This window comes from Ruegeria sp. BHSA163 (genome assembly GCF_059613365.1).
Window position 1 is genome coordinate 1 of sequence record NZ_JBXWSJ010000015.1, and the last position, 56,643, is coordinate 56,643.

At 51.2% G+C, this 56,643-nt stretch carries 56 protein-coding genes and 1 tRNA gene (1 of these 57 only partly in view); 30 read left to right on the forward strand and 27 right to left on the reverse strand.

Annotated features, from left to right (window positions below):
• The 5 genes from AC2FNV_RS08950 to AC2FNV_RS08970 form a co-directional block, all read left to right on the forward strand.
• Positions 1–490 (forward strand): carbohydrate ABC transporter permease (locus AC2FNV_RS08950; protein ID WP_496773055.1); only part of this gene is annotated, 490 nt, incomplete at its 5' end.
• Positions 491–501: 11 nt separating this feature from the next.
• Positions 502–1,341 (forward strand): carbohydrate ABC transporter permease, encoded by an 840-nt coding sequence (locus tag AC2FNV_RS08955; RefSeq protein WP_170608321.1) that lies wholly within the window; start codon positions 502–504, stop codon positions 1,339–1,341.
• Positions 1,338–2,369 carry a Gfo/Idh/MocA family protein gene (locus AC2FNV_RS08960; protein WP_170608323.1) on the forward strand — a complete coding sequence of 344 codons (1,032 nt, stop codon included), beginning with the start codon at positions 1,338–1,340 and terminating at the stop codon, positions 2,367–2,369. The genes AC2FNV_RS08955 and AC2FNV_RS08960 overlap by 4 nt, the downstream gene beginning before the upstream one ends.
• The gene (locus AC2FNV_RS08965) at positions 2,366–3,361 is read left to right on the forward strand and encodes an ABC transporter ATP-binding protein (RefSeq protein ID WP_170608325.1); all 996 of its coding nucleotides are present in this window, start codon (positions 2,366–2,368) and stop codon (positions 3,359–3,361) included. The genes AC2FNV_RS08960 and AC2FNV_RS08965 overlap by 4 nt, the downstream gene beginning before the upstream one ends.
• Before the next feature lie 1,215 nt (positions 3,362–4,576).
• A complete protein-coding gene (locus AC2FNV_RS08970; RefSeq protein ID WP_254442438.1) occupies positions 4,577–5,782 on the forward strand; it encodes a cation:proton antiporter in 1,206 nt (401 codons plus the stop codon).
• A gap of 15 nt (positions 5,783–5,797) precedes the next feature.
• Here AC2FNV_RS08970 and AC2FNV_RS08975 read toward each other — a convergent pair whose 3' ends face one another.
• Together AC2FNV_RS08975 and AC2FNV_RS08980 are read right to left on the reverse strand one after the other, a co-directional pair.
• Positions 5,798–6,205 carry a c-type cytochrome gene (locus tag AC2FNV_RS08975; RefSeq protein WP_170608327.1) on the reverse strand — a complete coding sequence of 136 codons (408 nt, stop codon included), beginning with the start codon at positions 6,203–6,205 and terminating at the stop codon, positions 5,798–5,800.
• A gap of 135 nt (positions 6,206–6,340) precedes the next feature.
• The gene (locus AC2FNV_RS08980; protein ID WP_170608329.1) at positions 6,341–7,966 is read right to left on the reverse strand and encodes a Na/Pi cotransporter family protein; all 1,626 of its coding nucleotides are present in this window, start codon (positions 7,964–7,966) and stop codon (positions 6,341–6,343) included.
• A 470-nt stretch (positions 7,967–8,436) separates the two neighbouring features.
• On the opposite strand from AC2FNV_RS08980, the gene AC2FNV_RS08985 reads away from it, so the two are divergent.
• Complete coding sequence (locus AC2FNV_RS08985; protein ID WP_170608331.1) at positions 8,437–9,657, forward strand: APC family permease; 1,221 nt, start codon at positions 8,437–8,439, stop codon at positions 9,655–9,657.
• Positions 9,658–9,941: 284 nt separating this feature from the next.
• A complete protein-coding gene (locus tag AC2FNV_RS08990) occupies positions 9,942–11,318 on the forward strand; it encodes an MFS transporter (RefSeq protein ID WP_496773060.1) in 1,377 nt (458 codons plus the stop codon).
• Here the strand turns inward: AC2FNV_RS08990 and AC2FNV_RS08995 are convergent, their stop codons facing one another.
• Both AC2FNV_RS08995 and AC2FNV_RS09000 read right to left on the reverse strand, forming a co-directional pair.
• Complete coding sequence (locus tag AC2FNV_RS08995) at positions 11,319–12,911, reverse strand: trypsin-like peptidase domain-containing protein (protein WP_496773062.1); 1,593 nt, start codon at positions 12,909–12,911, stop codon at positions 11,319–11,321.
• Between the two features lie 224 nt (positions 12,912–13,135).
• A complete protein-coding gene (locus AC2FNV_RS09000) occupies positions 13,136–13,639 on the reverse strand; it encodes an Hsp20/alpha crystallin family protein (RefSeq protein ID WP_170608336.1) in 504 nt (167 codons plus the stop codon).
• A gap of 260 nt (positions 13,640–13,899) precedes the next feature.
• Between AC2FNV_RS09000 and AC2FNV_RS09005 the strand changes: the two genes are divergently transcribed.
• Positions 13,900–15,747: an adenylate/guanylate cyclase domain-containing protein gene (locus tag AC2FNV_RS09005; protein WP_170608338.1), complete on the forward strand. Its 1,848-nt coding sequence runs from the start codon at positions 13,900–13,902 to the stop codon at positions 15,745–15,747.
• 249 nt (positions 15,748–15,996) lie between these two features.
• Here AC2FNV_RS09005 and AC2FNV_RS09010 read toward each other — a convergent pair whose 3' ends face one another.
• Positions 15,997–16,704, reverse strand: coding sequence for a metallophosphoesterase (locus tag AC2FNV_RS09010; RefSeq protein ID WP_170608340.1), 708 nt, complete (start codon positions 16,702–16,704; stop codon positions 15,997–15,999).
• Positions 16,705–16,837: 133 nt separating this feature from the next.
• Here AC2FNV_RS09010 and AC2FNV_RS09015 point away from each other — a divergent pair, with 133 nt between their 5' ends.
• From AC2FNV_RS09015 to AC2FNV_RS09035, 5 genes are all read left to right on the forward strand, one after another.
• Positions 16,838–18,133 (forward strand): extracellular solute-binding protein, encoded by a 1,296-nt coding sequence (locus AC2FNV_RS09015; protein ID WP_170475666.1) that lies wholly within the window; start codon positions 16,838–16,840, stop codon positions 18,131–18,133.
• A gap of 63 nt (positions 18,134–18,196) precedes the next feature.
• On the forward strand, positions 18,197–19,078 hold the full coding sequence (locus AC2FNV_RS09020; protein WP_170475668.1) for a carbohydrate ABC transporter permease: 882 nt from the start codon (positions 18,197–18,199) through the stop codon (positions 19,076–19,078).
• Between the two features lie 8 nt (positions 19,079–19,086).
• Complete coding sequence (gene ugpE, locus AC2FNV_RS09025; RefSeq protein ID WP_170608342.1) at positions 19,087–19,998, forward strand: sn-glycerol-3-phosphate ABC transporter permease UgpE; 912 nt, start codon at positions 19,087–19,089, stop codon at positions 19,996–19,998.
• A complete protein-coding gene (ugpC, locus tag AC2FNV_RS09030) occupies positions 19,995–21,044 on the forward strand; it encodes a sn-glycerol-3-phosphate ABC transporter ATP-binding protein UgpC (RefSeq protein WP_170475671.1) in 1,050 nt (349 codons plus the stop codon). Before ugpE ends, ugpC begins: the two co-directional genes overlap by 4 nt.
• A 23-nt stretch (positions 21,045–21,067) precedes the next feature.
• Complete coding sequence (locus AC2FNV_RS09035) at positions 21,068–21,865, forward strand: glycerophosphodiester phosphodiesterase family protein (RefSeq protein WP_170608344.1); 798 nt, start codon at positions 21,068–21,070, stop codon at positions 21,863–21,865.
• Here AC2FNV_RS09035 and AC2FNV_RS09040 read toward each other — a convergent pair.
• Positions 21,862–22,683: a carbohydrate ABC transporter permease gene (locus tag AC2FNV_RS09040; RefSeq protein WP_170608346.1), complete on the reverse strand. Its 822-nt coding sequence runs from the start codon at positions 22,681–22,683 to the stop codon at positions 21,862–21,864. The two genes, AC2FNV_RS09035 and AC2FNV_RS09040, sit on opposite strands and share 4 nt — an antisense overlap.
• A 216-nt stretch (positions 22,684–22,899) precedes the next feature.
• Here AC2FNV_RS09040 and AC2FNV_RS09045 point away from each other — a divergent pair, with 216 nt between their 5' ends.
• Complete coding sequence (locus AC2FNV_RS09045) at positions 22,900–23,157, forward strand: hypothetical protein (RefSeq protein WP_170608348.1); 258 nt, start codon at positions 22,900–22,902, stop codon at positions 23,155–23,157.
• A 15-nt stretch (positions 23,158–23,172) separates the two neighbouring features.
• On the opposite strand, the gene AC2FNV_RS09050 is transcribed toward AC2FNV_RS09045, so the two are convergent.
• Together AC2FNV_RS09050 and AC2FNV_RS09055 are read right to left on the reverse strand one after the other, a co-directional pair.
• On the reverse strand, positions 23,173–23,589 hold the full coding sequence (locus tag AC2FNV_RS09050) for a VOC family protein (protein ID WP_170608350.1): 417 nt from the start codon (positions 23,587–23,589) through the stop codon (positions 23,173–23,175).
• Positions 23,590–23,847: 258 nt separating this feature from the next.
• On the reverse strand, positions 23,848–24,534 hold the full coding sequence (locus AC2FNV_RS09055) for a fumarylacetoacetate hydrolase family protein (protein ID WP_170608352.1): 687 nt from the start codon (positions 24,532–24,534) through the stop codon (positions 23,848–23,850).
• 554 nt (positions 24,535–25,088) lie between these two features.
• Between AC2FNV_RS09055 and AC2FNV_RS09060 the strand changes: the two genes are divergently transcribed.
• Together AC2FNV_RS09060 and AC2FNV_RS09065 are read left to right on the forward strand one after the other, a co-directional pair.
• Positions 25,089–25,322, forward strand: a complete 234-nt coding sequence (locus AC2FNV_RS09060) for a hypothetical protein (RefSeq protein ID WP_170608354.1) — start codon at positions 25,089–25,091, stop codon at positions 25,320–25,322.
• A gap of 255 nt (positions 25,323–25,577) precedes the next feature.
• A complete protein-coding gene (locus AC2FNV_RS09065) occupies positions 25,578–25,790 on the forward strand; it encodes a hypothetical protein (RefSeq protein WP_496773067.1) in 213 nt (70 codons plus the stop codon).
• 207 nt (positions 25,791–25,997) lie between these two features.
• Here the strand turns inward: AC2FNV_RS09065 and AC2FNV_RS09070 are convergent, their stop codons facing one another.
• Genes AC2FNV_RS09070 through AC2FNV_RS09080 form a run of 3 tightly spaced genes read right to left on the reverse strand, consistent with a single transcriptional unit; the run spans position 25,998 to position 28,871 of the window.
• Complete coding sequence (locus AC2FNV_RS09070) at positions 25,998–27,215, reverse strand: FAD-binding domain-containing protein (RefSeq protein WP_254442439.1); 1,218 nt, start codon at positions 27,213–27,215, stop codon at positions 25,998–26,000.
• Complete coding sequence (locus AC2FNV_RS09075; RefSeq protein WP_254442440.1) at positions 27,212–27,343, reverse strand: DUF2256 domain-containing protein; 132 nt, start codon at positions 27,341–27,343, stop codon at positions 27,212–27,214. Before AC2FNV_RS09075 ends, AC2FNV_RS09070 begins: the two co-directional genes overlap by 4 nt.
• A gap of 7 nt (positions 27,344–27,350) precedes the next feature.
• Complete coding sequence (locus AC2FNV_RS09080; protein WP_170608356.1) at positions 27,351–28,871, reverse strand: FAD-binding domain-containing protein; 1,521 nt, start codon at positions 28,869–28,871, stop codon at positions 27,351–27,353.
• Positions 28,872–29,115: 244 nt separating this feature from the next.
• On the opposite strand from AC2FNV_RS09080, the gene AC2FNV_RS09085 reads away from it, so the two are divergent.
• Positions 29,116–29,892 carry a methyltransferase domain-containing protein gene (locus AC2FNV_RS09085; protein ID WP_170610284.1) on the forward strand — a complete coding sequence of 259 codons (777 nt, stop codon included), beginning with the start codon at positions 29,116–29,118 and terminating at the stop codon, positions 29,890–29,892.
• Positions 29,893–29,937: 45 nt separating this feature from the next.
• Here AC2FNV_RS09085 and AC2FNV_RS09090 read toward each other — a convergent pair whose 3' ends face one another.
• The 3 genes from AC2FNV_RS09090 to AC2FNV_RS09100 form a co-directional block, all read right to left on the reverse strand.
• Positions 29,938–30,468 carry a DUF2441 domain-containing protein gene (locus AC2FNV_RS09090; protein WP_170608360.1) on the reverse strand — a complete coding sequence of 177 codons (531 nt, stop codon included), beginning with the start codon at positions 30,466–30,468 and terminating at the stop codon, positions 29,938–29,940.
• 919 nt (positions 30,469–31,387) lie between these two features.
• Positions 31,388–32,644 carry a tyrosine-type recombinase/integrase gene (locus AC2FNV_RS09095; protein ID WP_170608362.1) on the reverse strand — a complete coding sequence of 419 codons (1,257 nt, stop codon included), beginning with the start codon at positions 32,642–32,644 and terminating at the stop codon, positions 31,388–31,390.
• 181 nt (positions 32,645–32,825) lie between these two features.
• Positions 32,826–32,912, reverse strand: a tRNA-Leu gene (locus AC2FNV_RS09100).
• 140 nt (positions 32,913–33,052) lie between these two features.
• Between AC2FNV_RS09100 and AC2FNV_RS09105 the strand changes: the two genes are divergently transcribed.
• Complete coding sequence (locus AC2FNV_RS09105) at positions 33,053–33,712, forward strand: DsbA family oxidoreductase (RefSeq protein WP_170603757.1); 660 nt, start codon at positions 33,053–33,055, stop codon at positions 33,710–33,712.
• 39 nt (positions 33,713–33,751) lie between these two features.
• Positions 33,752–34,432, forward strand: coding sequence for a lipoyl(octanoyl) transferase LipB (gene lipB, locus AC2FNV_RS09110; protein WP_170603759.1), 681 nt, complete (start codon positions 33,752–33,754; stop codon positions 34,430–34,432).
• 374 nt (positions 34,433–34,806) lie between these two features.
• Here lipB and AC2FNV_RS09115 read toward each other — a convergent pair whose 3' ends face one another.
• Positions 34,807–35,226, reverse strand: a complete 420-nt coding sequence (locus AC2FNV_RS09115) for an HIT family protein (protein ID WP_170603761.1) — start codon at positions 35,224–35,226, stop codon at positions 34,807–34,809.
• Between the two features lie 289 nt (positions 35,227–35,515).
• Here AC2FNV_RS09115 and ctaD point away from each other — a divergent pair, with 289 nt between their 5' ends.
• The 3 genes from ctaD (at position 35,516) to AC2FNV_RS09130 (ending at position 38,450) form a co-directional block, all read left to right on the forward strand.
• Positions 35,516–37,174 (forward strand): cytochrome c oxidase subunit I, encoded by a 1,659-nt coding sequence (gene ctaD / locus AC2FNV_RS09120; protein WP_170475696.1) that lies wholly within the window; start codon positions 35,516–35,518, stop codon positions 37,172–37,174.
• Between the two features lie 143 nt (positions 37,175–37,317).
• Positions 37,318–37,917: a 2-hydroxychromene-2-carboxylate isomerase gene (locus AC2FNV_RS09125; RefSeq protein ID WP_170475698.1), complete on the forward strand. Its 600-nt coding sequence runs from the start codon at positions 37,318–37,320 to the stop codon at positions 37,915–37,917.
• Positions 37,918–37,961: 44 nt separating this feature from the next.
• The gene (locus AC2FNV_RS09130) at positions 37,962–38,450 is read left to right on the forward strand and encodes a DUF2244 domain-containing protein (protein ID WP_170603763.1); all 489 of its coding nucleotides are present in this window, start codon (positions 37,962–37,964) and stop codon (positions 38,448–38,450) included.
• On the opposite strand, the gene AC2FNV_RS09135 is transcribed toward AC2FNV_RS09130, so the two are convergent.
• Positions 38,447–38,938, reverse strand: a complete 492-nt coding sequence (locus tag AC2FNV_RS09135; protein WP_170476571.1) for a GatB/YqeY domain-containing protein — start codon at positions 38,936–38,938, stop codon at positions 38,447–38,449. The genes AC2FNV_RS09130 and AC2FNV_RS09135 overlap by 4 nt on opposite strands.
• 183 nt (positions 38,939–39,121) lie before the next feature.
• On the opposite strand from AC2FNV_RS09135, the gene carA reads away from it, so the two are divergent.
• Together carA and AC2FNV_RS09145 are read left to right on the forward strand one after the other, a co-directional pair.
• Entirely contained in the window at positions 39,122–40,282 is a 1,161-nt protein-coding gene (gene carA / locus AC2FNV_RS09140) for a glutamine-hydrolyzing carbamoyl-phosphate synthase small subunit (protein ID WP_170603764.1), read from the forward strand.
• An 88-nt stretch (positions 40,283–40,370) separates the two neighbouring features.
• Positions 40,371–42,245, forward strand: a complete 1,875-nt coding sequence (locus AC2FNV_RS09145; protein WP_367648295.1) for a glycosyltransferase — start codon at positions 40,371–40,373, stop codon at positions 42,243–42,245.
• Here the strand turns inward: AC2FNV_RS09145 and AC2FNV_RS09150 are convergent, their stop codons facing one another.
• On the reverse strand, positions 42,246–42,893 hold the full coding sequence (locus AC2FNV_RS09150) for a GntR family transcriptional regulator (protein WP_170475704.1): 648 nt from the start codon (positions 42,891–42,893) through the stop codon (positions 42,246–42,248).
• A gap of 101 nt (positions 42,894–42,994) precedes the next feature.
• Between AC2FNV_RS09150 and AC2FNV_RS09155 the strand changes: the two genes are divergently transcribed.
• From AC2FNV_RS09155 to AC2FNV_RS09165, 3 genes are all read left to right on the forward strand, one after another.
• Positions 42,995–43,639 carry a pyrimidine 5'-nucleotidase gene (locus AC2FNV_RS09155; RefSeq protein WP_170603766.1) on the forward strand — a complete coding sequence of 215 codons (645 nt, stop codon included), beginning with the start codon at positions 42,995–42,997 and terminating at the stop codon, positions 43,637–43,639.
• Positions 43,640–43,726: 87 nt separating this feature from the next.
• Positions 43,727–43,975 carry a hypothetical protein gene (locus AC2FNV_RS09160; RefSeq protein WP_170603768.1) on the forward strand — a complete coding sequence of 83 codons (249 nt, stop codon included), beginning with the start codon at positions 43,727–43,729 and terminating at the stop codon, positions 43,973–43,975.
• Positions 43,976–44,049: 74 nt separating this feature from the next.
• Positions 44,050–45,246, forward strand: a complete 1,197-nt coding sequence (locus AC2FNV_RS09165; protein ID WP_170603770.1) for a UbiH/UbiF family hydroxylase — start codon at positions 44,050–44,052, stop codon at positions 45,244–45,246.
• Between the two features lie 13 nt (positions 45,247–45,259).
• Here the strand turns inward: AC2FNV_RS09165 and AC2FNV_RS09170 are convergent, their stop codons facing one another.
• Positions 45,260–46,387 carry an aminotransferase class V-fold PLP-dependent enzyme gene (locus AC2FNV_RS09170; RefSeq protein ID WP_170603772.1) on the reverse strand — a complete coding sequence of 376 codons (1,128 nt, stop codon included), beginning with the start codon at positions 46,385–46,387 and terminating at the stop codon, positions 45,260–45,262.
• 228 nt (positions 46,388–46,615) lie between these two features.
• Between AC2FNV_RS09170 and hutC the strand changes: the two genes are divergently transcribed.
• Positions 46,616–47,317 carry a histidine utilization transcriptional repressor HutC gene (gene hutC, locus AC2FNV_RS09175; RefSeq protein ID WP_170603774.1) on the forward strand — a complete coding sequence of 234 codons (702 nt, stop codon included), beginning with the start codon at positions 46,616–46,618 and terminating at the stop codon, positions 47,315–47,317.
• A 6-nt stretch (positions 47,318–47,323) separates the two neighbouring features.
• Here the strand turns inward: hutC and AC2FNV_RS09180 are convergent, their stop codons facing one another.
• Together AC2FNV_RS09180 and AC2FNV_RS09185 are read right to left on the reverse strand one after the other, a co-directional pair.
• On the reverse strand, positions 47,324–47,782 hold the full coding sequence (locus AC2FNV_RS09180; RefSeq protein ID WP_170603776.1) for an Lrp/AsnC family transcriptional regulator: 459 nt from the start codon (positions 47,780–47,782) through the stop codon (positions 47,324–47,326).
• Positions 47,779–48,234 (reverse strand): Lrp/AsnC family transcriptional regulator, encoded by a 456-nt coding sequence (locus AC2FNV_RS09185; protein ID WP_170603777.1) that lies wholly within the window; start codon positions 48,232–48,234, stop codon positions 47,779–47,781. The genes AC2FNV_RS09180 and AC2FNV_RS09185 overlap by 4 nt, the downstream gene beginning before the upstream one ends.
• 131 nt (positions 48,235–48,365) lie before the next feature.
• Between AC2FNV_RS09185 and ilvC the strand changes: the two genes are divergently transcribed.
• Complete coding sequence (ilvC, locus tag AC2FNV_RS09190) at positions 48,366–49,388, forward strand: ketol-acid reductoisomerase (RefSeq protein WP_170603779.1); 1,023 nt, start codon at positions 48,366–48,368, stop codon at positions 49,386–49,388.
• A gap of 44 nt (positions 49,389–49,432) precedes the next feature.
• On the opposite strand, the gene AC2FNV_RS09195 is transcribed toward ilvC, so the two are convergent.
• Together AC2FNV_RS09195 and AC2FNV_RS09200 are read right to left on the reverse strand one after the other, a co-directional pair.
• Positions 49,433–49,888 carry an SRPBCC domain-containing protein gene (locus tag AC2FNV_RS09195; protein WP_170603781.1) on the reverse strand — a complete coding sequence of 152 codons (456 nt, stop codon included), beginning with the start codon at positions 49,886–49,888 and terminating at the stop codon, positions 49,433–49,435.
• A complete protein-coding gene (locus tag AC2FNV_RS09200; protein WP_170603783.1) occupies positions 49,869–50,198 on the reverse strand; it encodes an ArsR/SmtB family transcription factor in 330 nt (109 codons plus the stop codon). The genes AC2FNV_RS09195 and AC2FNV_RS09200 overlap by 20 nt, the downstream gene beginning before the upstream one ends.
• 79 nt (positions 50,199–50,277) lie before the next feature.
• On the opposite strand from AC2FNV_RS09200, the gene AC2FNV_RS09205 reads away from it, so the two are divergent.
• Entirely contained in the window at positions 50,278–51,180 is a 903-nt protein-coding gene (locus AC2FNV_RS09205) for a DMT family transporter (protein WP_170603784.1), read from the forward strand.
• Here AC2FNV_RS09205 and glmM read toward each other — a convergent pair.
• From glmM to AC2FNV_RS09230, 5 genes are all read right to left on the reverse strand, one after another.
• On the reverse strand, positions 51,177–52,520 hold the full coding sequence (gene glmM, locus AC2FNV_RS09210; RefSeq protein WP_170475726.1) for a phosphoglucosamine mutase: 1,344 nt from the start codon (positions 52,518–52,520) through the stop codon (positions 51,177–51,179). The genes AC2FNV_RS09205 and glmM overlap by 4 nt on opposite strands.
• Positions 52,521–52,554: 34 nt before the next feature.
• On the reverse strand, positions 52,555–53,553 hold the full coding sequence (gene folP / locus AC2FNV_RS09215; protein WP_170603785.1) for a dihydropteroate synthase: 999 nt from the start codon (positions 53,551–53,553) through the stop codon (positions 52,555–52,557).
• On the reverse strand, positions 53,550–54,470 hold the full coding sequence (locus tag AC2FNV_RS09220) for a dihydroneopterin aldolase (RefSeq protein ID WP_170603786.1): 921 nt from the start codon (positions 54,468–54,470) through the stop codon (positions 53,550–53,552). Before AC2FNV_RS09220 ends, folP begins: the two co-directional genes overlap by 4 nt.
• A gap of 99 nt (positions 54,471–54,569) precedes the next feature.
• On the reverse strand, positions 54,570–55,949 hold the full coding sequence (locus AC2FNV_RS09225; protein WP_170603787.1) for a multicopper oxidase family protein: 1,380 nt from the start codon (positions 55,947–55,949) through the stop codon (positions 54,570–54,572).
• Positions 55,950–56,023: 74 nt separating this feature from the next.
• Positions 56,024–56,643, reverse strand: partial view of a cell wall hydrolase gene (locus AC2FNV_RS09230; RefSeq protein WP_170603788.1) — the 3' portion only. Its footprint extends 22 nt past the window's final position; 620 of the gene's 642 nt are visible here — the last part of the coding sequence; the start codon falls outside the window, past its right edge — the gene reads right to left on this strand; its stop codon occupies positions 56,024–56,026.

Below are 56,643 nucleotides of genomic sequence, written 5' to 3' on the forward strand. Positions count from 1 at the left end.
AATCGGGCTGAAATCACTTTTCGCCCCATGGCTTGGCAAAGAAGAATATGCCCTGACAACGCTTGCACTGGTATCGGTATGGCAATTCGTCGGCATTCCGATGATGCTGATATACGCCGCATTGCTTTCGATCCCTGAAGAAATCTTAGAGGCCGGCGAGATCGACGGTATTACCGGAGCATCCGCATTCTGGAAAATAAAACTACCGCTGATTCTCCCGTCAATAGGTATAATCTCGATTTTAACTTTCGTGGGTAACTTCAATGCGTTCGACTTGATTTACGTCTCACAGGGCGCGCTTGCGGGGCCAGACTTCTCAACCGATATTCTGGGAACTTTCATGTATCGGACATTTTTCGGATTTCAGCTCCAGCTAGGGGATCCTCACATGGGATCGGCCATTGCCGGGGCTATGTTCGCGATCATCCTTGTTGGTGTCTGCATCTACCTGTTCGGCATACAGACCCGGATGCGCCGGTATCAGTTGTAAGGGTCTGAAAAATGAATAAAGCACGCTCAAACCCGCTGAACAACGTTGCCATGCACAGCGCCTTAATTCTGTATACTCTAATCGCGCTGTTCCCTGTTTTTGTGATCATTATCAATAGCTTCAAATCGCGTCGGGCTATCTTTCGAGAGCCGTTGGCCCTGCCGGACGCCGAAAGCTTTTCGATGATTGGTTATCAAACTGTGATGAAGCAGGGTGACTTTTTCCTCTACTTTCAAAACTCGCTGATTGTAACAGTGGTATCGCTTGCGTTCATCCTGCTATTCGGTGCTATGGCCGCATTCGCGCTCAGTGAATATCGGTTCAAAGGCAACACGCTTATGGGTCTTTATCTGGCCCTTGGTATCATGATCCCGATCCGCATCGGCACGGTCGCAATTCTTGAACTGATGGTGGCAACAGGCCTGGTTAACACTCTGTGGGCGTTGATCCTTGTGTATACCGCACAAGGCCTGCCTCTGGCTGTATTCATCCTTTCGGAATTCATGCGGCAAGTCTCGGACGATCTGAAGAATGCAGGCCGCGTAGATGGCCTGTCGGAATACACGATCTTTTTCCGACTGGTTCTGCCGTTGGTTCGTCCTGCAATGGCCACCGTTGCCGTGTTCAACATGATCCCAATTTGGAATGACCTTTGGTTCCCGCTGATCCTTGCGCCGGCGGAAGAGACCAAGACCCTCACCCTCGGCAGCCAAGTCTTTATCGGCCAGTTCGTTACTGATTGGAACGCGGTTCTCTCGGCGCTTAGCATGGCGATCCTACCTGTTTTAGTCCTTTACGTTATCTTCTCACGCCAACTGATCCGCGGAATAACATCAGGAGCAGTCAAATGACCCGAGCCTTAATCGCAGGTCTCGGCAACATGGGACGCAGTCATGCTCTGGCCCTGCACAAACACCCCGACGCCGAAATTTTAGGGCTGGTCAATCGGTCCGACATTGAATTGCCGACAGATCTACTCAAATATCCACGGTTTAAATCTTTCGAAGAAGGGCTTGATACAAAACCAGATTTAGTCGTTGTGGCCACCTATTCTGATAGTCATGCTGAGTATGCTTGTGCCGCAATGGAAGCCGGGGCGCACGTTTTCGTAGAAAAACCTCTGGCCACCACTGTTGCCGATGCTCGGCGGGTAGTCGACAAGGCCGTCGAAACGGATCGTAAACTTGTCGTTGGCTATATCTTGCGCCATCACCCGTCATGGATGCGATTGATCGCCGAAGCCCGAAATCTTGGCGGACCTTACGTATTCCGCCTGAACCTGAATCAACAAAGTAGTGGCGACGAGTGGGAAACCCACAAAGCGTTGATGCGGACCACCTCTCCCATCGTTGATTGCGGTGTGCATTACGTCGACGTGATGTGCCAGATTACCGACTCCGATCCGGTGCGCGTACATGGCATGGGATTACGTCTAAGCGATGAAATCGATCCGGAAATGTACAACTACGGCCAGTTTCAAGTCGTTTTTGAGGATGGTTCCGTCGGCTGGTACGAGGCCGGATGGGGGCCGATGATGTCTGAGACGGCATTTTTCGTTAAGGATATCGTTTCACCAAATGGTTCCGTTTCGATCACCGATGGCAACAAAGGGGCGTCATCAGATATCGATGGGCACACAAAAGTCGGTGGGATCTTGATTCATCGTCCAGACGGTGATCGGCAGATCGATATGCCCGACGAACCTGGTCACCAAGAGCTTTGCGACGCTGAACAGGCCTATATGCTTCACGCTATTGCCCAAGACATCGACCTAACCCGCCACATGAACGACGCGGTTCAATCGCTGGCCATTTGTCTGGCCGCCGATGAAAGCATCCGCACTGGCCGACCCATTTCGCTGAAAGAGATAGACCAATGACCGCCCTGACGCTGAAGAATGTGAACAAATCCTTTGGCACCGTTGAAGTTCTTAAGGACATCAATATCGAAGTGGACGAAGGAGAATTCGTGGTATTTGTCGGACCTTCAGGTTGCGGCAAGTCCACCTTGCTGCGCGTGATTGCGGGGCTTGAGGATGTAACCTCGGGTGAAGTTCGCATCGACGGCGAAATTATGAACCTTACGCCACCATCAAAGCGTGGCATAGCAATGGTTTTTCAAAGCTATGCACTCTACCCCCATCTGAATGTGCGCAAGAATATGTCGCTGGCGCTGAAACAGGAGGGTCAAAGCAAAAAGGTCATCGAAGAACGTGTAGCAAAAGCCAGCAAGTTGTTGAATCTTGAGCCCTATTTGGACCGTTATCCATCCGAGCTGTCGGGTGGACAACGTCAGCGCGTTGCCATCGGACGCGCCATCGTCCGCGAGCCTAAGCTGTTTCTGTTTGATGAGCCGTTGTCCAATCTGGACGCTGCGTTGCGAATGAATACCCGGTTGGAAATCGCAAACCTTCATCAACAACTTGATGCATCGATGATCTATGTGACTCATGATCAGACCGAGGCCATGACCTTGGCTGATAAAATCGTCGTGTTGCGAGACGGGCGCGTCGAACAAGTCGGTAACCCGATGGAGCTTTACAACAACCCCGCCAACCAGTTTGTCGCTGGTTTTCTAGGTTCTCCGTCCATGAATTTCTTCCCCGCCGACCTTATCGGCGACAACGCGGAGGTTACTACGGGAATAAGACCTGAGGATTTGTATTTGGCTGACGAAGGTCCAATTTCCGCGCGCGTCACACATGTCGAGCATTTGGGAGGCGACACAAACGTGGTTGCTATGATGCAGGATCACCAGATCACCGCGCGGTTATTCGGTCAGCATAAAGTAGCTGCGGGGCAACCAGTCCGGTTCGGATATAATCCAGACCGAACATATAGCTTTGACCAAAAAGGTGCCCGTGTCGCTTGAGTCCAACTTTGTGGGCGATATGATCGGACTTTGAGATTTGGGATACAAACGAGGCATTCTGAAGCCCTTCTTTCGCATAAATTTCTTCAACTCAAAAAAACACCCATTTGTGACTTTTATTATTTTTTTCAATATTTTAATTGGCCTTTCCTTAATCATAAACTAACAAAAATTAAACGTAAATTCTATACTAATACTGAAAAAGAGATGAATATTTGATCAGGACAAATCGCGAAACTTCCGGTGTAAAATTGCCGTCGAGGTCGACGCAAGACGATGCCGATAGCACCCGCAAAACTCCATTGGTTCCGACTGGGAAATCGGCTTTTGCGAAAACCGTTGCAAGTCAAAACAATCAATCAACAATGAAAGAAAGGAATGTTTAAACGTACTTTCAGCTTGCTTATCGGCCTTACATTTTGAGCGTTTCCAGTTGAGGCAGAAGACATCCAGCCACATGATGGTCAGCGGTCCATAGAAAGTAATCTGCTCTCTCAGACCGGATGTTCAGATTCGTTACTTTAGATTGCACAAGCAAAAGGAGTTTTGATCCGCATAACACACACCAAGCCCTTTGACTCCAGTGATCGCGAAGGGGTTGCATTCGATTTTGAACGTACTGAAAAAAATACTTGGACAGCGTCCCGAGATCGGGCTGAGCCAAATCACAAAGGGGAAGCCCGAATGGAAACGCAGGTGCACCTACACGTCGATTCGTAAAAGAAAATAACAGAACATGCGCAGATGGTTGTTACTGCAACGGGCTCACGCGGCGAAGACTTGGGAATGACGGCCTCAGGATGTGAGGTATCGTGGGAAATTATTTCGGAATGGGTATCGCACTGAACTTGGCTGGGTTATTGCGTAATCTGACCATTTTGTTGATGATACTGCACCGTTCGCGATCAGTGCTATAAAACAGATCACAAAACTTCTTTCAGAATTTTTAAACAAACCAGGAATGTCCTGTCAGCATACTTAAGGCGGGAGTCTCAGAGCGTCATATTTGTTGAAGGCGTCAACAAAAGTCTGAAGAGGCGTGTATTGGACTTTATCAAAGGGCGAACTTTCACCTCCGCACCCTGAAAAACTGTTGCCTACTAGGTCTTACTGAAATCTTCCGAGGTATTACCTCTACACCCTTTTTGTGCCCTTCAGTCTTGAACAGGACCCAGGATATTTCACCGGTTCCTACCAAGCACCGTTGCATGTAGAATGATTCTCACTAGCACTTTGTATATCGCTTGTCGCACTTGGTCCTGGATGAATATTTCCGGTTTTCTGATAACACTAGGTGTTCTTTTTCTTGCCGGATTGGCGGCGGATCAGATCGGCAGGGTCACGCATCTTCCTCGGGTTACAACCTTGCTGTTTATTGGCTTGATCGCGGGGAATGCAGGCTTGGGATTGATCCCGACCGACGTTGCAATGTGGTTTGATGAAGTATCCATTGTAGCGCTAACGATGGTGGCGTTTCTTCTTGGCGGATCGCTGACAAAGAGGAACCTGATACAGCACGGGCGAGCTATTCTGGCGATTTCGATTTCTATCGTGGTAGCGACCCTCTTAGTCGTAACGATCGGTTTGACAGCAATTGGGTTGGCGCCGGGGCTGGCATTGGTTTTGGCCGCGATAGCAACCGCTACCGCGCCCGCTGCTATGACGGACGTGATCAAACAGTCCGGAATTTCGAATGGTTTCACTGAAACACTCAAGGGTATAGTTGCAATTGACGATGCTTGGGGACTGATCGTTTTCAGCGTTGTTCTGGTTCTGGCTGGTCACGCTAATGGCTGGACCGAGGTAACACTTGATGCACTGTGGGATCTAGGAGGCGCATTTATTCTGGGAATCGCATTGGGCGTTCCATCGGCCTATCTTACTGGTCGACTAAAGCCCGGTGAACCGATGCAGGCCGAGGCTGTGGGAATCGTTTTTCTTTCTGCTGGCCTCGCGCTTTGGCTGGAAGTTTCGTTTCTGATAACCGGAATGGTTGCGGGGTCAGTTGTCAGTAATCTGGCGCGTCACCATGACCGCCCTTTTCATGAGATTGAACATATTCAGTGGCCGTTTATGATTCTGTTCTTTCTTTTGGCAGGCGCGACGTTGGACATTGAAGCCCTCGGCCTAATGGGCTGGGCCGGCGCCATGTTCCTGGCCTCAAGAACAATTGCGCGCCTTGTCGGGGGCTATTGCGGAGCGCGCTTGGGCGGTTTGCCACATAGAGAAGCCTTTTGGTATGGCCCTGCCCTGTTGCCACAAGCTGGTGTGGCTGTTGGAATGGCCTTGGTTGCCGGGGAACAATTTCCAAATTGGGCCGCGTCCATCATGGCCTTTACTCTGGCAAGTACGGTCGTATTTGAAGTTTTGGGTCCTCCGCTGACTTTGATGTCAATCAGACGTGCCGCTGAAAGATATTAGAACGCCCGTCAACTTCTAATCAGCCTGTATTGTTTCCAAGTACATAAGCAAACTTGCGAGCGGCAGTCCCGCCATCATTTTCTGACCACTCGGCAAAGTTATCGCTGTTTGTTGATCAGTTTCGAAAACGGCGCCAAAGATCGGCATTTCACCGCCATGAGCAAGTACCATCGATCTTCCATCTACTTGGCGAGCTACAAGTTCTGTTGGGAAAACACCATCGTTCTGAGCCGCCAGCTTGGTCAGATCGGGTGTGCGAATAGCCAGCATTTCCGCCATCGGCCCGTCCCCAGTTGCTTCAAGTCCATGACATTGCCAGCAATAGGTTCGATACAGATCATTTCCTTCCTGAACGCTCACTTCCTGAGCCAAGGCACTTCCAGCAGCCAAAAGTGTTATCAATATCCCGCGAAAAACTGGCATCTCTTCCTCCTCCGCCCCAACTTTGCTCAATATTACATTACGCAGCAAAACCGGGACAGTTCTTTGACTTCGCTCATATTGTCTGCCCAAAAATAAGGAAATCAACGTGATGAGGTTGGCAAATCATCTGTGCAATCAGTCCATATCGACATCAAATTGCGCCTCGTCTGAGCTTTCCGATGCTAGGCTGTCGCTTTTCGACTTGCCCTCGAGCAAATTCAAATGCTTTCGGATACGCCAAAGGTGATACGAAACTCGATGTAGCCACCTAAGGGCATCAAGCCGCGACCAGACCACTTCGTCAGGCAAATTGTTTGTCGCCGCATCGGATATTAGCAAGTCTCGACGCAGTTTTCGTTGTTGCCGCAAGAAGCGCCGCACCCGGTTCAGTGTGTTTTCGCATTTTTCAGGATCGTCAATCTCCAAGTATCTATCTGTCGCTGCAACAACTACCAATGCGAGACGCTTCAGCCGTGGATCCCGGGGCAACTCGCGAATCCTCTCTTCTTGGCCGCATCGATACAGCAACCGGTCAAGGTGATCGAGAATATGATACATACCCTTGATACTGGATATCTGCTCCTGGGACTTGCTGGATAATTCTATTTTGTCCAAATACGCACGCGTTTCCAACAAAGCCGTCTCGATGTCGGTCCGCCCATAATCGATATCGGTTGATCGCATGACGCCCATGACCGATCGAAGATGCGCAGTGGCGGCCGTCACAATACGATCCACAGCGACCTTTGCCGCGTCCGCTGCTGCCTCGGGCATATCCAAAATTAGAGGATCCAGAGAATTCGTGAGAACTGCACCCCGGTAAGGTATCAAAGCCTCTATTAACCTGGCGAATGGTCGGGCAAAAGGCAGGATCAGCAAAACACCAAGAGAATTAAAGAAGGTGTGAAACGCGACGAGTGCCGTCAAAGAACTCTCGGGGTTTGACCAATTTGAAACGACCGCAGCAAACGGTCCCAACAGACAAAACGCCATTATACCTGTCATCAAGTTGTAAATCACATGGGCAAACCCAGTTCGTCGCGCCATCGTTCCACCGCCTAGCGTGGCCAGAACTGCGGTGAATGTGGTTCCAACATCCATTCCGATGACCAGAGCCGCGGCTTGGGGAAAATTCACTGCACCGGCGCTAAGCGCAGCCAAGGCCGTTGCCACGCCTGCGCTGGAAGACTGGGTAACAACTGTGATCAGGATTCCTATCAGAACAAGTTTCAGTCGCCCAAGCAGGCTATCTGAGGGAAAGTCGGCAGGAGTCACCACGCCACGAAATGCATCTAAGCCGGACTTTAATTGCTCGATCCCAACGAAAATCAGACTGAAACCAGCCAATACCAGCCCAAAGCTGGAGATCGACTTTTTCGAGGAAAGTGCAAGCAGTGCCCCGACAAAGACAACGGGCAACATGACTTGCCCAAGGTCCAATTTGAACCCTAACAGGGCGACCAACCAGCCAGTCATGGTCGTTCCGATATTTGCCCCAAATATGATCCCTAGCGCTTGCGGAAAAGTAAGCAGACCAGAGGCAACAAATCCGACTGCTGCAACTGTCGTTGCGCTGGACGATTGAATCGCAGCCGTGGTGACCGCGCCGGTCACTGCGCCAGTAAACGGCGTCGATGTAAATCTGCCTAATATGTCCCGCAGACGGGCTCCGGCCAAAGCCTTAAGCCCGTCTGTCATTAGCAGCATTCCGACAAGGAAGAGGCCGATGCCGCCTAATGCTGGTAAAATATCCAAAAGCATAACAAACAAATAACCACAATCAGTTTGGCGCCGCCAAATACCTCGCTTTCGTTGTTGTCCGATAACGAGAGCTTGCGACGCCTTGGATTAAACCTCGCAAAACCGGCGGGGCGCTTTGGTTGACATAGATCAAAGCGCATTTCACATTCGTATTGTGAGATGCGTGTGTTTCAAATTGATCTTCGTTTACCACCCTGTCCCCAAGCAAAATAAACGGTGAACGGATATTTGAAAACGTGGAAGTTCCACATAGGGGGTTCGACCGAAAAGGTAGCGAACCCCTTTTTGGCTGGCAAAAGATCTAATCTGACGTAGCGTGTAGGACAGGTATCACTCGACATAAATCTGGTCGGAGAAATAACCGATGCAAAAATCAACGCAGGATACAATTGAATCAGCGTCGTTTGTGCAGTCTCATCGGCAATGCTTTGGCTGCATGAACAAAAAAGAATGCGCTATGAGCAAGTTCCATGGGCACAGTTGATTCATCGTCACCGAAGCTAAGAAGGTCTCTGACGACTCCATTGCTGACCCTATATGGTCTTGGTGTCACTGTCGGGGCGGGCATTTATGTGCTTGTGGGTGCGACGGCAGATGTCGCCGGCCCATTTGCCGCCTTCTCTTTTCTTATCGCAGCACTTGTTGTTTCGTTGACCGCATTATCCTACGCCGAACTTGCAACGCGATATCCCGTGAGTGCGGGTGAAGCGGCCTATGTCGAGGCTGGGTTCCAACGAAATTGGATGGCCGTACTCGTTGGTCTTTCAGTCGCTGCATCCGGTGTCATATCTGCATCTGCCGTAGCGATTGGCGCTGCTTCATACCTTCACGCATTAACAGGTCTTGGGACCGCTTTTCTTACTATTTCGGTTGTATTGGTAATGGGGCTTATAGCTCTTTGGGGCATTACTGAATCGGTTTTCGTCGCTGCAGTAATAACGATTGTAGAAATTACGGGCCTCCTTTTTGTAATTGGCTGGGGCATGTCCATTCAGGAACCGCAAGGATATGCAATCTCCGAAATGATACCCGGGCTTGGACTAGACACCTGGCGTGGGATCTTTGCGGCTTCGCTTTTGGCGTTTTTCGCATTCGTCGGGTTTGAAGATATTGCCAACGTCGCAGAAGAGGTGAAAGAACCGAAGCGTACGATCCCAAAAGCCATCTTATTGACGCTCGTTCTTGCGACTGCACTGTATTTGGGAACATCGGTGACTGTCCTGCTTGTGGTTCCGATAGAAGTCCTGTCGACGTCTTCCGCCCCTCTTGCATTGGTATTTTCGAATGCGCCAGAGGCCATCAGGCAGGGCTTCGCAGCAGTTGCAATCGTGGCTACTGTCAACGGTGTCTTGATCCAAATGATCATGGCTTCGAGAGTAATATATGGCCTTGCCGACCGGGGTCATCTGCCGAAAATTCTGGCTACGGTGCCTCAAATCACTCAGACACCAGTTGTTGCAACAGTGTTAGTAGTCGGAACGATCTTGTTTCTGACACAAACTCTTCCAATTGGTACGCTGGCAGAACGTACCTCTCAGATCGTGCTGGGTGTCTTCGTATTGGTAAATCTTTCACTAATCCTTCTGAAGACGAGGCCCGATGCCGCTGGGTTACACTTCCGAGTTCCTTTGTTCGTACCCATTCTTGGCGTAGTAACCAGCGCACTGCTGTTCGCGGCAGGTTTTCTATAAATATCAAAAGGTAAAGGGCCATAATTGACGTGCACCGCTGACATATGAATAGGGAACAGACTTCCATAGGCGCACAGTTGTCGGCTTGGTGGCACAGAACTTTTGTTGATCTGGCACAACAACTGCAATGGTCGTACCTGCCGCCGCTAATGGTATATTTTGCAGCCGGAGTTTCCGGTTTGACATCGGTGGTCGGGGCTTTTTTTTTAAAAGATTACCTCGATTTATCAGCAGCTTTTGTGGCAGGGTTAGCGTTTTGGGCTGGGCTCCCGTGGATACTAAAAATGCCGTTGGGGCACATCGTTGACCTGTTTTGGCGTTGGAAGTCCCTTCTGATCCTGTTTGGTGCATCTCTGATTACGCTATCCTTGCTTACAATGTACGGGCTAGTATCGGCACCCGGTCGAATGGCCGACGTTATGCCGCTGGAAGACTGGTACGTGATTGCGCTTCTCTTGGCCCCATCAGGCTATGCCATTCAGGATGTCGTCGCCGATGCAATGACGGTCGAGGCAGTGCCTAAAGTGGACAACAACGGCCACCCCTTTACGCCTGAAGAAACACGCGCGCAGCATACAACGATGCAAACCTTGGGCCGAGTTTCAATCATTTCCGGGTTTGCAGCAGTTGCGGCGGTCAACATATGGATCTTTTCCGGAACCGAAGATCTGCAACAGACCGAACGTCTCGCTTTATACGGTCAAGTCTATCTGATTGCGCTGGTCATACCAATGCTGTCCGTTAGCGGAGTTGTGTTTCACACTTTTATCCAGCGTAAGCGCGTTCGTCAGGGGCACCCGCCGCATGCCCCGGAAGAAGCAACCGAGGTCAAGTGGCCGATTTTGCTGGGCGGCCTTGCGTTTGTTGTGCTCAGCATCGTGCTGGGAACCGCGAATTTCGAGTTTGCGCAAGAGACCATTTTTGCAGTGTCGCTAACGGTTATCCTTTACCTTATGTCTCGCCTACTTAAGGAGCTGGATCCAAAACAAGCACAAGCCTTGATCGGAACCGCAATTATCATTTTTGTTTTCCGGGCGGTTCCTTTGCCGGGTCCTGGTCTGACCTGGTTCGAAATCGATGAGCTTGGTTTTGACGAGCAATTCCTGGCTGTACTCGCTTTGTTGACGTCTCTGCTTGCATTACTCGGACTGATAATTCTTAGACCCTATATGGCCAACCGCTCAATCGCACAGGTTGTGTTTATGTTGACGATCGCCGCAGGCGTCCTCGCTCTGCCAAATCTTGCTTTGTACTACGGGGTGCACGAATGGACTGCCGCGCGCACCGGAGGAATAGTCGATGCAAGATTTATCGCCATTCTAGACACCGCAGTAGAGTCACCGTTAGGACAAATAGCGATGGTTCCAATGTTGGCTTGGATTGCGCGAAACGCTCCTCCACAACTCAAAGCAACCTTTTTCGCGGTGATGGCATCTTTCACCAACATGGCCCTGTCTGCGAGCAGCCTCAGTACCAAGTACCTGAATCAAAATTTCATTGTCACACGCGCGGTTACCAACCCTGATACGGGCGTCGTGACGTCGACTGCTGACTACAGCCAACTGGGGCACTTGCTGATCGCGGTGGCAACAATCTCTGTTGTGGTTCCGCTTACCGTTATTTTCCTCGTGCAGAAGTCACGCTTTCAAACCAGTGAATAATTACTGGTTTAAAGAATCCCTCAGTAGTGTTTTTAGGTGTGAAACTGGAACACCAATGTTTGACCCGCCAAACTCTGGCAAAATCGCAGCGTTTATTGCGACTACCTCTCCTTTTCTGTTTAACGCAGGCCCACCACTTCCACCGGTTGTGGTTTCTGCATCGTATACGACAGAGCCCGGGTTAGTTTGAGCAACGATTCCCCGACTGGCGAGAGGTTGAATCTGGCTTTGCGCAGAAAGCCGAGCGGCTATCGTCCAGAAGTCGACAGAACCATCCTTCTCAAGCGTTTCTAGAAAATCCGGACCGGCCTGCGCGATCAACGCCCTGAGGCCGGTCGGATATCCCAACAGGAAAACTTCTTCGCCAGCTCGGGGCTGGTCATTTGCAAGTGGCAGACCTAGCCCTTCAACCCGGTCCGGGTCGACTGACAAAAGCGCCAGATCGGCCGTTTCGCTGAACTGGTTTAATTTAGCCTCGATTGACTCAGCCTGACCGGGCAGATAGGCCACCAGCCTCAACATTTCTGCTTCCAGACCAGCGCCTTTGAGAGCCTTCGCCCTATCGCCAGAAGTCCACGGCAACGCGACATGGCGGTTGGTCGCCAGTAATGGAACACCCTCAATCAAAAACCCTGTACCTGTGAATTGAAATTCCGCAGGCTCACCAGTTGCATCCGGTTCTATCCAAGGCTGTCCAAACGGGGTTTGCAGCTTTTCTCCGTTTGGGCCCAATACATGCCGCAAAAGTTTACCGCTTTCTAAATGACGCAGGCCATATGCACCCTGAACAAAGGCGACAGATCGCGTCGAGGCGTCAATAATCCGTGTCGGCGCCCCTGCCCTCTGTTCAAGTGTTCCAAGACGTTGCTCGGTTGCGATAGCTTGGTTTTCAAACGCACTCCTCAAAGCGCTCAAATCTTCAGGGGTTATCGCGTCCTCCCGCGTTTGCGCAAGCATAATAGCAACCGCTTCGATTTTGCGGGATTCCTGTTGAATACTTTCCGCAAGTTTTCTGTCGTTTTGATAAAGCAGAAATACCAAACCTGCGATAAGAAGCAGTGAGGCGAGGACAGTAATCCGGAACAAAACAGTAGTCTGTGACGCAAGCCGACGACCACTTTCTCGCAATGCGCCAGACACCCTTTTTGCGAAAGGTCGGCGGCTCGTTCGAGCGTAGGCATAAGCGTCACTTAGAATGTCTTCCACTGTATGGCGCGCGGGAAACTTATGATTGCACACCCTGTACCGAGAAATCGGCCCATGTTCGCCAAACTCGATCATGTCGCCATGTCCAAGGGCAGTCGACGAGACTTTTTGCCCATTGACCCATAAATTGCGTCCGGACAGCGCAGTCAGCGTATACACGCCGTTTAACCATTGAAGTGTCGCGAAATCTTCATCATGGGGCGGCACGTCACTCTTCTGCCGAAGACCCAAGGCACGGCTCTCATCGACAGACACTGTCAGAGCGTTATCAACCAGCCAGATTACATTGCCGCGCGAAGGACCAGTCAAGCTCTCAAGAAATGCACGTACGTCACCTTCAAAGGCATCCGACGGTGATGTCGTATCACTCGCGCCCGGTTCCTGCATTATCGACCCCCGTTCAAAGGTGACCTGAACACTTTAGCACGCGAAATCTAAAAACCTATCGCTGCCAAAAAACAGCGATTTTTGAATGCCGCAAGATTTTCCGTGACGCCTCCAAACCATCACCTGAAACAGTTTACACAGCGCTGCCCGCTTTACCCCCTTCGACCCGATAGACCGAAGGGGCGATGAAAGAAAAACTGAGTATTTTGTGGAACTAACGCGGATCACTTAGAGGAAACCGTGATCTTTCGGCTTGGATCCCGTGGTTCGGTTTTTGGCATTTTGATATGTAAAACACCCTTGTCGAATTCCGCGGTGATCTTTTCGATATCGACCGTTTCCGGCAACGTCATCGCCCGAACAAAGCTGCCATAGCTTCGTTCGCTTACATACAGATTGCTATTGTCGTCATATTCGATCTTTTTTTGACCGCACAGCGTAAGTCGGCGATCCTTGATTTCTATGTCGACATCGTCTTCGCCTAATCCGGGCAGTTCGGCCGTCAAAACAATTTCCGCATCCGTCTCGTTTATGTCGACCGCTGGAGAAATAGCGCCAGTCATATCGAGTGACGGGAAGCCCGTCCGCTGCGCCGCCGTATCCATTGGCTGGAACGTAGTAGGTCCACCAAAAAACCGTGACATCATCGTCTCCATTTCGCGGCGGAAATGATCAGTGAAGGGGTGCATTCCAGTGGTAAGTTGCGGGGTCTTCTTTTCTTCGAGCATTCCAAAAACCTCCTAATATTGCGAGATCAGCTTGCCAGCTAAGTGTGCCGAAAAATGCACTGGCAGGCTTTGATCTTGCTCAAACTATCTGGAACTTGAGTGGCTACATTGTTTTCGGGTGTTTTCGTTCATCGGTACACGGCATGTGCCGGGGTTTCCGATAGGCTCCCAAGCAGACATGCGAAACTTTAACTAATTCAACAAATTGTATATAGTTTATTGAAGAAAGCTTTAATGCAGGCTCGTTCACAGGACGTGTCATGGGGGGCTTGAAAACAAAATCTGATGCATCGAATGGTGGCGAGTGGCATGCCTCCATGTCCGTTGCGCTGGCGCTTGGATTGGGCTTCTTTGTTCTTACTTCTGTTGCCGGAGTTCTAGGTGTCGGCTTGATCGTTGGCTATAGAAACACCTCAGAGCTGTTAACACAAAAGGCGGAACTGATTATTGGTGCTCAACGTCAGCAGGTTGAGCGATATCTGACCGCGGCTTCCGACCAAGTTGACTTTATTGCAAGTCGGATTGCCTCCGACGAAGTCGAACCTGATGGTTCTGAGGAATTCGTCAGCCTGTTGCTAGGTGCTGTTTCGGCTACTCCCCAGATTTTGCGTCTTCAGTTTATAGACCGAGATCAAATCTTGACCGGAGTCGAACGCGTACAGGACGAGACTGTGCCGATCTTTTTGAAGCTCGGCGATGATGTGGACCTGCTGAACTTAGTAAATAGTGCAATCGAGACAGGAAAATACCGCTGGGGTGACATACTCTGGAGAGAAGAATACGGTCAGGCTCTTTTGAATTATCAAAAACCAGTTGTTCGGCAAGGAAAAATAGTCGGCGTCCTTTCAGCTTGGGTTTCCATTGTGAAGCTTTCCGAATTTTTGGCTGACCAAGAAGTGGAGTTCGGCGCAAATGTTTTTATGCTGTATGGAAGAAATTCCGTTCTGGCGCATCCACTTATGGCGTTTGGTTATTCTGGTTTGAACCGCTCGGCGCCTCTTCCGCAGCAAGACCGGTTTTCAGATCCTATCGTCTCGGCTATGTGGCAGCCGAATGATCGCTTTAGCGTCGCAAAGTACTTTCTGACCGGCACAAACACGCGCTTTGTTGCCTACGCAGAGTGGGAATACGTCATTTTCTTTGATGAGTTGTCGAGCTATGGCGCACAACCGCTGACCGTAGCCACATATTTTGAAGCCCACGATATCATCGCAGAAGCAGCCAGATTGAAGTGGGCCATTATCTTTTGCCTCGTCATGGCAGTGCTTTCGGCTGGAATGGCAGCCCTAATCGGTCAAAAGATTGCGCAACCCGTCCGGCGGTTGTCTGACAGTGCCAAGCGAGTTCATGACCTGGATATTTCCAACATCGCTGAAATCGAAGGGTCATTCTTCCGAGAATTGGACGAGGCAGCACGTTCCTACAACTTTATGCTCGACGGGTTGCGCTGGTTTGAACTTTATGTACCCAAACGACTGGTGCGCCAATTGATGCGCCATCATACCGGTAAGCAAATAAATTCATCGCATCGCGATGTCGTAATAATGTTCACGGATATCGTTGAATTTACAACTCTGTCTGAGCATCTCACGGCGCCTCAGGTTGCGCTATTTTTGAACGAACACTTTGCCGGGCTGGCCGATTGTATTCAAAGAAACGGCGGTACCATCGACAAGTTCATCGGAGATTCTGTGATGGCAATCTGGGGCGCATTGGAACATCAGGATGACGCAGCGGATTTGGCATGCCAAGCGGCGATTGAGATTGCTCGGTGGATCAAGGATTTCAACATTAACAAACGAACAGAGGCAGGGTTGTTGCACCCCGTCAGGTTACGAATTGGGATTCACATTGGTCGGGTCGTTGTAGGGAATATAGGCAGCGAAGGCAGGCTCAGCTACACGGTTGTCGGAGATGCAGTAAATGTTGCGCAAAGGCTCGAAGAAGCTGGTAGAAGTTTGGGAAACTCGGAATCCGAAGTAAATGTTCTCACCTCCAGTTCCGTCCGAAGCGCTTTGGTCAAACCGCTTGAGTTCGAGCGCATCGGCGCGCACAAACTTCGCGGGAGAGAGGAGCTGGTTGAAATATATTCTCTTAACGTGAATTAGTTAAAACCCGAAGATTTGTGCCAGGTAATCAACTGAGATTTCAGGCACCGAATGTCCAGTTTCAAAAATTACCTGCCCCGAAAACATAATTTTCTTCATCAGTGAAAGTAGTTACGTGTTGAACTTCTTCTATTCTTAGCCGCAATTAATAGAACTCTGGGCGAGCGAGCGCATCCGGAATTATACAGACGTTTAACTGGTTATTTTCCGTAATTTCCCGATGCAAAACCGATGTGTCAAAAACTGTATTCACCTGCCAGAGAGATTGGAACGCGATGCTCGGTATGTGGACGCAATACGATCGCCAACAAGCTCAACTGACAATGTCGGCAAGTCTCTATTTGGTTGCGCAAGTGACATCGCTGGAATTCCATTCCATGTCGTCGCAAGGTTGCGGTGAATGTGCCCGAAGAAAATCTGAGCGATGTTGGCAGGTTCCAGGACATCTGCCAACTCTCTATAATTTCTTAATTTAATCGGATCCAGGATCGGATCGCCGATGTCACATGGTGGGTGATGCATTACTATTATTATTGGGCGTTCGCCCGCCTTGCTGACTTCAGCTTCAAGCCAGGTCAGGCGTTCGGGGCACATAAACCCGCTGTCATTACCAGGGTCGAGTGTGTCAAGGAACAAACATCGATATTGACCGAAGTCCACGGCTGAATGAATAAACGGGCTTTCGATTTCAAACTCTTCCAGCATAACCGACCGGTTGTCGTGGTTACCGGGTATAAGAATTGAAGGAAACGGCAATGACTGCAGGCGGGTTTTAAGCCAGCGATAGGTCGACCGGGTGCCGTCGTCACTTATGTCGCCTCCGATCACGCAAAACTCGGCGTCTGGCCAGTTCTCGCCAGCGAAATTTAGTCCGGCGTCGACAATCCTTACATGAGTTGAAAAATCATCAACGTCAGTTTCCCGTAGGTGAAGGTCCGTTACAAACAGAAACCGCATGATTTTCTTAACCTCGCTAGCTCTAACCGCTGCACTGCAGCAGGTATAATGCTGGACTCTGCCCGATGTTTCACAAAAACTGCAAATATCGCGCATAAGAACGCGGAAGGAATACACATTTGGGAGTTCAATGATGAAGAAGCTTACTTTTGCCGCTTCCGCGGCAGCCCTTTTTTTCACTGTGCCAGCCCTCGCGCAGACTGAAATTGAATGGTGGCACGCCCACGGCGGGCAGTTGGGCGAAACTGTGAATGCGATCGCAAACAAATTTAACGAATCGCAGTCCGAGATTGTTTTGACCCCGGTGTACAAAGGCGGGTACGAAGACACACTAACAGCGACAATTGCGGCATTCCGCGCTGGTGAACAGCCGAACATCGTCCAAGTATTTGACGCAGGTGCTGCTACGATCATCGGTGCTGAAGGAGCGGTAATACCAGCCGAAGACTTAATCCAACAGGCGGGTATAGACTTTGATGCAAACGACTACATATCCGGCGTCCGGTATTTCTATGCTGACTCGGATGGTAAGATGGTCGGCATGCCGTTCAATTCTTCGACGCCAATTCTATATTATAATGTTGCCGCTCTTGAGAAAGCTGGTGTTGAGCCACCAAAAACCTGGGAAGAATTCGAGGCTATCGCGCCAAAAATCGTAGAGGCAGGTTACATCCCGCTTGCGCAGTCGCACAGCCCATGGATTTTCACCGAAAACTTCCATTCACGTCACAACATTCCATTTGCGACCAACAACAATGGTTTTGATGGATCCGATGGCACCAAGATTCTAGTGAACAACGACGCCATCAAGATGCACTTCTCGAAAGTTAAAGAGTGGTTGGATGGCGGTTGGTATGGCTATTACGGCGCCGGTTGGGGCGATAACCAAACTCCGTTCGAGAACCAGGAAGTCGCCATGTGGCTCGGCTCGTCCGGCTCGTTTGGCGGTCTTCTGAACTCGGCTGATTTTGAATTCTCGGCAACCTATCTTCCATATTGGGAGTCGGTTACGGCCAATCCGACACAGACCTTCATTGGTGGCGCAGCACTTTTCGCACTCTCGGGTCATTCGGACGAAGAAAACAAAGCTTCTGCAGAGTTCTTCAAGTTCCTGTCGTCGACAGACATTCAGCAGTTCTGGCACACTGAAACCGGTTATGTGCCGATAACAACCGCTGCGTACGAAGCGACAAAGGCATCCGGTTATTACCAGGAGAAGCCACAGGCTGAAGTTGGCATCCTGCAACTTTCACTGCCCGGCGGTGATAATTCAAAGGGTTATCGAATGGGTTTCTACGTTCAAATTCGTGACGTCATGAACCGCGAGTATGGTCGCATCTTTGCAGGTGAAACCGACGTCGAGTCGGCATTTGCCGTGATCGAAGAAGAAGGCAACCAGCTGCTCGAACGCTTCTCGAAGACGAACTGATTTTACAACGGTGGGGGCGGTTCTCGCCCCTGCCCCATATCGCGCTCAAGGGGAAGGGTCGCCGTGGAAAAATCCCAGTTTAGAAACCCTTGGTTTCCGTATCTTTTGCTCTTGCCGCAAATGGGGATCATTGCGGTCTTTTTTCTTTGGCCTGCTGCCGAAGCAATAAGATCATCCTTTTTTTTGGAAGACCCGTTTTTTGGTAACGCGACATTCGTCGGTCTCGACAACTATCGGGTTGCTTTGACAGGTTCTGACTACCAGCGCACGGCCTGGTTCACGGCAGTATTTACAGTCATCGTATCGCTGATGTCCCTTGCACTTGGACTAATGCTCGCCGTCTCTGCCGACCGAGTCTTGCGAGGAAAATCCACATACAAGACCTTGTTGATGTGGGTATACGCAATTGCGCCTCCCGTTGCTGGGTTGATAGGCGTCATGCTATTCGACCAGCACATTGGCCCGCTCGTCGAGTTCGTAGCCCTCTTTGGTTGGGAAATGCGCGTAGGAGTCAATTACTGGGACACAGGAATCGCGATGATCATTGTGTCTACCTGGAAGCAAGTACCTTACTGTTTCATTTTCTTTCTGTCGGGGCTCCAGTCTATCCCAACTTCCGTAAAAGAGGCCGCCCGTGTTGATTGCAGGTCCGAGACGCGTCGTTTCTGGACCATCACTTTTCCGCTTCTTGCGCCGACCACTTTCTTCTTACTGATCTTGAATATTACCTACGCAATGTTTGAGACCTTCGGCACCATCGACTTGATCGTAAAGGATCAGCCTGGCAACTCTCCGGTGACGCTTGTGTACAAGGTCTATCGTGACGGGTTTCGAGGCAATGATCTCGGGGGTTCCTCCGCGCAATCCGTAATTCTGATGCTCATCGTGCTTGCGTTGACGATCGCCCAATTCCGATTGATCGAACGCCGCGTGCATTACAATTGAGGTGAAACATGACAACAACCGAGCTTGAACAGTCAGCCTCTGTTCCGCATGCAAAACCGGCACCATCGCGAAAAACTTTCGGTGGAGTGCGTATCTACGACCATGTAGTTTTGTGGTTCGGCGTGTTTTTGATGATGGCGCCACTGGTCGTGGCATTCACCACGTCAAGTTTCGACCACGTGCTGATTCACCGCCAAGGTATGCAGCTCGGTTGGGGAGACCAATTTGCGCAAACGTACTCAACTGTTCTGAACCAACAAGGTGGCTTCACCGGAGAAGTTACCGGATGGCTAATGACGCAAAACAGTTTCATCCTCGGAATTGGGTTCGCCGTTGGCAAAATTGTCATTTCGATGCTTGCTGCTTACGCCATCGTTTATTTCAGATTCCCATTTGCCAACCTAGCCTTCTGGATCATTTTCTTAACGCTTCTACTCCCTTTGGAAGTCAGAATTCTGCCATCCTACGAAGTGGTCCAGCAGCTTGGTTTGTTGAATACTTATACAGGGTTGATCCTTCCGCTTATTGCCTCTGCGACCGGTACGTTTTTTTTCCGGCAGTTTTTCAAATCAGTTCCTAATGAATTGCTTGAAGCGGCGCGGATCGACGGAGCAAATGCCTGGCGTTTTCTGATCGACATCCTCGTACCATTGTCCAGGACAATGATGGCGGCAATCTTCATCATCATGTTCGTGGTTGGCTGGAACCAGTACCTTTGGCCAACTCTTATGACGACGGATGAAACTTATTTCACACTCGTTCGAGGCATCAAACAAGTCATGCAGAACATGATTGGCGCCGACATTCCGAAATACAACGAAGCCCTTGCTATGGCGATGTTAGCGATGATCCCACCTGTTGCGGTCATCCTGATATTCCAAAGGATGTTCATCAAGGGCCTGGTGGAGCAGGAAAAATGACGACCCTCAAAATAAAAAACGTCAAAAAAGTTTATCCCAACGGCGCCGATGCGGTCAAAGGCGTATCTGTTGATGTTGAGGACGGAGAACTTGTGGTTTTTGTCGGGCCGTCCGGATGTGGGAAGTCGACACTGCTGCGAATGGTTGCCGGATTGGAAAGCGTAACCGAAGGTGAAATCGAACTTGCCGGACGAATTGTCAACGAACTCGAACCCGCAGACCGAAATATCGCGATGGTTTTCCAGAACTACGCTCTTTACCCTCACATGTCGGTGCGCAAGAACCTTGCTTACGGTCTGAAAAACCGAAAGACACCACAGGCCGAAATTGACACCCGAGTGTCAGAGGCCGCCGAATTGCTGCAGATCGCGGAGTTCCTAGATCGTAAACCAAGCCAGCTATCAGGTGGACAGAGACAACGCGTTGCAATGGGGCGAGCAATCGTTCGCCATCCTGCCATCTTTCTTTTTGACGAGCCTTTGTCCAATCTGGATGCCAAGCTGAGAAATCAGATGCGACTCGAGATAAAAAAGCTTCAACGCCGTCTCAAGACTGCTGCAATCTATGTCACTCACGATCAAGTCGAAGCGATGACTTTGGCGGATAGGATTGTTGTACTAAATGCCGGGCAAATCGAACAAATCGGCACCCCTGCAGAAATATACAGCAACCCGGCCACGACTTTCGTTGCCAGCTTCATCGGGGCTCCGCCCATGAACATGCTCGAAGCAACGACAACCGGAGAGTCACTGGAAATTGACGGGCAGTCGATACCCTATTCAGTCAAGCACTCGGGCAGAGTGCAGATGGGTCTTCGGCCTGAGCGCATCAAGATCGTGAATGGCGAGGCTGGCTTTGGTTTTGATGTCACAGTTTTAGAAGATTTAGGCGCGACGCGGCTTGTTCACGGTCACATTGGCGGTCAGGAAATCACGTTGGCCCAAGACGCAGACCTACCTGCTCCTTCGGGCCACATAAAAATCGGTTTTCAACCCGATGACGTGCTTCTATTCGACGAGGCCACTGGTCAACGTATCCTGACATGAACGCAAAAAATCGGTTCCGAGAAATGTTTCGGAACAGCAAGAACAATGTTTTGATCTCAGTCCATCGGGGTCTGTGGGGTCCCTTGCCGGAAAATTCGCTGGCAGCGATCCACAAGGCGACGCCATACGGTATCGTCGAGATAGATCTTCAGCTTTCATCTGACGGTGAGCCCGTCGTCTTTCATGACGATACCCTTGATAGAATGACCGATCATACGGGCCGCGTTTCCGAATTCACTGCAAAAGACATCTCGCGAATTAGACTGCGCGAAGGTTCCGGAGGAAGCTCGAAACAGGTCACCAGCGAAACTGTGCCCCTTTTCTCGGAGCTGCTCTCTGATCTGCCCCAAGGTGCCTTTTTTGACGTTGACGTAAAAAATCCCAGTGAAACTGCAGCAGTCGCACAGTATCTGGAGCAAAAATCGAGCACCCTTAGCGGCTCGATCAAAATAGACACGTCGACCAAAGACGAAATTTCAAACCTGCTCGCGCTCGAAGAGAAAAGCGGTCTCATGGGCATGGCCAAGGTTAATCTATCGACCGCAGACCTCTGTCATATTGCAGATTTACGAAACGCCGGCATAGCCTGCGCTGAGTTGTGGTTCGACGACATTGATAAGCTTGCAGAGGCCTGCCGAGTTGCCGGTGATCAAATGAAGATTTCGACCTACACTCTGGATCCTGTTCACTGCTGCGGATTAAGTGACACGCTTGCAAAATCCAGTCCGGATCAGGTCTGGGGAAAATTAATTGAAGCGGGCGTTGGCGTTATAATGACTGACCAAGCTCGACAACTTTCTGACTATCTCAATACACTTTAGCTTCGTATGGCCGTCAATTGGGTCATCAGGCGAAGAAACCCAAGAACAAGTAGCAATGGAGGCAGCATCGAAACCGATGCAACAACTAATCCGGGACCGGATCCGGTTACAACCAAGTTTAATCCGCGCATCAAGGGATAGATATGATCGTCCACCGAAATGATAAGTGGCCACAGATACTGATTCCAACCGAACACAAATGAAATTAGAAAAACCGCGCCGATTGGCGCTTTCGACAATGGAACCAGAAAATCCCGCAATATGCGTATGGCGCCAGCGCCGTCCATCAAAGCGGCTTCAAAAATTTCTTCTGGGATCAGTTTTAAGTGCTGTCGAAAAACCAGAGTTGCAAGAGCCAACGGCAACACTGGTAAAATCGCACCGGGCCACGTGTCGATTAAACCCAAGTCAGCGGCGACATCAAAGGTGCTTAGAATTCTTGCCTCTACCGGGAACAACAAGGTCGCAACCGTTATCCAAAAGCAAATTTTGGGTATACGACCAGGGAAACGGGTCATTGCGTAGGCTGCAAGAAATGCCACAACCGTTGTTACCGTAGCAATTCCCAAGGCCAAAAACATGCTTGAGCTAAGCATCCACGAAAAATCGGCCGCCTTTGTGTTTGCCGCCAAATCGCGGAAGAATGCCAAGTTCTCCAGGTATCCATCCATTGACGTGACAGCATCCTGACCTCGAGCAGACAACCCCCCTGTTTTGCCAGCGTTCCAGAATACCAAACCCAAGGGTGCAGACATAACAATTGTAAATGAGACCAGTAAAATATGGTCGAGTACAGTTCCGAAGTGCTTTCTGCGCATGTTCATAATAACTTTGGTGCCAACACTTACTTTGCGCCGCTCAACAATCTACCATGAGACCGATTACACAAGACAGGTGCAGGTTTGTGATTTTTCTTCTTTTCTTGTCAGAGATGTCTTTGTGCAAAATGTTTTCCGCTTTGAACTTGGCTAGTGCATCCTGCAACCGTTGTGCAATGTTGTGGATAAATCAAACTGTCTGAACGGAATAACCGAATGAACCAACAGTTGCTGATAAAATCACTAGAGCTACTAAAGAACGGTCATTTCAAGGCGGGCTACCAAATGGAGCAGGCGCATGAGATCTGCCAGGATTACGAGGGTGAGCCGACATTTGACTGGATTCACGCACTGGTTCATCGGATCGAGGGTGACGATGGCAATGCAGAGTATTGGTACCGACGCGCCGGAAAGTATAGACACCCGGGTTCCGTGGCCGACGAATGGCAGACTATTTGGGACGAAGTTTCGTAATCATCAGAGAGAAAATCATCCGACTTGTTGATGAACCTCGATGACGTTTCCTTCTGGATCTAGAAAGAAAACTTGGTGCCATTCTTTTGCAAAGGTTGTGCCGTAGTCAGAATACGGAATCCCCTCTTGTTCGAGGGTTTCAAGTACCGCTGAAATATCATCGGTACGGAACGCAATATGTCCACAGTCTACTGGATTGATCACCTGCCCATTCTTGAAGGCGACATCAAGCTGGCGTTCTGCAAGGTGCATTTGCACTGCACCATCTGAGGCAAATTTGATCTTGCCATCATACCCGGTCTCACCTGTCGCTTGAGTGCGCGGAAAATTCTCCTGAGGGATATCTTCGAGACCCAGCAACCTCGTGTAAAAGTCATGCATTTGGTCCACATCTTTCGAGACAAAGTTGATATGATGAAATTCAAGCTTCATTGGAGGACGCCGATCACTATGTCTTATGCCAACCAGAAAAGTAACGGGAAAACTGCTCAACTGCCATACGGCAGACGCTAGTTATTGTGTCGCACTAACCCAAATGCTGGGCGACTGCCCGCCTTGGGGACTTTGTCTTTATTGAAACAATTTGCGCGCGCAACCGCTTTCGGAGACTGTAACGCTGGCGAGCCTCGTTCACGACTAAACTGTGCAAAATCCAATCTTGCAGCCTTACTTTTAGTCACCAACCCACGATCATACAATCTTGACATCAAAGGTTCCCAAATTGGCGGCAGCGACTTCGATCACATCTCCCTTTCGAACCGATCCAACGCCAGACGGCGTTCCAGTGAGGATAACGTCACCCGCTGCCAACTCGAAATATTCACTTAGGTACGAGATAATCTCGGGAACTTTCCAAATCATTTGACTGACATCCCCCACTTGTTGAAGCTTTCCGTTCAGCGACAGGGTAATAGCACCATCAGCGATCAATCCGACGCTAGATACCGGATGAATTGGCCCAACCGGAGCAGATCGTTCAAAGGCCTTACCGACCTCCCATGGACGACCAAGCTCTTTTTGCCGTCTTTGCAAGTCCCGCCGAGTCATATCAACAGCCAGCGCATACCCAAAAATATGGCGTGCAGCCTCTTCGACCGCGATGTTGACGCCGCCGGACTTCAGCATGACTGCAAGTTCGACTTCGTAGTGCACGTCGTCTGACATAGACGGGTACGGAAACTCACCCGAAGGGTCCAAATTGTCCGGATTTTTTTGAAAAAAGAATGGTGGTTCACGATCGGCGTCGTGACCCATTTCGACAGCGTGGGCTGCGTAATTTCTGCCGACGCAGTATACTCGACGCACTGGAAAAACAGCCGTCGATCCCAATACAGGAAGGGAAACTTGAGGGTGAGGTGGAAAAGAGTATTCGGGCATCTATGCTTTCCAGCAAACAATTGAAAACCGTTTTGTTAATTCGAGTGACTGTTTGGCTAAGCCGAAAAGTATCCTGATGTGCTCCATTTAGTACAGATGATTTGCTTTTTGAAAACGGTGTCCCAACCATAGTTTCGTTCACTCCCACACGGATAACTTGCGCCATCGTCGAGAGTCAGGAAGCACAAAACGTATTCCCACGCCGAACGCCCAACGCCCGCTGATCCGAACGTTAGATCAAATTTCCCGCCATTGACTGAAAACTGGAAACAATACTAGTTCGGGACATCTCCTGCTTCTGAAATTCAAAAGCCCATAAAAATTTCGCTTATGAGTTTTAAGCAGTGAACAAGTTCGCGCAATCTTTCTTTCAAATAAATGACTTAGGAACTCTGATCGCACCAAAACATAGAAAATCCCCTGACAAGTCGCTCGATCGGCGCAGCCATTTGTTTAATCTGCAAACGACAACTCAACGCAGCTTAGCCGCCAAAATCAAGGTTAAATCTCGTTTTTGTGCTACTCTAAGCGCTGTTTCTTTGGGGGATATTTGAATGGCTAAGTTTGTTTCGATACTTATTTGGGGCGTCGTGATTATTGGTTGCGCCGTCGTTGGTATGAGCATGTTTCGTGTCACGTATTTTTCTGGTGCCGATCGAGTGTACTATGCCTCACAACAGTTTATCGCGAAATTGACATCTGGTGACGTTATAGAACAAGGTTTTATTATTTTGGTTGTCGGAGTGGTGATTTGGCTTGTCATCTCAGCCACACAGAGATCGATATAGCTAGGTTTCTTTATAGAATAATACTGCAGTTTCCGGCATTTCACGCGTAATTTCTGTCCTTTATCATTCAGGCGACGATCGTCCGAACCAACGCCGCGACACCGATATTGCCATTCACCTAATCACTGTGAGCGATCGCATTGCCGACAAAGCCATCTAAAATATCTCAACCCCGCTGGTGGTAAATCATTCATAGAAAACGTGAAACCTTATTCGTCTGCCCTAACTTCACTGTGTCAGGTCAGAGGTTGCGATATGTTCAACGACGATGTTCTTGCAAAATGCCCCCGATGCGATTCTTACGATACCGCGTTTACGAAAGAAGAGATCACATGCTGTGCGTGTGGCTTTGGTGAACAACTTGTTCTTGACGATCAGACACTTGAGGGGATGCAAAAGGACGTCGCAAACGCCTTGAACCAGGCAAAAACGCGAGACGTTTTGCAGACATGGAGCTTTGCCGGTTGATGACGCACCAGTCGATCAAGGCTGCTTGAGTTAAGTCCGTCAGGATACAGATCGATTACTTCTTCGCACATACCTGAATTTACCAAACGCAAATGTCAGATTCCACATTCGTGATGGGATGATGGCGACCCTACAGTGCAATATTGTAAATTTCCGGAAGACCAAAAACCGGATGCTTCACGCGCGTTGAACGAATTGGTTCCAACGTCATCGGAGTGGGTACCCAAGACCGCCCAGAATTGTTGGGATTTTCCGCTTCAAACCAAAAAATCCCTTTGTCGCGTGTGGCCAAGCTAAGCTGTCATAGTTTCGGCGGATTTGGTGCAATTGCAGTCCGGCCTCCGCAAGCTTTGACTTGTACAGTTTCGCCGCGACTGGCCCAACCGGAGCAAATCCGGTGACAACGGTTTTCACACCGGCCGCTTCCGCCGCTGCGACGATCCGGTCTTGCCAGTTTGTTGCTTCAAGACTCGGACAGTCACAGGAATTCCAGATTGCGCCCGCCGCAAAGTTCTGGGCAGTCTTTCCTAGCGAAAGCGGTGAACGCTCGCAGGAAGCAACAAGCCCGATATCAGCGGCAGGTTCATGCGGCAACAATTCTGCAATTTGACAATCCTCTTCAGTCACAAGAAGCAAAAAATCTCCTTTTGGCATTGGGTCGGAAATAGAAAGCGCGACGCTAGGATGTTCTGCTTTTTCTGTTAGTGGTTCCGCATTTTCCGCCAACTGTCCGACAGGGTTAAACTTCCCCTCCGTAAACTTTGCGATGTTGTTGGCCCCAGCGAGATATGTTTTGCCCTTAGTGTGCAGACCAGCGACCCAACGCCAGCTAAGCGTGTTTGATGCCGGGTCGCCGTCCATCAAGTGACGCAAAAAGAAATCTGCGCCCAGTTCCCACGGCAAGCGCAAAGTAAAAATCCAAATCGAGGCGAACCACATACGTGAGTGGTTATGCAAATATCCGGTTTCAACTAATTCCCGCACCCAATGATCGAAACAATCAATGCCAGTTCGCCCCTGAGTCGCATCCCGGTATTCTTGGTTTTGAATTACGCTCTCAAGGGCACGATTTAAGTTGCTCAAATAAGCAGTCCAAACGCTAGGGTGTTGTTCAAGCCATCCTTTGAAATAGGTGCGCCAGAAGACTTCTTGGACAAATTTTTCCGCTTGGGAAAAAGAATGGTGTTTTTGCACTGCGTTAAGCACGTCTTGTTCGGTTATCAAGCGGTGCCGGATCCACGGCGAAAGAGCTGAGACATAGCCACGAAATTCCGGCCCAAAATCATAGTTTCGACGGGCGGCGTATTTACTGCCCGCCAACGGCGCAAAGCTTCTCAGACGTGCCAACCCAGCCTTTCGAGACGGCGTGAACTGCAAAAAACCAAAGTGACCGCTTTCTTCTTCTGACAACATTTTGGTGATCATCTTGAGCGCCTGCATCGTTCCGAGCAATAGCGGACGTCATTCCATACCTTGGCCCACTTCTTGCGCCACGAGAACGGGCGCCCACAGATCACGCAGTTCTTGAAGGGCAGATCAGATTTTTTCATCATGGCAACGTTACTCCTCGAATGGCAGGGTCATCTGAGCAGGCAGAACATTACCTTCGCTACGTTTTCGGTTTGCTGGTCTTGTTTTTCGACTGGCGTGTTTTGCGGCAATAGCCAAGGCTTCGGCTCGAAATGCCTGACCGCGCCTGACCGCCCATATCCGTTGTCGCGCTTCTTTCGCGGCAGATAAATGGTCCACGATTGGGTAAGGATAGGATTTGCCCAACAAATCGACCGCGTTTTCGGCCTTCCAAGGCTCGTGCAAAAACCTGTCTGGTATCTTGGCCAGTTCAGGCACCCATTTTCGCGTGAAAGTGCCGCTGGGGTCCTGATCGTAACCTTGCTTGACCGGGTTGTAGATTCGAACCGTATTTATACCAGTCGTACCCGATTGCATTTGCACCTGGCTCCAGTGAATGCCCGGTTCATAGTCCGTAAAGTACCGAGCGAGCTGCAATCCTGGTGCGCGCCAATCTAACCACAGATGATAGCTGGCAGTCGCCATAACCATGGAGCGCATCCGAAAATTCAGCCAACCCGATGCCCTGAGATATCTCATACATGCATCTAAAAACGGTAACCCGGTTTCACCATTGGTCCATGCCTCCAGCCTGGTTTGATCCGGCTCTGACGGTCGAATAGCATCATAGCCGCGATGAAGGTTTGCATATTCAATACTTGGTTCGGCTTCGAGCTTTTGAATGAAGTGACAATGCCAATGGAGGCGCCCATTGAATGACTTCAACGACCCTTGCCACTCAGTATTATTTTTTGACTGAGTGGTCCGGAGTTCGCGTTGTCGCGCCCAGTTTGCCTGGGTGACTTCGCGCATCGACAATGTTCCCCACGACAAATGAGGCGAAAGCCTGGAACAGGCGCTTTCTCCTTCAACTGGCGATGACATCGCGGTGCGATAAGTCTTAGCGCGGCGCGCGAGGAAGCTGTCGAGCAAACTCAAACCAGCTCGCCGCCCCCCCGTCTGGCGTAGTGGGCAAAAGTCAACCAAAATGCCCAAGTCTTTCGCAGTCGGAATGTTGCCGGGGTCGACTTCCACAGGTTTGAGACGCGGCGGCAGTCGGACCGGTTCCAACATCAGACTGTCCCAACGTTGTGACCAGCCGACGCGAGACTTTAAGCGTCGAAAAACACCATGGTTTTGGACTTCGTACCAAGGAACGCCGAAGATTCGGCACCAAGCAGCCACGCGCAGATCGCGTTGAAAGGTCCAATCGTTCCCAGTTTCTTCATGCGACCACAACGCGGTTATTCCGCGCCTCTTAAGAAGGTCATAAAGAACAGCGGTCACCTCACCAGTTCTAACCACCAACGGCTGACCTAAATTGCCCAAGTCAACGCGCAACTGTTGAAGTGTTTCCTCAACAAAGGCCCATTGCCGACTTGACATATCAGGCGCTTGCCAAAGCTCGGGTTCCGCCACGAATAACGGCAAAACATCCCCTCGAGCCGCAGCTTTGGAGAGAACCCGATTGTCATGAACTCTTAGATCGCGCTTGAACCAGACGACTTGCAAAATGTGACCTCAAATTTGGTACATATCGAAGTAGGAACTAAGGCGATTTGCTTGGTTCTCAATTTTGAGGCTAACGAGAGCCATTGATCGTTTTGATGCGACTAAGAGTAAAGATTGCTTTGGGTGTTAGGTGGGCATCTGATTAAATCTGTAAAAGTTAATTTTCAGCCCAAGGCAGACACCCATGCCGATAAATGATAAGCGTTAGTCTAATGGTTTGAACAATTTATATTTTGTTGGTGGCATGCTCGAATTTGATGCGGAAACAACTCGGCTTTTGGATAGCGTTTATGAAGGTGCAGATGTCACGCGTCGGCGTCGAGGGTCTTTCGACGCACTAAGCCCTGCCCCTGGAGAGATCATTGCGGACATCGGATGTGGTAACGGCCTATTGACAGCCGAGCTTGCCCGAGCAGTTGGTCCAATGGGCCGGATCCTGGGCATTGATCCCAGTGACGCAATGCGGCAATCGGCCGAGAACAGATGTCGTGAGTATGACTGGGTTGAGATAACCGATGGCTGGGCCGGACAACTCCCCGTTGAAGACGCTTCGCTTGACAAAGCTGTTTCGGTTCAGGTTTTTGAATATTTGGACGATATCCCCGCAGCGGTTGCTGAGGCCTATCGCAGCCTCAAGCAGGGCGGTCGTCTTGTCGTGGGCGACATCCATTTTGGCAGCTTAGTCTGGTTCAGCCAATATCCCGAGAGGATGGCCCGGATGGTCAAGGCTTGGGACCAGCACTTTGTGGATAGAGAGGTTCCTGCTCATTTGCCCGCAATTTTTCGCGATGCTGGCTTAATATTAGAAAGCGTAACTCCTGTCACAATTTGCGACACCCAACTCCGGCCAGACGGATTGGCCAATATGATGATAATCCTGATGAAAAGGTTCGCTGAAGCCAATGGACTTGTCCCGGAACTAGAGGCGAAGGAATGGGCTGAAGAGCAGAGGTCTCTGGCAAAGCAAGGAAAATTTTTCTTTTCGGTAACGCATTTCGTTGTAAGCGGTCGCAAAGTTTAGCAACCAGCTTTGCTCATACGTTACCGGTGAGTGTCGAGGGTCCGATCAATGATGTATACCTTTCCGTATTGCGTGCGGCATAATGGCCCCATCGCAGCTTCCTACTAACGACGAATTCGCGGCTACCGCCAAAAGAGGTAACGATTGCGGCCAATACTGTTGAACTTCTTTGAGTGCTCGGGCTTTGAGATCGACCCCCCAAATGGTGACCCAGCCTTCGATAATCCGCTCCCAAATGGGTTGATCAGACGCCGCCTTCCCAGACCAGTATCCTACCGCCATCTCCTTCCACCCATCTACAAGGATGTTCTCGTCATCACGCATCATTGTAATCCACGTTGAATCGTGGCGAGAAGACTGGTCAGCTGAAACCCCAACATCTGTAAGGTAATCTGAATTGAAGTGACCAGACCATTCCTCGCTGTCCCAGGCTTGAGCAGCGCTATCAATATCGTCGAATAAGAATATTCCCGTTACCCTTGAAACAGCAGAGGGAAAGTACTTCCGCCTGTAATCCTCCAGACGGAATTCGGCTGTAGCTCTCGCTGCGTTTCCGTCCCGCAAAAGATCAGTCATCCAGAAACTCATTGCTCCAAGGCGTTCTGATTGGGGAAGGCATGAAGGTGAATAATAATTAGAACGAACCGCATTCCATGCGGCCATTGGATTGTTTATATTTATGCAGGCAAAGCCTTCAAATTGCTCGGACATTTCTTTTTTTGACTACTAACTTGTGAAACTGATGCTTAAGGTCACTGGACACGCGACGATTTATTGCGCTCCATTCTTTCGGAAAAGCTGAGTACTGGTTCGATAAGCAGGATTAGACAGAAGGTAGGCGTGTTCTGTCAGACCCAAAGTTGCTGCGAGCACATCCCAGCAGGGACCCTGAACTATTCTATGTGCGTGGTGACTACACATTCCCCCAAGCTGCCAACAGATACACCAAGAAGTTCTTTGGTCTCCCTATTCAAGCATATGTGCGTGAGGTCATTCGTGCTGGTGAGGTTGGGGTGATTGAGGTTGCTGAGACCGAGATTGATCAAGGTCCAGTTCCCCGCATCAATACCAAGCTGACCAGAGGCAACGTCAAGTGTTGGCACAAGCCCTTTATTGAGTGTCTGTAAGTTGCAAAAACACATGAGTGAAAATTTTGAGGCGACGACAATTCCGTCATCTACCACGTATGATCGAGGCTGGAAAAACTCTTTTGAATTCCAGCCATTTAGATTGGAAAATATGCCATCAGTGACCACATTTAGTTCAAGCCGTTCGGACCGTTCGCAGCGTAGTCGGATTTGTGGCTAAGTCGGTGGCACAAACAGAAAACGTGGTGGTGTAAAGTTCGCTACCCGCCAAGAACACCACCGCAGAACCAGAAAATACAATAAATTCTGATCATTGCCCGAACCTTGTGATTGAACGCTACCCCTCATGCCGAGGTCACCAATCGGTGGAACAGCCATTTTGGCAATACATCGACTTAACAACCAGCTTACAGACCAGCTATCTCGCCCCACCTAGCGAACTCTCTAAGCCGCGCCTCCCGCCCACCATAGGTATTCTCAGCGACAGACTGAGCGGAGTGCCCGAGATACCCGTGACGAACCTCTACAGGTGCCCCTGCATCCCTCAGCTTGTCGCTTGCTCTATGCCGCAGCCCATTGACCACCATACGTTCGTCGTCAGTGTGCTTTCTAACCCACCTCATCAACGCGCCGGAGGCAGCGTCGGGTCCGCCCACACGACCGTAAGATGGGAACAAAGGCTCACCACCTGCGCGCCCCTCAACGAGCTTCCTGAGGGTATTCATGAGGTTGGCTGAAACTATCGGCACATATCTATCGCTGTTGCTATTCTTGATGCCGTTAACCTCGTTAGGGGTGAAGAAGATCGAAGGCGTCTCCCCTTTCAGATCGACGTCGCTGACGCGTAGACCACACGCCTCACCCAGCCGCATCCCAGTGCCCTCAAGCACCCGCCAAAGGTCGGGTAGCTCTTTTTTGCGAACACCTTTCAGGCTTTCCTGAACGGCATCCACGACGCTGTCGGGTAGAGGGAAGTTCTTGTCCAGCGAGCTAATTTGCTCCTTGGGCCATGAAATACGTTCGAATGGGTCTCGCGCCGTTGGTATCTCTAACTCCCTAACGGCGTGGCGATAAGCAGCAGCCGCAATAATCATCTCACGTTGGCAGGACTTAAGCGCCAGAAGTTTGCCGTTGGCTTTCTTAAGACCAAGGAGGTAGTCCCTGAACTTACGTACTGCCTGACGGTCGATACTCTCAATAGTCACTTCTTCCAGTGGTTTCGCTAGGGCATCACTCAGTCGGCCAAAAGTGCGGTTAATCCTTACCATCTGCTTATGATCATCAATGAGACGGTTGTCCTTTGCGTAGATCTCACGCATCTCGATCAGCGTTGGCTTCGGCGGTTCCATGTTGGGGTTCAGAACAGCGGCAACAACTTCAGGGGCTTCTCCACGAGCAGCTAGACTTTCCCCCACTACCCCACGTGTCCAACTGTCTTCGGGGTCCAGACCTACGACACCCGCCATGTAGTGCTCTGCAAGGCGCTGGGCATCTAAGAACTTTGTAGTGGCAGACCTAGTGTCAACCTCGGGGTGGCGCCTTAAGGTGTCCGCGACAATAGTGTCGAAGTTTCTCAGGTGAGATTGATATTCACGCTGGAAAGATAGACCATCGCGGGCCTTTATGTGTTTCTGGTAGGCCTCCTCACCACGGATTTCTCGCACTCGCTTGGGCCACCTCCTCCGAAATCGCCATTGAGTATTGCTGATTTGGTCTACGTATTTGATCGTCATTCTAAAGGCCATTGTGTGCTGTCCGTGTGTGTTGTTTGTGTTAGCTCACACACTCGAAAAACGAATATTGCCCTTGTTTTTATGGACCTAAACCAACTGACCAAGCTGGTCCTGGTGCGGTCGAGAAGACTCGAACTTCCACGGGTGTTACCCCACAGCGACCTCAACGCTGCGCGTCTACCAATTCCGCCACGACCGCACTGCCAATGACTTGGTAGAGGCGCGTATAGACCCAGAGGCTCGGGATGTGAAGAGGCAAAAATCATAACGGTTTGAATTGATACGCATCAGTCATATCTATCGCGTTGGATATGTTTTGCATCAAATTCGGGGCATGGAATGTCGTCGTCAGAACCCACTTCAATCGTGCAAGTTGACATTGTTTCAGATGTAGTTTGCCCTTGGTGTATTGTGGGGTTTCTTCAGCTGAAGCAGGCTTTGAAAAATGAGAACGCCGTTGCACGCATTAGATGGCATCCGTTCGAACTGAATCCCGCCTTGGGTGCCGAAGGACAGAATTTGCGTGACCATATCGCTGAAAAGTACGGTTCTACACCTGAGCAGAGCCAGCAAGCGCGCGACCGACTTACTGCATTGGGGGCAGAACTGGGGTTTGAATTTAACTTCACTGCCGACAGCCGGATTTACAATACGTTTGCCGCGCATCAGTTGCTGGATTGGGCGGAAACGCAAGGTAGGCAGCATCCACTTAAATTAGCGTTGTTCGAAGCCTACTTTACGCGGCAGTTAGATGTGTCGGCGGCCGAGGTTCTATTGGGTGCTGTCCAGATCGCCGGGCTGGATCCCGAGGCAGCACGTTCTGCTCTTGCTTCCGGCGGTCTCGCAAGTCGGGTGCGGGAAAAGCAACAGTTTTGGACAAGTCGGGGGATTTCAGGCGTGCCCACTATGGTTTTTGATGGAAAGTTCATTTTGAGCGGAGCACAAGGCACCGAAACTTATGGACAGGTTTTGCAAAGATGTCTGAACGAGGAGGCCTGACAGCTTCCCCCTTCGTCAAAGACGGTCTAAGGACGTGACATGGAATGGAAGACATCAGATGGTTTGACTGATTACGAAGCGGCGGTCTCTTTTATGGAGGCGCGTGTTGCCGCGATCGCCTCAGGTAAAGCCGACGAGTGTATTTGGTTGCTGGAACACCCAGCATTGTACACTGCTGGCACTTCGGCGCGGATAGAAGACCTGACAGATCCTGACCGTTTTCCTGTCCATTCCACCAAGCGCGGCGGACAATACACTTACCACGGTCCGGGGCAACGTGTGGTGTACGTAATGCTGGACGTATCCAAGCGTGGGCATGACGTTCGTCAATTCGTGAAGCAGCTTGAGAATTGGGTGATTGCCGCTCTGGCAGAATTTAATGTCAAAGGCGAGATCCGCGATGGGCGTGTGGGCGTCTGGGTACAGCGCAACGACAAGCCTTTGTCACCATCTGGTCATCAGGCCGAAGACAAGGTTGCGGCAATTGGCATCCGTCTTCGAAAGTGGGTGAGCTTCCACGGAATCTCGATCAACGTGGAACCGGATTTGAGCCATTTTTCGGGAATCGTACCATGTGGGATACAGGATCACGGGGTGACGTCACTGGTTGATCTGGGATTGCCTGTTACAATGGCTGATTTGGATGTCGCCTTGAAGAAGACCTTTGAAGAAGTTTTCGGCGATCCGACATGTCACTCAACACCACCTGAAACTGACTAACGAATCGCGAAGTAGTGAGCATTTCGCCGACAATCCGATACCTCGCGTCGTTCTGTTTCCAAATTCTAGTCGAATTTCGCCCAGTTTTGCTAAATTCTATCGAAATTCGAGGGTTTCATTATTTCCCCAAGTACAAAGTAAATTGAACCACGTAGTATGTAATGACTGTTAACGAGTGAGTGGTGTCTTAATAAGTGATCTCGGGTAAGCCCGTGAAAATTGACATATTTTTTGTTTATGAGTCTGCCGTTCCGACCCCATGTCGGAACGGCAATTCTCTATTTAAGGCATGCGATTAGACGAAGCGCATCGATATAAAACTGAACCCCAGAACAAATGACGCGGGTGACGGTTTAACCATCAAAGGACGAATTCTAATCCAAAGCCGCCCTGATTTTTTCCGCGTGTCCTGCAATTGCGTCAGCATCGCCCATGTTGCCAGGTGGCCGAACCGGTACGCCGTCATGACGTGGCAGCACATGAAAATGCAGGTGAAAGACCTCCTGCCCACCAGCCGCTTCGTTAAATTGTTGAATGGTGACGCCGTCAGCGTCAAAAGCGGACTTAGTGGCCTGCGCCAGTTTCTGTACCGTCGAAATCACCGCCGCCAACTGTTCCGGCGACGCGTCCAGTATGTTGCGGCATGGGGATTTGGGGATCACCAGCAGATGTCCGTCCGTTCTGGGCATAATATCCATGAAAGCAAGCGTATCGGCATCTTCATACACCCGAGTTGATGGGATTTCGTCTCGCAAAATCTTGGCAAAGATATTCTCGGGGTCGTATGTAGTCATAGTCTGTCTCCGGTCATGAGCTGTTCCAAACTTCTGCGGTTCTGTTCGCCGCCGGTCAAGGTTCATTTTGAACGTTTCAAATATCCCTTGAAGTTTCGAAAATGACGCCCAAATCGGTAACGCCGCAGCCAATTAATGCGCGTGGCGGGGACTGCCCCGCGACAATTATTCTTGATTCATATCAAACTCGACCATTGAAGGTCGCCCCCTCGCAATCTAAAACCAGCACGAATCCCGCGCGTTGGAGAGGTCCGACTGCGCGGTGTAGTTGCAACAGGAGGCACCTATAATGGCAGACGCAGCCATTCATGGTCACGACCATGAAGACCAGCGCAGCTTTTTCCAGCGCTGGTTCATGTCGACCAACCATAAGGACATCGGTATACTTTACCTGATCTTCTCGGCGATCGCCGGGTTTATCTCGGTCGCGATGACCATCTACATGCGGCTTGAACTGATGCACCCTGGTGTTCAGTACATGTGCCTTGAAGGTTTTATGGCCGACCCATGTACCCCTAACGGGCATCTTTGGAATGTGATGATCACATATCACGGCGTCCTGATGATGTTCTTCGTGGTAATCCCTGCTCTGTTCGGCGGATTCGGCAACTATTTCATGCCGCTGCAAATTGGCGCGCCAGATATGGCGTTCCCCCGGATGAACAACTTGTCTTTGTGGCTATATGTTGCTGGCACCTCACTGGGCGTCGTGTCCCTGCTGGCTCCGGGTGGTAACGATCAGGCTGGTTCGGGAGTTGGCTGGGTCCTGTATCCGCCGCTTTCGACAACCGAAGGCGGCATGTCCATGGACCTTGCGATCTTTGCTGTGCACGTGTCGGGCGCCTCCTCGATCCTTGGTGCAATCAATATGATCACAACTTTCCTGAACATGCGTGCTCCGGGTATGACCCTGTTCAAAGTCCCGCTGTTCAGTTGGTCGATCTTCGTTACTTCTTGGCTGATTCTTCTGTCGCTGCCAGTCTTGGCAGGTGCGATCACCATGTTGCTGATGGACCGAAACTTTGGGTTCACCTTCTTCGACCCTGCGGGAGGCGGCGACCCTATCCTTTATCAACACATCTTGTGGTTCTTTGGACACCCGGAAGTTTACATCGTAGTCCTGCCCGGGTTCGGAATAATCAGCCACGTGATCGCCACGTTCTCTCGCAAGCCTATATTCGGTTATCTGCCCATGGTGTGGGCCATCATAGCAATTGGAGCTCTGGGCTTTGTTGTTTGGGCACACCACATGTACACCGTAGGCATGTCACTGCGTCAGCAGGCTTACTTCATGTTGGCAACAATGGTCATAGCGGTGCCGACGGGTGTCAAAGTGTTCTCGTGGATCGCGACCATGTGGGGCGGTTCTATTGAATTCAAGACACCAATGCTTTTCGCATTCGGCTTTCTGTTTTTGTTCACCGTTGGTGGCGTTACCGGAGTTGTTCTTTCGCAAGCCGGCGTGGATCGCGCGTACCACGATACCTACTATGTGGTTGCGCACTTCCATTACGTGATGTCATTGGGCGCTGTGTTTGCAATCTTTGCCGGAGTTTACTTCTACTTTGGCAAGATGACCGGCCGCCAATACTCTGAGTTTTGGGGCAAGGTTCACTTTTGGATGTTCTTCATAGGCGCTAATTTGACGTTCTTCCCACAACACTTCCTGGGCCGTCAGGGTATGCCAAGACGCTACATCGACTATCCCGAAGCCTTCGCTCAGTGGAACTATGTGTCATCGATTGGCGCGTTCATCTCCTTCGCTTCATTCCTGTTGTTCTTTGGTATCGTTTTCTATGCGTTGTTCCGCGGTGCTCGTATCACCCAAAACAACTATTGGAACGAGTATGCGGATACGCTGGAATGGACCTTGCCCTCACCGCCGCCCGAACACACGTTCGAGCAGCTTCCAAAGCAGGAGGACTGGGACAAGGGCCACGCGCACTAACCCAACTTAACACGCGAAAATTAACCCCGTCACAATTGGCGGGGTTTTTTCGTTTTGTGGTCCAGTTTAGCTGCACGTCGCCAGATGAGCAAAAATAGTATATTCTGGAATTTGAAACTTTTCCGGCAAACCGGAGGTTCCAGATGCCAGAAATTGACTTTTGGTTCTCAATCGGCAGCACGTACAGCTTCCTGACTGTCATGCGATTGGATGATTGGTGCGATCAACATGACGCAACAGTACGTTGGCGCCCATTCAATGTCAGAACCGTGATGTCAGCGCAGCAGAACATCCCATTTGCAGGAAAACCTGTGAAATCCGCATATATGTGGCGCGACATTGAACGGCGAGCAGCCAAGTACCATATTCACGCGAAGTTGCCGGCACCCTACCCTATATCCGATCTGGCACTCGCTAATCAGGTTGCTCTGTTGGGCATGGGTGAAGGTTGGGGCAAAAATTTTGTTCAATCACTTTATCGCATTTGGTTTGACGAGGGTATCGAGGCCGGTAGTGAATCTGCTCTATCCGAAGCCTTGCAACGCTGTCAGCAGGAACCTCGTGTCATTCTTGCCCGAGCCCGTAGTGAAGACGCCATTCAAGCGTTGGAAGCAGAAACCGAAAATGCGATTAGCCTTGGCGTGTTTGGCGCGCCTAGCTTTGTGGTACGTGGGGAAGTTTTCTGGGGCGATGATCGACTGGATGATGCTCTTTCCTGGGTTCGGGTGGGTCACGTAACTTGAATTTCCCGCTTCGACTTTTTAGCGGCCTACTCTAGTTTTCGAATATGCCTTACCAATGGAAAGATAACACTGATGGAGCACAGGAACTGCGTCTTTGGGCGCACAACTCGTTGCCCCCACGCGGGGCGATGGGCGTTGTTTTGGCCGTGTTTGTATTTGGCTTGATCCCATTGTTTGCAGTACTTGGATCAGTACTGCTGTGGGGTCTATTGCCTTTTATGTTAGTAACTGTGCTGGGTCTCTGGTTAGCGTTTGAAATGAACTACAAATCACGCGACGTAACCGAAATACTCACTCTGAGCGACACTCAGGCGCACTTAGTGCATCACAGTCCGCGAAAGGGTGATCTGGAATGGTCGTGCAACCGTTACTGGACACGGCCTGAAATGCACGCGCATGGCGGGCCTGTTCCAAACTATATCACTCTGACGGGCGAAGGCAGACAAGTCGAAATTGGCTCTTTTCTATCGGAGGAAGAGCGTGTGGCCTTATACGAAGATTTGGTACAAAAATTACGTGCGCCGGCGGCCTAACAGCCGTCGGCACCGTTCGATGCAGCACAAAGATGGTCCTTAACCATCGGCCCCACCTTTCCAAAGTCCATTTGACCCGTGTAGCGCGTTTTCAGTTCACCCATAACTTTGCCCATGTCACGGATTGACCCGGCACCTGTCGCTGTAATCGCAGTATGAATAGCATTCGCGACCTCATCTGCGTCCAATTGTTTCGGCAAAAATTCTTCGATGACGTCGACTTCGCGCATTTCCCGCTCAGCCAAATCAAGCCGTCCGCCTTCTTCGTAGGCACGCGCGCTTTCTTTGCGCTGTTTGGTCATTTTCCCAAGTATTTCAAGGACCTCGGCGTCGCCGCATCCCTTGGCCTCTTCGTTGTCGATACCCCGGGTAGCGATGTCTCGATCCTTGATCGCAGCATTTATAAGGCGCAACGTCGATAGACGCTCGGCCTGCTTTTCTTTCATCGCTTGCTTCAGGGCGGAGTTCACCCTTGATCGCATATCCATTTCTTCTGTCCATCCCCATGGCAAAGGAACCCTGACCATATCGAAACAAAAAGCGTGATTCAACAGTGAGTATATATGTCTAACTCATTGATTTTCAACAACTGCACAATTTTTGAACAGGCTTGACCTAGCGGCTCAACCCCCTTAGTTATGCGCCGATTTACCCTGCAGGAGACTCGCGCCATGGCACAAAACGCCCAGTCCAAGCCCACTGCATGCCTGGCTTTGGCCGACGGAACATTGTTTTATGGCGCAGGCTTTGGCGCGACAGGACAGACTGAAGCAGAGTTATGCTTTAACACAGCGATGACAGGCTATCAGGAGATCATGACCGATCCCTCTTATGCCGGGCAGATAGTTACATTTACATTTCCCCACATCGGCAACGTGGGCGTGAATCCGGACGATGATGAAACAGGAGATCCAGTCGCGGCAGGAATGGTTGTCAAATGGGACCCCACCGAACCATCAAACTGGCGTGCGACCGAAGAACTCAAATCATGGCTTGAACGGCGAGGCCGAATTGCAATCGGTGGCGTAGACACACGCCGCCTGACCCGCGCCATACGCCAACAAGGTGCGCCGCATGTAGCATTGGCCCACGACCCCAATGGCAATTTCGATATCGAAGCACTTATAAGAGCTGCACGAAATTTCGTCGGCTTGGAAGGCATGGACTTGGCCAAGGATGTCACATGCGCCCAAAGCTATCGCTGGGACGAGATGCGTTGGGCATGGCCTGACGGCTATTCGCGTCAGGAAGATCCTATACATAAAGTTGTCGCTTTGGACTTTGGAGCCAAACGGAACATCCTACGATGCCTCGCCTCTGCCGGCTGTGACGTGACAGTTTTACCTGCCACCGCTACGGCCGAAGAAGTGCTGGCGCATGACCCGGACGGCCTATTTTTGTCGAATGGTCCAGGTGATCCGGCCGCGACAGGCGAATACGCGGTCCCGATGATCAAGGAAGTTCTTGAAAAGACCGATCTGCCCGTTTTTGGCATTTGCTTGGGGCACCAGATGCTTGCTTTGGCTCTGGGCGGTCAAACGGTTAAAATGAATCACGGCCATCATGGTGCCAATCACCCAGTAAAAGATCTGGAAACTGGCAAAGTAGAAATCACTTCCATGAATCATGGATTTGCAGTGGATGCACAATCGTTGCCGGACGGTGTAATCGAAACCCATCGGTCGTTGTTTGACGGATCAAACTGCGGCATCCGCGTAACCGACCGGCCGGTCTATTCCGTCCAGTACCATCCCGAGGCATCGCCCGGTCCACAAGACAGTTTTTACTTGTTCGAACGATTTACGGCTGCAATGGCCGAGCGAAAAGCTTGAGGCTCTCCAGTTTTTATTAAAATTAATATTAAATTAACGTTACTTAAGTGAATCTGCCGAAAATTGCTTTCGGTAGGGTCCTCACATCGTGGAACTAAATCTTCAACGCTTTGCATCCGCTGGGCCGGTTTCTAGTTCGCAAGCCAGAAAACCATTGGGAGCATACCTGTTAGACCGCGGTGTAATCACACAATCTCGACTTTTAAGTGCTCTGAAAATGCAATCCCGGCAGAGAGCCCATTTAGGGGAAATTTTGGTCGGCGAGGGATGGGCCAGTCGTAAGGACGTTCTGACTGCTTTGTCTGATCAAAGTGGATGGCAAATCGCGGATCTGGAAAGCTCTCCTCCGTCAGCCGAGCTTTGCATGCTTAAACCGGTTGAATTCTGGATAAAGCATAACGTGGTTCCATGGCTACGCATGGGGCCTCTGCTATTAGTGGCCACAGCCACGCCTGATGATTTTGCGTTGGTAGAGGACGGATTGAAAGACTGTGGTCTGAAAGTGGCCCCAGTGCTGGCCGGCCCGGAACAGATTGATGCTGCTATAGCTGCATCCTGTGCAAACCAACTTGCGCAAACCGCTGAAAGCCGCGTCGAACCATCGAAGAGCTGCCGAAATTTTCGGACGGGGTCTCGGCTGAGGGCTATATTTGTGACATCTGCCTTTGGCGGCATTTTTGTCACCGCGCCAAATACAGGGTTGATGGTCGTTTTTTGGGCGGCCACGATGACTTTGGCTCTTTTCCTTCTGTTCAGGGTGTTCGGAACCGTGACTACGGTTTTAGAGCAAAGAGTTGACCGTTTGATTGAACCAGAGCTTCCTATCCTTCTTCCGAAAATTTCGATTATGGTGCCTCTATACCAAGAACGCGAAATTGCTGATGTCCTGATCTCCAGGTTGCGACGATTGACCTATCCCAAAGCTTTGTTGGACGTTGTTCTAGTCCTCGAAGAACACGATGAAGTTACACACGCCGCGTTGAAACGGGTAGAATTGCCTAGCTGGGTCCGTGCAATAATCGTTCCTGAATTGGGCAACCTGACAACCAAACCTCGGGCGATGAACTACGCTTTGGATTTCTGTCGGGGCGAAATCGTCGGGGTATGGGATGCCGAAGACGCGCCAATGCCCGATCAGCTGGAAACTGTAGTTAGAAAATTTGCGCAGGTTTCTGATGATGTCGTTTGCTTGCAAGGCGTACTGGACTATTACAACCCGCGAACCAACTGGCGCTCTCGGTGCTTTACGATTGAATATAGCGGTTGGTTCCGCGTAATCCTGCCTGGAATAGCGCGTATGGGATTAGTTGTTCCGCTTGGTGGGACCACGTTTTTCTTTCGTCGCGAAAAGCTATTGGAACTTGGCGGCTGGGACGCGCACAATGTAACTGAAGATGCTGATTTGGGTGTGCGGTTGTGCCGAGCCGGGTATCGAACCGAAGTCGTAAATACGGCCACGTTTGAAGAGGCAAACTTTCGCGCCTGGCCGTGGGTTAAACAACGCTCGAGGTGGCTCAAGGGCTTTATGGTCACCTATTTGGTGCACATGCGCGCGCCGATGCAATTGCTTAGGGAACTCGGGCTGCCGCGTTTTCTTGGGGTTCAGGCTTTCTTTCTTGGGACGCTGGGGCAATTTCTTCTGGCACCGGTCCTGTGGTTGTTCTGGTTGGCGACGTTGGGTTTGCCGCATCCTTTTCAAAATGTGATCTCCACCAACATTATGGCGGGATGCATGTTCCTGTTCATTGCGGCAGAAGCCGTCAACATTCTGGTTGGAGCTCTCGGTGTTGTTGCCGGAAACAGACGGTTTTTGATCCCGTGGGTTCCGACAATGGCGTTGTATTTCCCCCTGGGCGTACTGGCGGCTTACAAAGCCTTGTGGGAATTGGCAGTTGACCCGTTCTTTTGGGACAAGACCCAGCATGGACAAGCCGAAGAAGAGGTATCTGCGCTCGAACGATAGTTATTTTTCACGTTGGACGGCTTCTTGTTTTAGACGTGTCATGAACGCAACCGAAATATGGTCCTTCAACGCCAGCGCGGCACCTTCTTCGTCCCGCATCGCAATCGCATCGACAATTGCTTTGTGTTCACTTTGCGCAATTTCCCCTCGCCCTTGAACTGCTAAAGAAGTCGTTGCCATCAAAGCCATCGTTCGGTGCACCAAATCCAACTGCTGAACCAGATAGCGGTTGTGCGAGGCGAGATGTATCTGCTCATGAAATCGTCGGTTCGCGCGGGAAAGCGCTGTGGGGTCATCGACCAAAGCGTCGTCGGCCGCAACCATGTCCTGCAGAAGCTTGATTTCTTCGGTAGTTGCATGACGCGCCGCCAGACTTGCCGCCAGCCCCTCCAACTCGCGCCGGACAACGTATAGTTCGGCCATCTGATTGTGATCCAAAGATGCCACTATAAGCGATCGCCCATCCCTCTCCAAAAGCGATTGCGTTTCAAGCCGTTGCAATGCCTCGCGGATCGGTGTGCGGGAAACGCCGAACCGTTCGGCCAACTCGCTTTCCACCAGACGATCGCCTGGTTTATAGATACCGACATCAATGGCTTCGAGTATCAGGCTGTAGGCGTCAGTATTGGACTGCTTGGACTGGGGCATAGGGCCATCTTTCTCTTCGTTCGGACATGTCTATCCGCCCCGGCGGTCAGCAATCAAGAGCGGCCATTGAAAACCTTGACTGGTCGGCCTAAACCCGTCCTATGGTTAAACCTGCCTTTTCTCATGTTACCCAATGGGTGTTCGATCTGGACAACACCTTGTATCCGCCGAATATGCGCCTGTTCGACCAGATCGAGGTATTGATGACGGATTATGTCGTTAGTGCAATCGGCGTTAACCGGGCCGAGGCAGACAGGTTACGGTCGAAGTATTGGCGCCAATACGGAACAACACTTGCGGGGCTAATGGCCGAACACGATCTGGACCCAGACCCATATCTACACGCAGTACATCAGGTGGACATGAGTCATATGGAACCTGACCCCCACTTAGCTGAGAACATTCGCGCCTTGCCGGGACGGTGCGTAGTGTACACTAATGGATCCGCTCCTTATGCCGAGCGTGTTCTTTCGGCGCGCGGTTTGGATGGACTATTCGATGCGATATATGGCGTCGAGCATGCTGAATATCGCCCGAAACCAGAACGAGCGGCTTTTGAGTCGATATTCGAGAAAGACGGGATATCGGCTGACAAAGCCGCGATGTTCGAAGATGATCCCCGTAATTTGGCTGCCCCATACGAGATGGGTATGCGCACTGTTCATGTCGCGCCAGACCCGCACGAAGCGGATCACATCCACCACTACACTGACGACTTAACTGCGTTTCTTGGCCATCTGCGATAGGCTGACGCAGTGCGACGATCTGCACATCCAACCGACGTTAAACCCACCCCATATGTGTTTAATAGAACAGCACAATCGGAGAATTTCATGAGCACCATCGAAGTACCCATCCGCATGCCTTTATGGCAGCGCGTGCTGTTTGCGATTCCTTTGTTTGGCTGGATGGCCAAAGACGTTGCACACGGAGATCCTGAGGACCTCGGTTACACCGCAGCAGCCATTATTGCCATGTGGGGGTGTTCTGCGATGATCTATGGCCTACCGGGCTTGTATCTGCCAGCGTTAGCGATGGTACCGCTGATGTTCCTGCTGCTTATCTTGGTGTCACGCGGTTAATCAGAGGGACAGGATGTCGCTTGGCGAATACTTAACAACGACCCTAAGGTTTGCTCAGCACGGAGAGCCAAGCCATGACAGATAGCTGTGACATCCTAATTTCCGGAGGGGGTATCGCCGGCTTGACAGCCGCTGCCGTATTTGGCTCGGCGGGCTTTGATGTGATTTGTGTCGACCCTGCCCCGCCTGTAACCGAGCGCGATGCAAATGGCTCGGACCTGCGAACAACTGCTTTTCTTCAACCAGCTCGCAGCTTGTTAGACCAGTGTGGTGTTTGGCAGCGTATTGAAGGCGATGCTGCCCCGCTTAAAGTTATGCGCATAGTTGACGCCGGCGGAGAGCTGCCAGAACCCCGCGTCGTACGCGACTTCGACGCATCTGACATATCCGATCAACCCTTCGGATGGAACTTACCGAACTGGCTGATGCGACGTGAACTATTGGCCCGCCTTGCGGAACTGCCTAGTGTAGATTTTCGCCCCGGTACTGGCACGGTCAACTTGTTCACACGAACAACCGAGGCACGCGTCGGGCTAAGCGATGGCAATCGTGTTCGCTGCAAGTTGATTATAGCAGCTGATGGTCGCGGGTCGCCGATGCGCGAGGCTGCAGGGATTCCCGTACACACAATCCGTTATGGTCAAAAGGCATTGGCCTTCTCGGTTACGCATCCCATCGCGCATGAAAATGTATCCACAGAAATTCACCGCTCAGGCGGGCCATTCACGCTTGTACCATTACCCGACTGGCGGGGCACCCCCTCGTCTGCTGTTGTCTGGATGGAGCGCGGGCCGCGCGCGGTCGAGTTGCTGAACGCTGAAACCGAAGCTTTTGAATCAGAGATGACAGAACGCTCGTGCGGCTTGTTTGGGCAGCTTAAGTTATCGTCACGCCGCACGATCTGGCCAATAATCAGCCAGTCGGCCGAACGGCTTTCCGGTGAAAGAATCGCTCTCATGGCTGAGGCGGCCCATGTGGTGCCGCCCATTGGCGCACAGGGTTTGAATATGTCGTTGGGCGATTTACGCTGCCTGCTGGAGCTTGCACAGTCTCGCCCCGAAGAATTGGGCGACGCTACTATGCTGGATGCGTATCATAAGGCCCGACATGCCGATATTGCCTTAAGGGTTAAAGGAATAGACTTGCTGAACCGTGCCTCGATGATCGAAGCGCGTCCTCTCCGCGACGCCCGGGCCATGGGATTGAACGCACTTTATTCTTTGCCTCCTGTCCGTAGGACGTTGATGCAGATGGGCCTTGGTATTCGCTAAGGCACAGAAACGCTCACAAAACCCGATCCAGAACGCGCCGCAGGCGTTCTTTGGTTCTTTCCACATCATAAAGCTTATCCAACCCGAATAGGCCAAGACGGAATGTGCTAAACCCCTCAGGTTCATCACACTGCAACGGTACACCAGCAGCAATCTGTGTACCTAAAGCCGCAAATTTCTTGCCATTTTGCACCTCTGGGTCTGAGGTGTAACTGACCACGACTCCCGGAGCGCCGAAACCTTCAGCCGCGACTGAAACAACACCTTTTTCCTTGAGCATTTCACGAACACCGTCACCCAATGCCCATTGAGCCAAGCGCAATTTTTCAAATCCAAAATCGCGTGTCTCAATCATAGTATCGCGAAACCCCCGTAAAGAATCTGTGGGCATTGTCGCGTGATACGCGTGACCGCCGTTCTCATAGGCCTGCATGATCTGGCGCCATTTCTTCAGATCTATGGCGAAACTGTCGGACGTCGTTTCGGCAAGACGCGCTTCTGCCCGTTCGGACAGCATCACAAGACCGGCGCACGGCGTGGCGCTCCAACCTTTCTGAGGCGCGGAAATAAGCACGTCAACGCCAGTAGCCTTCATATCGACCCAAGCACAGCCTGACGCAATACAATCTAATACCATCAGCGCACCGACCTCATGGGCCGCTGCCGCCATTTCGGTCACATAGTCATCCGGCAAAATAACCCCTGCCGAAGTTTCAACATGCGGTGCAAAAACCATATCCGGACGTTGCTCGCGTATGGTCGAAACCACCTCGTCGATCGGGGCTGGCATAAAGGGCGAAGGGCTGGAATTTCCGGTCTGGCGCGCCTTGAGCACAGTCGCCTTGGCAGTCAACCCACCCGCTTCGAAAATCTGACTCCAACGGTAAGAAAACCAGCCATTGCGTACAACAACTACACTTGCACCTCGCGCGAATTGCCTTGCAACCGCCTCCATCCCGAAAGTTCCGCCGCCCGGAACCACTGCGATACCGTCAGCTTGATAAACCTCGCGTAGCATTGCCGAAATATCGCGCATTACCTGCTGAAAGCTGGCCGACATGTGATTTAGCGATCGATCAGTGAAAACAACTGAAAACTCTTCAAGGCCATCGGGGTCTACGGTTTCCAACAAAGCGGTCATGACACGTCCTTTCTAAATCTGCATCTTTTCTGCACCGTCCCGATACGTGGGTAAAGCCGGAATCGATTCTACTTTGATTGGCCAAAAACCCTCACCTCACGCTTTATTTACTTATCAATGTGAACAACTTAATACAGAAATGACGCTAACTAGTGTCACCTTCTCTTTACACCATGACGTGTTTCTGAACAGATAAGCTCACGTAGAACAAGAAGGACATTACAGCACGTGGCTTCACATAAGAGGATTAGTTTTCAAGTTGTAAGGGACGAAGTCAAAAGAAGGATCGAGTCACGCATATGGCCGCAGGGCTCGCTTTTGCCCACAGAAACCCAATTGGCCGAAGAATTCAATTGTGCACGGGCAACCGTGAACCGCGCACTTCGCGAGCTGGCTGATCAAGGGTTTGTCGAGCGTAAGCGAAAAAGCGGAACCCGGGTCACCAAGGAACCTCAAAGGCAAGCCAAACTAGAGATTTCACTGGCGCGGCAGGCAGTAGAAAAACAAAATTCAGTTTACCGCTATTCTTTAGTCGAACGAAACATTGTTTATAGTCCCGGTTGGCTCGCATCACAACTGGATGTCGAGCCGAACGCTCGGATTTTGCAGGTTGTTTGTATGCATTACGCTGACAACCGCCCGTTTCAACTGGAAGAACGATGGATAAACATCGAAACCGTTCCCGAAGTAGAGCACGCGGACTTAAACGTTCGCGGACCGAACGAATGGTTGCTGCATGCCGCCCCATTTACCGAGGCTGAAATATCGTTTTCGGCGATTTCGGCGGACGGTAGGTTGGCAGAGTTCATGGGCACAACAACTGGAACATCGATAATTCAGCTTGAACGTACAACTTGGAAAGACGGGCAGCCCATCACTTTTGCCCGAATGACTCATCATCCAAGCTATTGTATCCGGTCCAGGTATTGATTGGCCTTATCCGATTGGTCCAGCCAGGCGTTCTTCAGTCAGAAGAACGTTGGCTTCAACGTCTCCTGCCCCTGGCAAAGTCATGATTCTCCGCCTGAGGACACGTTCAAAATCAGATAAATCCCGCGCCACGACCCTTAAACGATAGTCATACAGGCCTAATACGTGCTCAACAGTCTGAACTTCGGGGATGGCGCTGACCGCGCGTTCAAAGTCCTCTAGGCTGACCTGACCCTTGCGCGCCAGTTTAACACCCAGAAAAACAGTGACACCGAAACCCAACGCCTCGGCGTTCAGACACAGTCGGCGCCCTCGCAGAACACCGGCATGTTCCAATCTGCGAATGCGCCGCCAAGTTGCTGGCTGAGAAAGACCAAACCGACGCCCCAACGCTCCGGCGCTTTGTGTGGCGTCCTGAGTCAAAGCACGCAAAATTTTGCGATCGATTTCATCCAATTCGATCATAGGGGAAGCGCTTCGTTGCGTTTGACCCTTGCTATGTGCATCAAGGCTTCGATATCTGCGATGTGTGGCAACGTCAGAATTCTGTCGCGATAAACCTTCTGGTAGTGTGACATTTCCCGCGCCAAAACCGACAGACGCACATCCACGCGCCCCAGGAACGTTTGGATTTCCATGACTTCAGGCACTTGACGCGCAGCTTCCAAGAACTCGTCGAAGGCGCGAGGTTGAGTTTTGTCCAGCGTAACCCGTAAAGAAACCTCGAGTGCAAATCCGAGCGCAGCCCAATCAATTACGGCTTCTTGCCCTAGAATTATCCCGGCAGCCTGCATCTTTTCCACCCGACGCCAGCAAACTCCCGAGCTGATGCCGCACCGCTCAGCCAGTTCAGCCGCCGATAAGCTCGGATCAGCCTGAAAATGGCGCAGTATCCGTCGGTCTAGATCATCCAGCATGATTTTTCCGATTTTTCTCGATTCAACGAATTAGTTTTCCTCATTTCCGTAAATACTTAACCCTGATCGGCTCGCCAATACAAAAATGCCCAGTTAAAAGCATCACAATGAAAATTGAAAGGACCGGTAAAATGCGTGTCTATTACGATCGCGACTGCGACATCAACCTGATCAAAGACAAAAAAGTGGCTATTCTGGGCTATGGCTCGCAGGGCCATGCCCACGCTCTTAACTTGCGTGACTCGGGTGCAAAAAACCTTGTCATCGCTCTGCGTGAGGGCTCGCCATCGGCCAAGAAAGCCCAAGCCGAAGGTCTTGAGGTTATGGGAATCGCCGAAGCAGCTGCATGGTGCGACGTCATAATGTTCACCATGCCCGACGAACTTCAGGCCGAAACCTACAAAAGATATGTGCACGACAACATCAAACCAGGCGCAGCCATTGCGTTCGCTCACGGCCTGAACGTGCATTTTGGTCTGATCGAGCCGAAAGAAGGCGTGGACGTCATCATGATGGCACCGAAAGGTCCCGGACACACCGTTCGTGGCGAATACACCAAGGGTGGCGGTGTTCCTTGCCTTGTGGCCGTCGACAATGACGCAACCGGCAAAGCGCTCGAAATCGGCCTGTCTTACTGTTCAGCCATTGGCGGCGGTCGTTCGGGCATCATCGAGACCAACTTCCGGGAAGAATGCGAAACCGACCTGTTTGGTGAGCAAGCAGTTTTGTGCGGCGGCTTGGTCGAACTGATCCGTTGCGGCTTTGAAACTCTGGTCGAAGCTGGCTATGCGCCCGAGATGGCTTATTTCGAGTGTCTGCACGAAGTAAAACTGATCGTTGACCTGATCTATGAAGGCGGCATCGCCAACATGGATTACTCGATTTCAAATACAGCGGAGTACGGACAGTACGTAACTGGCCCTCGTATCCTGCAATACGACGAGACCAAGGCACGTATGAAAGCCGTATTGGAAGACATTCAGCAAGGAAAGTTTGTTCGCGATTTCATGTTGGAAAACGCTGTTGGGCAACCAACCATCAAAGCGTCACGCCGGGCTAACGACGAACATATGATCGAAGAAACAGGCGCCAAATTGCGCGCAATGATGCCTTGGATCTCCGCCGGCAAAATGGTCGACAAAGAAAAGAACTAAACCCGAATTATTCAGCAAAAGGACGGCTTTGCAGGCCGTCCTTTTCACCTTTGAACCGCGCTTGCATAGCGTTCCCCGAATACAAAATCCCATCCGTTGTTATAGCCGTCCATTTTATCGGGTGCCTCAGCAGCCCAGATTTCCCAGCCCGAATGGGTCAGGGTGATCAACGAACAACCGCCGGCGTCTTCTTCGAACACCACCTCTACCCGTGTCGGTTTTGTCTTGTCCGTACCGGGGTGCCAGCTGAAGGCCAGCCTGTGTCCTTGCTCGAATTCCAACACTGGCCCCCAATCCGCGCGCTCCCTATCCCATTTGGTTTCAAAGATCGCGCCGCCGACCTTTGGCTCAATCGTTACGGCCAGGGCGGGTTTTCCATCAGCAGCTGAAACTGCGTGCTTATCCAAGGGCCACCACTTTGCGATATGGTTAACAAAAACTTCGAAAGCGCGAACGGGTGTGGCGCTGACCGTAACTGCCTTAACGATAGGGTCTGTCATTTTTTATCACGCTTCCTCGATCTACTTCAGAAGAAAAACTCTCCAGTAATTCAGACCAGTACTTATCAAGCCAAGCACGTATTTCCGCTAACCCTTCGGGACGGGCTGAATAGATTCGCCGCGTTCCTTCCGGCCGGCAGATCACCAAGCCTGCATCGGAGAGAACTTTCAAATGCTGAGATATAGCCGGACGACTTACAGGCAGAAAATTCGACAACTCGCCTACGGCATACGGATGTTTTGCGATTGCTTCAAACACCCGACGCCGGGTCGGATCGGCAAGCGCTACAAATGGATCTATGTTAGCCATGACTTACCGTAAGTAGACACTAACATAATGTCAATGTCAGACCAGTGACATCCCCTTTACTGCAGGATAATGGGAGGGAATGGTCAAAAAATCCGAATACCGCAACTGGGGCGGCGTCATCGCACTCGGCCTCATTTGGGGGGGCACTTTCATGGTGGTGGCAATGGCGTTAGAGGGGTACGGCCCGCTCACTGTTGCAACCTCACGCACTACGCTCGGTGCAGTCACCTTGCTGATCATGATGTGGATCACCAAGCGAAAAATACCGACAGGGGGCCGAAATCTATGGCGGTCGATTATCGTGATCGGCATTCTGTCGACTGCCCTGCCCTTTATGTTGCTCAGCTGGGGGCAGCAATTTGTGTCATCGGCATTTGCTGGCCTTTCCATGGCCGCAATACCCTTGATGGTTTTGCCGCTCGCACATTTCTTTTCCGATGAGCCGTTGAACTTGCGTCGGTTTGTTGGCGTATTGGTAGGATTTTCCGGCGCTCTGGTCCTGATCGGACCGGGACTAGTGCAACTCGGTAAGGGTACGGAACCATTGGCGCAGTTGGCTTGTATTGGAGCCGCTTTATGCTTTGCCTGCGCATCGATCTTCACCCGTCGTTGCCCACCAATTGATCCTGTTGTCTTGTCGGCCCTATCGTTGGTTGTTGGTTCTATCGCGTTGTTACCGTTAATGCTGTTGGTCGAAGGCCTCCCTTCCTGGCATGGAAGCATACCCAGTACCGCTATAATCCTACTGGGATTGGTTCCTACCGCGTTTGCGACACTGCTGCGCGTGTCGATCATCCGAAGCGCTGGTTCCGTATTCATGACCCTGGTGAATTACCAAGTGCCTATCTGGTCGATGGTCTTTGGCTCATGGATTCTGTCCGAAGCCTTGCCTCTAAGATTCTACATAGCTTTGGCGATGATTCTTGTTGGTTTGGCTATTAGCCAATGGTTCAGTTTGCGAAAATTGCTAATTGGACGCTAAACGGCCGCTGCTTCAACCTCGGCAACGATCCCGTCGACCACTTGCATTAACAATGCCGCATCTTCGCATTCCGCCATTACGCGAACCAATGGCTCGGTTCCAGATTTGCGGATCAATAGCCGCCCCTGCCCGCTCAGACGAGCTTCGGCATCTACAATAGCGGCCTTTACGCTTGCTGCCTCTAGCGGCAACTGCCCAGCTTGGTAGCGAACATTTTTAAGCAATTGCGGCACAGTCTCGAACTGCCGCGCCAGTTCTGAAGCTTTGCGTCCAGTCAACACCATCTCTGCAAGGAAGTGCAATCCGGCCATCAAACCGTCACCTGTAGTGGCGTAATCGCTCATCACAATGTGTCCAGATTGCTCACCACCCAGATTAAATCCGCCTTCACGCATCCGTTCGACGACATAGCGATCGCCCACTGCAGTCCGCTCCAACCGCAAACCCTGTGTCGCCAAATGCCGTTCCAGCCCAAGATTCGACATGACCGTCGCGACCAACGCACCACCCTTCAATTGATCAGCGCGCGACCAAGCCCCTGCTAACAGAGCCATAATCTGATCCCCGTCAGCGACTTTGCCGGTCTCGTCGATCATGACAACACGATCAGCATCGCCATCGAGGCAGATGCCAACATCTGCGCCGTGGGCTACCACAGTCTCTGCAGCAACCCGTGGGTTGGTTGATCCACAGTCCTGATTGATGTTTTTTCCATTGGGAGAAACACCCACAGGAATAACTTCGGCACCAAGTTCCCAAAGTACCTCGGGCGCGGTTCGGTGAGCTGCACCATTGGCACAGTCGATTACCACCTTCAAACCGTCCAACCTGACCTGACGCGGAAGTGACGACTTCACACGTTCGCCATAGCGGAAACGGGCGTCGTCCACCCGTCGCGCACGGCCAATATTCTGCGCCTGTGCCGGACTGACACCTGCTTCGATCAACTGTTCTATTTCGAGTTCAGCGTGATCCGACAACTTGAAACCATCGGGCCCAAAGAATTTGATTCCGTTATCTTCGGCCGGATTGTGACTGGCCGAAATCATAACCCCAAGATCTGCCCGCATTGAGCTGGTCATCAGTCCAACCGCTGGAGTCGGGACCGGGCCCAGCAGCAAAACATTCATCCCAGTCGACGTAAGCCCGGCCGTCAAAGCGTTTTCCAGCATATAGCCAGACAGCCGCGTGTCCTTGCCGATTACAACGCGATGCTCGCTTGACGCATCTCGGCGGAAATATCGCCCGACAGCCGCGCCAATGCGCAATACCATTTCAGCCGTCATGGGGTATGTATTTGCGGTGCCCCGCACCCCGTCGGTTCCGAAAAGCTTGCGCACTGATAAATCTCCTGACTTTCTTTTTTTACCCAGATTATCGGACCGCTGCCCACAGACGCAAGGCCTGAGAGGTCTCTGCCACATCGTGGACACGCACTATCTGCACGCCCTGTGAAAGTGCCGAAAGTGCTACGGCTATAGATCCGGGTGCCCGAGCATTCTTGCGTGGCTCCTGCCCGATCTGCCCTATGAATCCCTTGCGAGACGCGCCCAAAAGGATAGGGCAACCCAGACTGTGAAATAGACTTAGATTTTTTATCAAGATCAGATTGTGCTCAACAGTCTTGCCAAATCCTATGCCCGGATCGACGATTACAAGATCGCGCGATAATCCTGCGGCAGTCAGCTTTGCAACCTGCCCTTTCAAAAAGTCAAAAACATCCAGCAATACATTGTTATATTGTGGATTTTCTTGCATCGATCCTGGATCTCCCTGCATATGCATGACGCAGACCGGAACGTTTTTCTCTGCGCAAAACGGCGCAAGTTTCGGATCAAATGTGAAGCCCGAGACATCATTAATCAAGTTAGCTCCGGCCTCGAGCGCAGCCCGCGCTACCTTGCTCTTTCGAGTGTCGATCGAAATCGCCGCATCCGTTTCCGCCCTTAACGCCTGGATCAAGGGCTGCGTCCTTGCGATTTCCTCGTCTTCGGGAACCAAGTCGGCTCCGGGTCGCGTGGATTCCCCGCCGATATCTAAGATGCTGGCGCCATTGGCAAACATGCTGCGAGCCGCAGAAAGTGCAGTCTCAACCGAATTGTGCAGCCCTCCGTCAGAGAAACTGTCCGGAGTGGCGTTCAGGATGCCCATTATTTGCGGTTCAGACATGTCCAATCCCATTACGATCTGCCGCGGATCAGAAATGCGTCGGAGCACATCCTCCGGAATCTCTTGCACAGTGACAATTTGGGCTGGAGCGCCACGCGTCAAACGTTCTGCATGTGTAAACCACTTGCTCTGGCCGGCCAGAGGCGCTGAACCTTCCGGCCGAATGGGACCGTGCTGCACCAAAGGTCTGTAGTATTCTGTCACAGCTCGACTTGCTCTAGGGGAATTGCGCGTAGCGGTGTTTTTGGAGCTTCAGGAAGCTCTCCACCGATCACCAGCATTTCGCTGGCTTCAAACGTCGCGGCAAACCATGCAGCCAGTGCCACTGCATCCGAAGGCGCGGCCGATGGCCCATCAACAGCATCCAGAACAATCTTTGATGGGGCCCAGACGCAGATTTGACCGTTTTTCATCGCCCAATCCAATTCCGTACGCGTCGATACCACAACGCAGCGGTGGTCCCGCGCCGCCAGTACCCACGCATTCTGTTCGATAGCCAACAGATCGATCCGGCGCTGTGTCATTGCATGGCCAGTTTCAGGGACGGGTAAATGGGAAGCGCCGACGCACAAAATTAGGGGACGTTGGCGGTTTTGCAATTGATCAATCCAACCTGTCAGGTTTTCAGATTCAATTGCTGCATTGGAAAGAAATACTAAGCGCGGATGTGGGCGTTCTTCCTCTGTAACGTCATGATGAAGTGCACCTTTGCCTCGAACAATTTCAACGCCCAACGCACCGGGACCGCGATCTAATTTTTCTATTCTGACAAAAGCCCTTACCGCCTGAGGCTCAAGCAAAACACGTTCGGCAACGCGATCGGCCAGTGTTTCCAGAAGGTTCAGCCTTTCCGCCGCAAGTTCAAATGCGATAGCCTCAGTCACTCGGTCATACGATAATATTCGATCAACATCATCATCAATCGAATCCGTTAGCGGACGGACTTCAACAACAATGTTGAAGCAGATGCGCTGGGTCGTGCCCCGCTCGGACTGAAAGGCACCTATCTCGACGTCCACGATATGATCGCGTAATGAAATACGATCCAGTGGCCCAAGCGCCGCTGTTGCTTCGGACCGTTCAGACGGGTGTGCAAAAGCAAGACGGATTTCAGAACTCATTGGTCAGGCCCTTTGCCATCAAGTACTTGTCGCCCAGTCTAGGCGCTCTGGCGGCCTATACCACTACGACAAACGCCATTCTACCCGCTGAATGCGGCGTCAAGCTACGCGAAACCAGCTCATCATTCCTGAGGCCGCGTGACCCAACATGTGGCAATGCAGCAGCCAATCGCCGGGGTTGTCCGCCATTAGAACAATTTGCTGGGTCTGGCCCCTATCAACCAGTACGGTATCGCGCCACGGCCCAAGGCTGCCATCCCCGTCGACCAACCTGAAGTGGTGTCCATGCAAATGCATCGCATGGGGGAAAGCGGTCTCATTTACAAACTCAATACGGTGGATGCTGTCCACTGAAGTTTTCAAAAACGGCTCAGCAGGGCGCTCAGCCTCTCCATTCAAAGCCCAAAAACGCCCGAGTTGAGCCAATTCTCGGCCCGTTAACTCTGTTTCACCGATCCGTGCGTTTTCTAACCAGCGCATTGCTCCGCCCTGAAGAACCATTCTGTGCAAAGGGGCGCTTTGAAAAGACGATACGTCTGGCAACCGATTGGGCGGCAGAGGGTTCGGCGCGGGCCTGACGGTTGCAGAGATTTCACCGCTCACTGCAAACTTTGCCAATCCGAAAGCACCATCCCGTTCCACGCTCACAAGGCTGGCTGTTTCTTCTGATACAGCATCAACGTCGACCAACAGGTCGGCGCGTTGCGCAGGAGCAAGAGGAAAAGATTCGGAAATTGGAACCGGATTTTCCAGCGGCATTCCATCAAGCGCCACGATCCATCCATTCAAACCCTGAATTCCAACGTCAAATATCCGGGCGTTGGCAGCGTTAATCAGACGCAACCTTAAGCGTTCATTGCGTTTGACTGGAATTGTAGGATCAAAGGACCCATTGACCGAGATGAGGTTCCCGATCCGACCTGCATGGCTGAGATCGTGCCCATTTTTTTGGAAATCATCAGCGATCTGTGCTGTTTCGGGATCAATCCGCCAATCATCCAGCATCAGAACCAAGTCCTGATCTACATCAGGAGCATCAGCCTCTTGCACGATCAGCGGACCATACAGCCCCCTCGCCACCTGTTCAACCGACCGATTATGCGCGTGATACCAATAAGTTCCGGCATCTGGCACCACAAAATCATATTCAAAGCTTCCCCCCGCAGGGATTGCTTCTTGTGTGACGCCGGGCACTCCATCCATTGCATTGTCGATGCGAATTCCGTGCCAGTGGACAGAAGTCGGAACGGACAATTGGTTGTCCACCATACGTTGAACACGCGCACCCTGCTCGACCCGAATTGCTGTGCCGGGAACCGAGCCTCCAAAGCTCCAGACCCTTGTCTTGTCGAAACCTTCAGGTGCCAGTTGCTGAATGGTTTCGCTTGCGACCATCACATGATTTGAAGCGCGCGCTGCCAGTGGCAGCAAAGTCAGAGCCGCAGCCGATTTCAAGATTTGTCTTCTGTTAAACAGCATTATGGGCCTCCCCGGCCCATAATATAGTCTGAACATTGTATTACCGCACCAAGCTTCCAGCGCAGGAGCGACAATCAGTTGCTCGCAGTGCGGTAGTTGTGGCGATAAAAGATGTGCACGCCAATCCGTGCCGTCTCTTTGTAAACCCGCGACCACGAAGGTCGAACCGATTTAGTATGGTAGTGAGTGGCGCCAGACGTCATCTCTTCTGCAACGCCATCGATTGCGGCGCGTGCTACCTTGGCGACGCGTTCGTACGCTCTCTTTTCGTGGAAAACTTCTTTCTTACCGTCGCAAGTATAGGTGAACTGGCACTGGTATTTGCGCCCTGTACCCTGATTAATCACTCCGCAAAGCGAGTTCGGAAATCGCGTACTGTCCACACGGTTCAGGATCACTTCGGCTACGGCAAACTGACCACGGATGCTTTCCCCCCGTGCCTCGAAATACAAAGCCTCGGCCAAACAACGAAAATGCTCGTCGCCTGATGCCTTCGGCTGTTGATCCAGCCAAGCCTTTGTGTAAGAAATTTCAACCGGTTCTGGCGCTTTTCTAGGCTTAAAAATTTTCAAATAATCGCGAAAACTTTCAGACGGCAATTCGTTCCGGGAAACTAGTTCTCTCTTCGTCGTTTCAACACTCTGCCTATCGGCAGACGACATAATCGGCAGCACGGTTGCCACCATTGCGGCAG

Excerpts from the sequence above, each read along its gene's own strand:
- AC2FNV_RS08970 (WP_254442438.1), top strand. The coding sequence starts at position 4,577 with ATGATTCTCACTAGCACTTTGTATATCGCTTGTCGCACTTGGTCCTGG.
- AC2FNV_RS09160 (WP_170603768.1), top strand. The coding sequence starts at position 43,727 with ATGAGCACCATCGAAGTACCCATCCGCATGCCTTTATGGCAGCGCGTG.
- AC2FNV_RS09205 (WP_170603784.1), top strand. The coding sequence starts at position 50,278 with ATGGTCAAAAAATCCGAATACCGCAACTGGGGCGGCGTCATCGCACTC.
- AC2FNV_RS08995 (WP_496773062.1), bottom strand. The coding sequence starts at position 12,911 with ATGCAGGAACCGGGCGCGAGTGATACGACATCACCGTCGGATGCCTTT.
- AC2FNV_RS09085 (WP_170610284.1), top strand. The coding sequence starts at position 29,116 with ATGCTCGAATTTGATGCGGAAACAACTCGGCTTTTGGATAGCGTTTAT.
- AC2FNV_RS08965 (WP_170608325.1), top strand. The coding sequence starts at position 2,366 with ATGACCGCCCTGACGCTGAAGAATGTGAACAAATCCTTTGGCACCGTT.
- AC2FNV_RS09005 (WP_170608338.1), top strand. The coding sequence starts at position 13,900 with ATGGGGGGCTTGAAAACAAAATCTGATGCATCGAATGGTGGCGAGTGG.
- AC2FNV_RS09090 (WP_170608360.1), bottom strand. The coding sequence starts at position 30,468 with ATGACTGATCTTTTGCGGGACGGAAACGCAGCGAGAGCTACAGCCGAA.
- ilvC (WP_170603779.1), top strand. The coding sequence starts at position 48,366 with ATGCGTGTCTATTACGATCGCGACTGCGACATCAACCTGATCAAAGAC.
- AC2FNV_RS09170 (WP_170603772.1), bottom strand. The coding sequence starts at position 46,387 with ATGACCGCTTTGTTGGAAACCGTAGACCCCGATGGCCTTGAAGAGTTT.
- ugpC (WP_170475671.1), top strand. The coding sequence starts at position 19,995 with ATGACGACCCTCAAAATAAAAAACGTCAAAAAAGTTTATCCCAACGGC.
- AC2FNV_RS09155 (WP_170603766.1), top strand. The coding sequence starts at position 42,995 with ATGGTTAAACCTGCCTTTTCTCATGTTACCCAATGGGTGTTCGATCTG.
- AC2FNV_RS09130 (WP_170603763.1), top strand. The coding sequence starts at position 37,962 with ATGCCTTACCAATGGAAAGATAACACTGATGGAGCACAGGAACTGCGT.
- AC2FNV_RS08960 (WP_170608323.1), top strand. The coding sequence starts at position 1,338 with ATGACCCGAGCCTTAATCGCAGGTCTCGGCAACATGGGACGCAGTCAT.
- AC2FNV_RS08975 (WP_170608327.1), bottom strand. The coding sequence starts at position 6,205 with ATGCCAGTTTTTCGCGGGATATTGATAACACTTTTGGCTGCTGGAAGT.
- AC2FNV_RS09105 (WP_170603757.1), top strand. The coding sequence starts at position 33,053 with ATGTCGTCGTCAGAACCCACTTCAATCGTGCAAGTTGACATTGTTTCA.
- AC2FNV_RS09035 (WP_170608344.1), top strand. The coding sequence starts at position 21,068 with ATGTTTCGGAACAGCAAGAACAATGTTTTGATCTCAGTCCATCGGGGT.
- AC2FNV_RS09165 (WP_170603770.1), top strand. The coding sequence starts at position 44,050 with ATGACAGATAGCTGTGACATCCTAATTTCCGGAGGGGGTATCGCCGGC.
- AC2FNV_RS09125 (WP_170475698.1), top strand. The coding sequence starts at position 37,318 with ATGCCAGAAATTGACTTTTGGTTCTCAATCGGCAGCACGTACAGCTTC.
- AC2FNV_RS09200 (WP_170603783.1), bottom strand. The coding sequence starts at position 50,198 with ATGGCTAACATAGATCCATTTGTAGCGCTTGCCGATCCGACCCGGCGT.
- AC2FNV_RS09075 (WP_254442440.1), bottom strand. The coding sequence starts at position 27,343 with ATGATGAAAAAATCTGATCTGCCCTTCAAGAACTGCGTGATCTGTGGG.
- AC2FNV_RS09195 (WP_170603781.1), bottom strand. The coding sequence starts at position 49,888 with ATGACAGACCCTATCGTTAAGGCAGTTACGGTCAGCGCCACACCCGTT.
- carA (WP_170603764.1), top strand. The coding sequence starts at position 39,122 with ATGGCACAAAACGCCCAGTCCAAGCCCACTGCATGCCTGGCTTTGGCC.
- AC2FNV_RS09180 (WP_170603776.1), bottom strand. The coding sequence starts at position 47,782 with ATGATCGAATTGGATGAAATCGATCGCAAAATTTTGCGTGCTTTGACT.
- AC2FNV_RS09220 (WP_170603786.1), bottom strand. The coding sequence starts at position 54,470 with ATGAGTTCTGAAATCCGTCTTGCTTTTGCACACCCGTCTGAACGGTCC.
- AC2FNV_RS09225 (WP_170603787.1), bottom strand. The coding sequence starts at position 55,949 with ATGCTGTTTAACAGAAGACAAATCTTGAAATCGGCTGCGGCTCTGACT.
- AC2FNV_RS09150 (WP_170475704.1), bottom strand. The coding sequence starts at position 42,893 with ATGCCCCAGTCCAAGCAGTCCAATACTGACGCCTACAGCCTGATACTC.
- AC2FNV_RS09045 (WP_170608348.1), top strand. The coding sequence starts at position 22,900 with ATGAACCAACAGTTGCTGATAAAATCACTAGAGCTACTAAAGAACGGT.
- AC2FNV_RS09135 (WP_170476571.1), bottom strand. The coding sequence starts at position 38,938 with ATGGATATGCGATCAAGGGTGAACTCCGCCCTGAAGCAAGCGATGAAA.
- AC2FNV_RS09060 (WP_170608354.1), top strand. The coding sequence starts at position 25,089 with ATGGCTAAGTTTGTTTCGATACTTATTTGGGGCGTCGTGATTATTGGT.
- AC2FNV_RS09000 (WP_170608336.1), bottom strand. The coding sequence starts at position 13,639 with ATGCTCGAAGAAAAGAAGACCCCGCAACTTACCACTGGAATGCACCCC.
- AC2FNV_RS09065 (WP_496773067.1), top strand. The coding sequence starts at position 25,578 with ATGTTCAACGACGATGTTCTTGCAAAATGCCCCCGATGCGATTCTTAC.
- lipB (WP_170603759.1), top strand. The coding sequence starts at position 33,752 with ATGGAATGGAAGACATCAGATGGTTTGACTGATTACGAAGCGGCGGTC.
- ctaD (WP_170475696.1), top strand. The coding sequence starts at position 35,516 with ATGGCAGACGCAGCCATTCATGGTCACGACCATGAAGACCAGCGCAGC.
- AC2FNV_RS09040 (WP_170608346.1), bottom strand. The coding sequence starts at position 22,683 with ATGCGCAGAAAGCACTTCGGAACTGTACTCGACCATATTTTACTGGTC.
- AC2FNV_RS08985 (WP_170608331.1), top strand. The coding sequence starts at position 8,437 with ATGGGCACAGTTGATTCATCGTCACCGAAGCTAAGAAGGTCTCTGACG.
- AC2FNV_RS09070 (WP_254442439.1), bottom strand. The coding sequence starts at position 27,215 with ATGATCACCAAAATGTTGTCAGAAGAAGAAAGCGGTCACTTTGGTTTT.
- AC2FNV_RS09050 (WP_170608350.1), bottom strand. The coding sequence starts at position 23,589 with ATGAAGCTTGAATTTCATCATATCAACTTTGTCTCGAAAGATGTGGAC.
- AC2FNV_RS09010 (WP_170608340.1), bottom strand. The coding sequence starts at position 16,704 with ATGCGGTTTCTGTTTGTAACGGACCTTCACCTACGGGAAACTGACGTT.
- AC2FNV_RS09115 (WP_170603761.1), bottom strand. The coding sequence starts at position 35,226 with ATGACTACATACGACCCCGAGAATATCTTTGCCAAGATTTTGCGAGAC.
- AC2FNV_RS09055 (WP_170608352.1), bottom strand. The coding sequence starts at position 24,534 with ATGCCCGAATACTCTTTTCCACCTCACCCTCAAGTTTCCCTTCCTGTA.
- AC2FNV_RS09185 (WP_170603777.1), bottom strand. The coding sequence starts at position 48,234 with ATGCTGGATGATCTAGACCGACGGATACTGCGCCATTTTCAGGCTGAT.
- AC2FNV_RS08980 (WP_170608329.1), bottom strand. The coding sequence starts at position 7,966 with ATGCTTTTGGATATTTTACCAGCATTAGGCGGCATCGGCCTCTTCCTT.
- AC2FNV_RS08990 (WP_496773060.1), top strand. The coding sequence starts at position 9,942 with ATGCCGTTGGGGCACATCGTTGACCTGTTTTGGCGTTGGAAGTCCCTT.
- AC2FNV_RS09015 (WP_170475666.1), top strand. The coding sequence starts at position 16,838 with ATGAAGAAGCTTACTTTTGCCGCTTCCGCGGCAGCCCTTTTTTTCACT.
- ugpE (WP_170608342.1), top strand. The coding sequence starts at position 19,087 with ATGACAACAACCGAGCTTGAACAGTCAGCCTCTGTTCCGCATGCAAAA.
- AC2FNV_RS08955 (WP_170608321.1), top strand. The coding sequence starts at position 502 with ATGAATAAAGCACGCTCAAACCCGCTGAACAACGTTGCCATGCACAGC.